This is a genomic window from Gordonia sp. UBA7860 (assembly GCF_002500165.1).
GTDB lineage: Bacteria > Actinomycetota > Actinomycetes > Mycobacteriales > Mycobacteriaceae > Gordonia > Gordonia sputi.
The window spans coordinates 1-42,435 of sequence record NZ_DLSO01000130.1; the positions used below are offsets into that span (position 1 = coordinate 1).

Annotated in this window: 37 protein-coding genes; 22 read left to right on the top strand and 15 right to left on the bottom strand. The window is 65.3% G+C overall.

Translation table 11 applies throughout. The features are described from left to right. The 4 genes from B3T59_RS16495 to pstS all read right to left on the bottom strand — a co-directional run. Positions 1-429, bottom strand: a 429-nt coding sequence (locus B3T59_RS16495; RefSeq protein WP_287004347.1) for a phosphate ABC transporter ATP-binding protein, incomplete at its 3' end; no start/stop codon positions are given. 53 nt (positions 430-482) lie between these two features. Then, the gene (gene pstA / locus B3T59_RS16500; protein ID WP_005204269.1) at positions 483-1,412 is read right to left on the bottom strand and encodes a phosphate ABC transporter permease PstA; all 930 of its coding nucleotides are present in this window, start codon (positions 1,410-1,412) and stop codon (positions 483-485) included. After that, on the bottom strand, positions 1,409-2,497 hold the full coding sequence (gene pstC, locus B3T59_RS16505) for a phosphate ABC transporter permease subunit PstC (protein ID WP_287004348.1): 1,089 nt from the start codon (positions 2,495-2,497) through the stop codon (positions 1,409-1,411). Before pstC ends, pstA begins: the two co-directional genes overlap by 4 nt. A gap of 33 nt (positions 2,498-2,530) precedes the next feature. Next, entirely contained in the window at positions 2,531-3,652 is a 1,122-nt protein-coding gene (gene pstS / locus B3T59_RS16510; RefSeq protein WP_287004349.1) for a phosphate ABC transporter substrate-binding protein PstS, read from the bottom strand. A gap of 178 nt (positions 3,653-3,830) precedes the next feature. On the opposite strand from pstS, the gene B3T59_RS16515 reads away from it, so the two are divergent. The 6 genes from B3T59_RS16515 (at position 3,831) to B3T59_RS16540 (ending at position 11,186) form a co-directional block, all read left to right on the top strand. Then, entirely contained in the window at positions 3,831-5,114 is a 1,284-nt protein-coding gene (locus B3T59_RS16515; RefSeq protein WP_287004350.1) for a hypothetical protein, read from the top strand. Positions 5,115-5,211: 97 nt separating this feature from the next. After that, positions 5,212-6,201 carry a glycosyltransferase family 2 protein gene (locus B3T59_RS16520; protein ID WP_287004351.1) on the top strand — a complete coding sequence of 330 codons (990 nt, stop codon included), beginning with the start codon at positions 5,212-5,214 and terminating at the stop codon, positions 6,199-6,201. Then, positions 6,198-6,899 (top strand): DUF998 domain-containing protein, encoded by a 702-nt coding sequence (locus tag B3T59_RS16525; protein WP_287004352.1) that lies wholly within the window; start codon positions 6,198-6,200, stop codon positions 6,897-6,899. Before B3T59_RS16520 ends, B3T59_RS16525 begins: the two co-directional genes overlap by 4 nt. Beyond that, positions 6,896-7,720 (top strand): glycoside hydrolase family 16 protein, encoded by an 825-nt coding sequence (locus tag B3T59_RS16530; protein ID WP_287004353.1) that lies wholly within the window; start codon positions 6,896-6,898, stop codon positions 7,718-7,720. Before B3T59_RS16525 ends, B3T59_RS16530 begins: the two co-directional genes overlap by 4 nt. Further along, positions 7,717-9,039: a glycosyltransferase family 2 protein gene (locus B3T59_RS16535; RefSeq protein WP_287004355.1), complete on the top strand. Its 1,323-nt coding sequence runs from the start codon at positions 7,717-7,719 to the stop codon at positions 9,037-9,039. The genes B3T59_RS16530 and B3T59_RS16535 overlap by 4 nt, the downstream gene beginning before the upstream one ends. Then, complete coding sequence (locus B3T59_RS16540; RefSeq protein WP_376782645.1) at positions 9,036-11,186, top strand: hypothetical protein; 2,151 nt, start codon at positions 9,036-9,038, stop codon at positions 11,184-11,186. The genes B3T59_RS16535 and B3T59_RS16540 overlap by 4 nt, the downstream gene beginning before the upstream one ends. A gap of 90 nt (positions 11,187-11,276) precedes the next feature. Here the strand turns inward: B3T59_RS16540 and B3T59_RS16545 are convergent, their stop codons facing one another. After that, a complete protein-coding gene (locus B3T59_RS16545) occupies positions 11,277-12,122 on the bottom strand; it encodes a glycosyltransferase family 2 protein (RefSeq protein ID WP_287004357.1) in 846 nt (281 codons plus the stop codon). Positions 12,123-12,320: 198 nt separating this feature from the next. Between B3T59_RS16545 and B3T59_RS16550 the strand changes: the two genes are divergently transcribed. Beyond that, positions 12,321-13,538: a 4-hydroxybenzoate 3-monooxygenase gene (locus B3T59_RS16550; RefSeq protein ID WP_287004358.1), complete on the top strand. Its 1,218-nt coding sequence runs from the start codon at positions 12,321-12,323 to the stop codon at positions 13,536-13,538. On the opposite strand, the gene B3T59_RS16555 is transcribed toward B3T59_RS16550, so the two are convergent. Together B3T59_RS16555 and B3T59_RS16560 are read right to left on the bottom strand one after the other, a co-directional pair. Continuing rightward, a complete protein-coding gene (locus tag B3T59_RS16555; protein WP_005204243.1) occupies positions 13,496-13,828 on the bottom strand; it encodes an arylamine N-acetyltransferase in 333 nt (110 codons plus the stop codon). The two genes, B3T59_RS16550 and B3T59_RS16555, sit on opposite strands and share 43 nt — an antisense overlap. Then, the gene (locus B3T59_RS16560) at positions 13,806-14,321 is read right to left on the bottom strand and encodes an arylamine N-acetyltransferase family protein (protein WP_005204242.1); all 516 of its coding nucleotides are present in this window, start codon (positions 14,319-14,321) and stop codon (positions 13,806-13,808) included. Before B3T59_RS16560 ends, B3T59_RS16555 begins: the two co-directional genes overlap by 23 nt. Positions 14,322-14,410: 89 nt before the next feature. Between B3T59_RS16560 and B3T59_RS16565 the strand changes: the two genes are divergently transcribed. The 5 genes from B3T59_RS16565 to B3T59_RS16585 are packed head-to-tail and all read left to right on the top strand — an operon-like array spanning position 14,411 to position 21,479. Beyond that, on the top strand, positions 14,411-15,229 hold the full coding sequence (locus tag B3T59_RS16565; protein WP_064863921.1) for a 2-amino-3,7-dideoxy-D-threo-hept-6-ulosonate synthase: 819 nt from the start codon (positions 14,411-14,413) through the stop codon (positions 15,227-15,229). A 43-nt stretch (positions 15,230-15,272) separates the two neighbouring features. Continuing rightward, a complete protein-coding gene (locus B3T59_RS16570) occupies positions 15,273-16,466 on the top strand; it encodes a 3-dehydroquinate synthase II family protein (protein ID WP_287004359.1) in 1,194 nt (397 codons plus the stop codon). Continuing rightward, entirely contained in the window at positions 16,463-17,614 is a 1,152-nt protein-coding gene (locus B3T59_RS16575; protein ID WP_287004361.1) for an LLM class flavin-dependent oxidoreductase, read from the top strand. Before B3T59_RS16570 ends, B3T59_RS16575 begins: the two co-directional genes overlap by 4 nt. Next, complete coding sequence (locus B3T59_RS16580) at positions 17,611-18,927, top strand: lipopolysaccharide biosynthesis protein (protein WP_287004362.1); 1,317 nt, start codon at positions 17,611-17,613, stop codon at positions 18,925-18,927. Before B3T59_RS16575 ends, B3T59_RS16580 begins: the two co-directional genes overlap by 4 nt. Then, the gene (locus tag B3T59_RS16585) at positions 18,924-21,479 is read left to right on the top strand and encodes an alpha/beta fold hydrolase (protein ID WP_287004363.1); all 2,556 of its coding nucleotides are present in this window, start codon (positions 18,924-18,926) and stop codon (positions 21,477-21,479) included. The genes B3T59_RS16580 and B3T59_RS16585 overlap by 4 nt, the downstream gene beginning before the upstream one ends. A gap of 5 nt (positions 21,480-21,484) precedes the next feature. Here the strand turns inward: B3T59_RS16585 and B3T59_RS16590 are convergent, their stop codons facing one another. The 4 genes from B3T59_RS16590 to B3T59_RS16605 all read right to left on the bottom strand — a co-directional run bounded on the left by B3T59_RS16590 (position 21,485) and on the right by B3T59_RS16605 (position 25,407). Beyond that, a complete protein-coding gene (locus B3T59_RS16590; RefSeq protein WP_287004364.1) occupies positions 21,485-22,507 on the bottom strand; it encodes a glycosyltransferase family 2 protein in 1,023 nt (340 codons plus the stop codon). 111 nt (positions 22,508-22,618) lie between these two features. Continuing rightward, positions 22,619-23,632: an endonuclease/exonuclease/phosphatase family protein gene (locus B3T59_RS16595; RefSeq protein ID WP_287004365.1), complete on the bottom strand. Its 1,014-nt coding sequence runs from the start codon at positions 23,630-23,632 to the stop codon at positions 22,619-22,621. Further along, positions 23,598-24,512 carry a mycothiol synthase gene (mshD, locus tag B3T59_RS16600; RefSeq protein WP_376782646.1) on the bottom strand — a complete coding sequence of 305 codons (915 nt, stop codon included), beginning with the start codon at positions 24,510-24,512 and terminating at the stop codon, positions 23,598-23,600. Before mshD ends, B3T59_RS16595 begins: the two co-directional genes overlap by 35 nt. A 4-nt stretch (positions 24,513-24,516) precedes the next feature. After that, entirely contained in the window at positions 24,517-25,407 is an 891-nt protein-coding gene (locus tag B3T59_RS16605; protein WP_005204223.1) for a winged helix-turn-helix transcriptional regulator, read from the bottom strand. A gap of 156 nt (positions 25,408-25,563) precedes the next feature. Between B3T59_RS16605 and B3T59_RS16610 the strand changes: the two genes are divergently transcribed. From B3T59_RS16610 to B3T59_RS16625, 4 genes are all read left to right on the top strand, one after another. Beyond that, positions 25,564-26,535 (top strand): LmeA family phospholipid-binding protein, encoded by a 972-nt coding sequence (locus B3T59_RS16610; protein ID WP_287004366.1) that lies wholly within the window; start codon positions 25,564-25,566, stop codon positions 26,533-26,535. 435 nt (positions 26,536-26,970) lie between these two features. After that, on the top strand, positions 26,971-27,810 hold the full coding sequence (locus B3T59_RS16615; RefSeq protein ID WP_251721898.1) for a sulfurtransferase: 840 nt from the start codon (positions 26,971-26,973) through the stop codon (positions 27,808-27,810). A gap of 2 nt (positions 27,811-27,812) precedes the next feature. Then, positions 27,813-28,118 (top strand): DUF1416 domain-containing protein, encoded by a 306-nt coding sequence (locus B3T59_RS16620; protein WP_005204217.1) that lies wholly within the window; start codon positions 27,813-27,815, stop codon positions 28,116-28,118. Positions 28,119-28,344: 226 nt separating this feature from the next. Beyond that, positions 28,345-29,421: a hypothetical protein gene (locus B3T59_RS16625; RefSeq protein ID WP_287004368.1), complete on the top strand. Its 1,077-nt coding sequence runs from the start codon at positions 28,345-28,347 to the stop codon at positions 29,419-29,421. Positions 29,422-29,604: 183 nt separating this feature from the next. On the opposite strand, the gene B3T59_RS16630 is transcribed toward B3T59_RS16625, so the two are convergent. Next, positions 29,605-30,234, bottom strand: coding sequence for a hypothetical protein (locus B3T59_RS16630; RefSeq protein WP_287004370.1), 630 nt, complete (start codon positions 30,232-30,234; stop codon positions 29,605-29,607). On the opposite strand from B3T59_RS16630, the gene B3T59_RS16635 reads away from it, so the two are divergent. The 5 genes from B3T59_RS16635 (at position 30,206) to B3T59_RS16655 (ending at position 36,375) form a co-directional block, all read left to right on the top strand. Next, entirely contained in the window at positions 30,206-33,295 is a 3,090-nt protein-coding gene (locus B3T59_RS16635) for an Ig-like domain-containing protein (RefSeq protein ID WP_287004371.1), read from the top strand. The two genes, B3T59_RS16630 and B3T59_RS16635, sit on opposite strands and share 29 nt — an antisense overlap. Before the next feature lie 169 nt (positions 33,296-33,464). Next, positions 33,465-34,130, top strand: coding sequence for an FABP family protein (locus tag B3T59_RS16640; protein WP_005204210.1), 666 nt, complete (start codon positions 33,465-33,467; stop codon positions 34,128-34,130). A gap of 13 nt (positions 34,131-34,143) precedes the next feature. Continuing rightward, positions 34,144-34,485 carry a hypothetical protein gene (locus tag B3T59_RS16645; protein WP_251721894.1) on the top strand — a complete coding sequence of 114 codons (342 nt, stop codon included), beginning with the start codon at positions 34,144-34,146 and terminating at the stop codon, positions 34,483-34,485. Positions 34,486-34,552: 67 nt separating this feature from the next. Then, positions 34,553-35,164, top strand: coding sequence for an ABC transporter ATP-binding protein (locus B3T59_RS16650; RefSeq protein ID WP_251721893.1), 612 nt, complete (start codon positions 34,553-34,555; stop codon positions 35,162-35,164). Further along, complete coding sequence (locus B3T59_RS16655) at positions 35,161-36,375, top strand: DUF6297 family protein (protein WP_287004373.1); 1,215 nt, start codon at positions 35,161-35,163, stop codon at positions 36,373-36,375. Before B3T59_RS16650 ends, B3T59_RS16655 begins: the two co-directional genes overlap by 4 nt. A 25-nt stretch (positions 36,376-36,400) precedes the next feature. Here B3T59_RS16655 and B3T59_RS16660 read toward each other — a convergent pair whose 3' ends face one another. Continuing rightward, positions 36,401-36,850, bottom strand: a complete 450-nt coding sequence (locus B3T59_RS16660; RefSeq protein WP_287004375.1) for a hypothetical protein — start codon at positions 36,848-36,850, stop codon at positions 36,401-36,403. A gap of 918 nt (positions 36,851-37,768) precedes the next feature. Between B3T59_RS16660 and B3T59_RS16665 the strand changes: the two genes are divergently transcribed. Continuing rightward, positions 37,769-38,917 carry an HNH endonuclease signature motif containing protein gene (locus B3T59_RS16665; RefSeq protein ID WP_287004376.1) on the top strand — a complete coding sequence of 383 codons (1,149 nt, stop codon included), beginning with the start codon at positions 37,769-37,771 and terminating at the stop codon, positions 38,915-38,917. A gap of 12 nt (positions 38,918-38,929) precedes the next feature. Here the strand turns inward: B3T59_RS16665 and cydC are convergent, their stop codons facing one another. Further along, on the bottom strand, positions 38,930-40,696 hold the full coding sequence (gene cydC, locus B3T59_RS16670) for a thiol reductant ABC exporter subunit CydC (RefSeq protein WP_287004378.1): 1,767 nt from the start codon (positions 40,694-40,696) through the stop codon (positions 38,930-38,932). Further along, on the bottom strand, positions 40,689-42,299 hold the full coding sequence (gene cydD / locus B3T59_RS16675; RefSeq protein ID WP_287004380.1) for a thiol reductant ABC exporter subunit CydD: 1,611 nt from the start codon (positions 42,297-42,299) through the stop codon (positions 40,689-40,691). The genes cydC and cydD overlap by 8 nt, the downstream gene beginning before the upstream one ends. Positions 42,300-42,435 lie beyond the last annotated feature (136 nt).

The window sequence follows — 42,435 nt, forward strand, 5'->3', positions numbered from 1 at the left end:
GTCGAGGCGGTCCTTGACCTCTTCCCACAGGTTGGCGCCGCGAAGGCTTCGCTCGGCCACCTCGTTGAGCTGCTTCTTGTTGCGAATGCCCTGCAGGCGAAGACCTGCGACGACGTTGTCTCGGATCGACATGGTCGGGAAGGGATTGGGCCGCTGGAACACCATGCCGATCGTCGTACGGACGCTCGTCGGGTTGACCTCTTTGGAGTAGATGTCCTCACCGTCGAGCAGCACACTGCCGACCGCGTATGCGCCGGGGATCTCCTCGTGCATGCGATTGAGCGTGCGCAGCACCGTCGACTTGCCGCAGCCCGACGGACCGATGAACGCGGTGATGCTGCGCGGCGGCACTGCAAGAGTCACTTCCTTCACGGCGTGGAACTTGCTGTAGTAGATATTCAGGTCTTTGATGTCGAGGCGCTTGGCCATGGCATTACTCTCTCGTGCTGTTGATGTACGACGCTGTTGCTGGGCGTGCGGTCTTACCTGGACTTGGGTGCCAGGAACTTCGCGAGCAGCGCTGCGACGATGTTGAGGATGGCGATGATGATGATCAGCGTCAGCGCTGCACCCCAGTAGTAGAACGACGACGCCGGCTGACTCGCCGCCCACATGTCCTTGATGAACAGAGGCAGCGAGTTCATACCGCCCTCGAAGGGGTTGGTCTTGACCAGCGAACTCGCCGGACCCGCGAGGATCAGGACTGGGGCGGTCTCACCCATGATGCGTGCGATGGCGAGGAAGATGCCGCTGAGCATGCCCGACAGCGCGGTCGGGATCACGACACGCATGATCGTCTTCCACTTGGGGATGCCCAGTGCGTACGACGCCTCGCGCAGTTCGTCGGGTACGAGCTTGAGCATCTCCTCCGACGATCGGACGACGATCGGGATCATCAGCAGGATGAGCGCGAGACTGACCATGAAGGCGCTCTGTCCCATCGAGAGTCCGATGACGAACACCGTGAAGATGAACAGCGTCGCGACGATCGACGGCACGCCCGCGAGAATGTCGACCATGAAGCTGACCGGTTTGACCAGCTTCGACGTCGGGTACTCGACCAGGAGAACGGCCGTGAGCACCGCGATCGGGACCGAGATGATCGTGGCGACGAGCGCCTGGATGATCGAACCGACGATCGCGGGCGCGATTCCCGCGCCGTAGTCGGTTGTGGTGTCGACTGCGTAGCCGTCGCCGAACCACCAGTTCGGGTCGGTGATGGCGCTCGCTCCATTCGAGAGCACCGTCCACAGCAACCACACCAGTGGAATGACGCCGAGCGCGAAGCAGATGAAGAAAGCGGCGCGCGCACCGTTGTTGCGGATTCGACGGCTCAGCGAGATCTCGCGGAATGCCGACGGATGTTGTTTGACCGGGCCGCCGCCTGCGCCCTTATCGAGTGCGATGCTCATCCGTTGACCTTTCCGCCTGCGACCGTGCGAGCGACCGCGTTCACCACGAATGTCAGGAGGAACAGCACCAGACCGGCCGCGATGTAGGCGCTCTGGGTGTCCTGGCTACCGACGAACTCGCCGACGTCGCGAGCGATCTTCGACGCGAACGTGTCGCCGCCCTCGAACAGCGACCACTTGAGGCGGCCGACGGCGGCACTCAGGATGATCATGACGGCGATGGTCTCGCCGAGCGCACGTCCGAGCGCCAGCATCGCCGCGGCGATCATGCCGGAGCGTCCGTACGGGAACGAGGTCATCCGGATGACCTCCCACTTCGTCGCACCGAGGGCCAGTGCCGCTTCTTTCTGGCCGGGAGGGGTCTGGCGCAGCACCTCTCGGGTGATCGAGGTGATGATCGGCAGCATCATGATCGCGAGCACGATGCCCGCGGTGAAGATCGTGCCGCCGCCGCTGACTGACGTGCTACCGGCGGAGAAGAGGAAGAACCAGCCGAGCACGCTGTTGAGCCTCTCCGCGAACGGCGCGATCACCGGCGCGAGGACGTAGATGCCCCAGAGACCGAAGATGATCGACGGCACCGCCGCGAGGAGATCGATGACCGCCGCGAGCGGGCGGGCGATCTGCCTCGGCGCGTATTCCACCAGGAACACCGCGATACCGATCGCGATCGGGGTGGCGATGACCAGTGCGAACAGCGAGGTCAGGACCGTCGCGCGGAACAACTCCCAGATACCGAAACGCACCGTGTCGTTGTCGAAGTTCGACGCACTGACGTCCCACTGGGACGAGAAGATGAAGTTGGCGTGATTGGCCAGCATCGCCGGTATGGCATTGACGATCAGCGCAATGCCGATACCGGCGACGAGGACGACCACGAAGAAGCCCGTGCCCCGTGCGAGGTAGGAGAAGAGTCGGTCGCCGAGAGCACCGCGGTGGCTACGCAGGCCCGGGTGGAGCTGCTCCTCGAGTTGCTCCTCGGATTCCGGGGGCAACTGGTCGGGCGATTCGGGAGGCTGCGTGCCGGGTTCGGGCGGGGTCTCCGCCTTCCCCCGGCCCACACCGGTGGTGTCATCCACAGACATAACTCTTATTCGCTTCGGGTCGGTGTTCGTGTGTTACTGAATAGCGTTGATCGACGAAGCCAGCTTCTGCTGGAATTCGCTCGGCAGCGGGATGTAACCCGCGTTGATCAGATCTTGGCCCTGGTTCTGCGGTGCGGACGCCACCGAGAGGAACGTCTTGACACCCTGGCCGACCGAAGTATCTGCATACTTCGAGCACACGATCGAGTATGTTGCCAGAACGATCGGGTAGGCGCCCGCTTCGGTGGGCTTGTAGAACGATTCGGTGTCGATGACCATGTTGTGGTTATCGGGGCCGTTCTTGAGCTTTGCCGCGGCGATGGTCTTGCCACCGGTCTCGGAGTTCAGGGCCACACCGCTCTTGTCCTGGTCGGTGATGATCTTCGCCATCGACAGCTGGTTGGACTGCGCGTATGCCCATTCGACGTAGGCGATCGAGCCGGGGGTCGGCTTCACCGCGGAACCAACGCCGGGGTTGCCCTGCTTGCCTTCGCCGACACCGCCATTGAACGTCTTGCCCGCACCCTTGGTCCAGCCGCCTGCTGCGGTCAGGTACTTCTGGAAGTTGTCGGTGGTCCCCGACTGGTCGGCGCGGTAGATCACGCTGATCGGGGTTGCGGGCAGGGTCTTGCCGGGATTGTCGGCAGCGATCGCCGGGTCATTCCAGGTCTTGGCCTCGCCGCTGAAGATCTTGGAAAGAGTCGGGCCCGACAGCGCGAGATCGTTGACCCCGTCGACGTTGTAGGTCACGGCGATCGGACCGAACACGAGTGGCAGCTGCCATGCTTCCGAGCCGCAACGCTGTGCGGCCTTCTGGATCTCTTCGCCCTTCAGCGGCGAGTCGGAGCCACCGAAGTCGGTGAGATTCTGCGTGAAGTCGGAGACGCCCTGTCCCGAGCCTCCGCCACCGTAGGCGAGCTCGTGACCCGGGCAGGTCTTTGCAAACGAGGTGGAGAAGATCTTCATGGCGTTGGCCTGCGCTGTGGAACCACTCGCCTTGAGCGACTGCTTGCCCTCACACTTGATGTCGGTCACCGCAGATGCGGGGGCTGCACTTGTGCCTCCCTTGTCAGCATTGCTGCTACACGCACCGAGAACGAGGGCGGAGCTGGCGGCCATCACGGCGACAGCGGCTCCTGTACGACTCAATTTCACTTTCTGGTTCCCTCCAGCATCAGAACATGGCAGTCCAGCCAAGCGGCTTTGCCCGGTCGCAATGACAGTAGGGTGCCGTGGTGGACGGTCCGGGCACCGAAAGTGAACGGAAGATGAATTTGGACATGCCGGGGCTTACCATCGAGTTAGGTAAGCCTTTGTTAAAGTCTCCAGGGAGATGAGTAGGACACCCGCTTCCCCCAACACGTCGCGCACCTTCACCGGCGCGGCCATCGACGTGCACCACAGCGGTCATCGGAGCGCCGTCGTGGTCGGTCCACTCGACCTTCCGGGCGCGAGTTGCGCGTCGGACAGACTCATCCGCTTCGCGAAGCGCGGCCCCCATACGCGTATCGGGCTCATCCCCTCCCCGGGTCGCGCGTGGACCTACGCGCCGAACCGCCTCGCCGACGCCGTCCACACCGCACCACCGACCGACGACCCCGTCACATTGCTCGACGTACTCGCGACGCGCCCGCCGCGCCATCTGCGCGTCGTACTCAGCGGCCGCTACCTCGCGATCGACTACGACCACGGCCTCGGCGACACCACCCTGCTCAACACCATCGTCGACGTTCTGCTCGACGAGGAGATTCCCGAAAACACCTCGACGTCGCCCCGGTGGACGTCCACCCGGGCTCTCGCGATCGCGGGTGCAGCTGTGCTGTCGAATCCACGACGACTTCGCGAGTTGGCCCACATGCATCGGTCGCGCGATTACCGAGCACCGCAACCGTCAACCCTGGTACCGGTCGATCCGCCGCGACAGGCGACGAGCGTGTTCGCGCGAACCCCGCGCGACGTCGTCGATTCGATGCGTGCGGCGCGGACGTCGCGCGCGTCCGACGTCGGAATGTTCACGCTGCACACCGTCGCGCTCGTGCGCGCACTGACCGCCGCCGGGCTGCGCGTCAATCCGATGGTCACACTTCCGTTCGACGCGAGGGCCTATCTCCCTCGGTCCGTGGGCACCATGGCGAACTTCGCGGCGGGCCTCGACTTCGTCGTACTCCCCGACACCGCACCCGACGCACTGCAGGCAGAACTGACAGCGGCGTCGTCGATGGGTCGCCCCGTCGCGAATCTCCTCGTGACAGCAGCAAAGTCGAGAGTTGCCGCGAGCACACAGCGCCGAAGGCGGCTGGCGGCGACCGACCAACAGTCGTGGGCGCCCGCAGGCGAGGCGGCGATCGACCTACTGCACTCCTCGGGTGGCGTCGTACCGGGACGTCATCGGCGGTGGAACTTCCTCGACACCGAGAAGGCATTGGTCATCGGCATCGCCGAGCCTCCATCACCCACCGGGATCACCGTCGCGAGTGCATCAGTTGCCGGAAGTCTGTGTCTCACAGCGACGTTCCGCGACGACGTCTTTCCCGCCGACGCTGTGGCAGCCGCCCTCGCGGACGTACCGGCACAGGCGTTGGCGGCGCTCGGAGAGACAATCCCCGCACCGAGGTAGTTAGTCGATCACATCGGGTGACTATGGTTAGCCTTCCCTAATCCTCATGGGTTAGGCTACCGTGGTCCGCTGTCCCGCATGCCGTCCGGAGTCGAAGTTGTCGCACCCGCATCAGCAGTCCGCTTCGCCCACCCTGTCGGCGATCATCTGCTGCTACACCTCCGACCGCGCAGCGCTCCTCACCCGCGCCATCGCCGCGACACGCGCGCAACTCCTCGACGTCGACGAGCTTGTCGTCGTGGTCGATCACAACGACGACCTGCTCACCTCACTGCGAGCGCGGTTCTCCTCCGACCAGTCCGCGGTCACCGTCGTCGCATCAGCGGGGCCGCGAGGACTTTCCGGGGCTCGGAACACCGGCACCCGCGAGGCGCGCGGTGACATCTTGGTCTTCATCGACGACGACGCCGAACCGGTACCCGGATCGTTCGCCGCCGTTCGATCGCGATTCGCCGACGACATCATCAGCGCCCTGGGCGGTGCGGTTGATGCCCAGTGGCTTGCTCCCCGGCCGACATGGTTCCCCGAGGAGTTCGGCTGGGTCGTCGGCTGCGACTATCGCGGTCTACCGGGACACGGTGCGCAGATCCGCAATCCGATCGGAGCGGCGATGGCGGTGCGACGCGATCGACTCGAGGCTGTCGGAGGTTTCTCGACGGCACTCGGTCGGCACGCTGATCTTCCCGCCGGCTGCGAAGAGACGCTCATGGGAATTGCTCTGCGCCAACAGTTCCCGGATTCGACGATCCTGCGCGACACGGATTTCCGTGTCCGGCATGCGGTGTCACCCGATCGCGCCCGGTTCTCCTACTTCGCACGCCGCTGTTACGAGGAGGGCCGCTCCAAGGCGACCCTGTCGCGCCTGACCTCAACCGACACAGCACTTTCCACCGAGCGCGGATACGCGACCCGCACCCTGCCCCTGGGCGCATGGCGTTCACGTCGCCCCCCGACGCGGGTCGCGGCGCTCATCGCGGGTCTGCTCGTCACATGCGCGGGGTTCGGCGCCGGAACGTTGAAATCGATTGGTCGTGGCGCGCCCGCCACCGCCTATGAGTCTCCTCGAGAGGTCCGCACCATCCGATGAAGATCATCCGACTCCTGATCGACCCGCGCATCACGCTGGTCGCCGCGCTCGTCGTGCTCCAGTTCTTCGCCGCGGAATGGGTGGTCTCCGCGACGTGGCGTGGACAGTACTCCTACCAGGCAGACCTGATCGGTCCACTCGGCCTCGAATTCTGTGGCCCACAGGGACGTTCGCCGTGCAGTGCGCTCTACCCGGTGATGAATGTCAGCTTCGTTATCACCGGCCTCGCCATCGCGGTGGTGGCGTCGAGCTGGGCGGTGCGTCGGATTGTCACGCTTCCGCACGCCGGCGCGCTGACCATCGCGGGAGTCGGGCTGGCTGTCACCGGGATCATCACCGAGAAGACCGATTACCAACAGCATTCGGCAGCACTGACCACCTTCTTCGTGCTCGCATCCGTGGGGCTCGCGCTGATCGGATTCTCCGGCTCCACACGGCTGGCGGCCGGGGTCCGTGCGTTCACAGCCCTCGCCGGAACGGTCGCCACCGTCGCATTCATCGCTTACGCAACAGGTTTGACCGGTTGGTTTGGGTCGGGCGGCACCCAGCGACTGATCACCTACCCGATCTTGATCGCCGTCGTCGTGGCTGGAGTGTCGAGCGGTCGGGTCCGCGTTGCCGACGACCACACCTCCGACACCGAACCCGCAATCGCCGGGCCAGAAGTCACACAGCCGGGTCCGGTGACCACCGGATGAAGCTCGCCTCGTGCGCGCTCATCGCAGTTCTCGCCATCTCACTCGCGGCCTGCACCGTCCCGCGCACGGACGCGGAACCTCCCGCACACATGGCCGACGCCGACGTCGTCTCCGACGAATTCGACGGTCCCGCGGGCCCTGTCACGGGTGTGTGGACCGCCGAGACCGGCGGCGGAGGGTGGGGCAACGGCGAACAGCAGGTCTACACCGACAGCACGCGCAACGTGAGGCTCGACGGCAAAGGACATCTACTGATCACCGCGCGACGTGACGGCGATACCATCACGTCTGCCCGCCTCACGACCCGCGGCACGTACTCGCTGCGCTACGGCACGATTTCCGCACGTATCTCGATGCCATCGGGCCAGGGACTTCATCCCGCGTTCTGGCTGCTCGGGGATTCCCTCGAGCAGGTGGGTTGGCCGCGTGCCGGGGAGATCGACGTGATCGAAACCCTCAACACCGCAACCGATTACCACACCGGAATCCACGCGCCGCAGGACTCCAGCACACGCGGACAGACGGTGTCAGCATCCGGTCCGGCACCCTTCGAACTCGCCAACACGTTTCGCACGTACTGGATGCGCAAGACACCGGGGCGCATCGTCACCGGAATCGACGACCGGGAACTGTTCTCGGTCACACCGGCCGACCTCGCGTCCGACGCCCAATGGGTGTTCGACGCACCTTTCCATGTTCTGCTCAACGTCGCCGTCGGAGGCGATTGGCCCGGCCCCGCGTCGGACGACACCACTTTCCCCGCCACGATGACTGTCGATTGGATTCGGGTGAACACAACCGAACGGAGCCCCAGCACATGACCGAACTATTCACGGCGCCAATCGAACTGCGCCCGGTCATGCCCGCGATCGGAGGACCCGAGTGGCCCGGTGCGACCTGGGTGGGTCAACTCGACACCGCCGAACTCGACCTCGCGGACCGCTCGGCCGAGGCCACCGTCACCTGCCGCCCTCTCGGCGCCGACGGGTATACGCGCGCGCGACTGCTCATTCGCGAATCCGGTGTGCCGGTGCGCTTCACGGAATCACCGCTCGAGAACGGGCTCGCCACCGTCACCATCCCTCCGTGCGACGAGACACGCGACAACGACGATGCGCCGAGCAGGCCGGTGTCGGTCGTCGTGTGCACCCGAGAGCGCCCCGAGCACCTGCGTTCGGCGTTGGCGTCACTGACGCTGCTCGACCATCCCGACCTCGAGATCATCGTCGTCGACAACGCGCCTGCGACAGACGCAACAGCGCGGGTCGTCGACGAATGCGACGACCCCCGCGTGCGGCTGGTGACAGAACCGACGCCCGGCCTCTCGACAGCACGAAACACCGGACTGCTGGCCGCATCTCACGAGATCGTGGCGTTCACCGACGACGATGTCGTCGTCGACCAGCGGTGGATCACAGGGCTGCTGGCAGGTTTCGCGCGCGCTGACGACGTCGCATGCGTATGCGGACTGGTACCGAGCGGCGAACTGCGGACGCCCGCACAGGCGTACTTCGACTGGCGCGTCTCCTGGGCCGCCAACATCGTCGCGCGGCGCTACTCGCTGCTCGATCCCCCCGACGACGTCCCGCTGTTCCCCTACCAGGTCGGGATCTACGGCACCGGAGCGAATTTCGCGGTCGATCGGGATCACATCGTGCGCCTCGGCGGATTCGACGAGGCGCTCGGCGCGGGAACCACGACGATGGGCGGCGAGGATCTCGACATCTTCCTGCGTGTGCTGCAGGCCGGGTACAGCCTGGTGTCCGAGCCGTCGGCAATCGTGTGGCACCGTCACCGCAGCGACAACGAGTCTCTGCTCTCCCAAGCGCGCGGCTACGGAGCTGGACTCGGCGCGGTACTGACCAAGATCGCGTTCGACAGCGCGCACCGTCGACTCGCGTTCTCCGTGCTCCGCAAACGTTTCCGTGCCGTGTCACGCGCTTCGGTTGCGTACGGCGGTGTCTGCCGTCCACCCGATCACGTGCTCGTCGACATCTCGGCGTCGGTCGGTCGGGTCGAGGTGTTCTCGGTCCTGCGCGGTCCGTTGGCCCTCGCCCGCGGGCGGCGAGCAGGTCGCCAGGCCACCCCGCTGTATGCGGCACGTCACCGCCGTGTCGACAAGTCGGGTGCGATCCGATGACAACGGGCGCACCGACCCACACCGCGAAGGACAACGCGCCATCGCCGACCTCGGAGCCCCCCAGCGTTGACCCGCAACGAGTCACGTATCGGCTCGCCGACGCCGCGCTCGTCGCGGCGGTATGCGGACTTATGGGACTCATCCCGCTGCCCTCTCCCGTGCGCGCAGTGCTCGTCGCAGCATTCGTATTCGTCGGGCCCGGTGCCGCGATCACCACGTGGGTACACCTCCCCCGCAGACTCCTGCCAGCTGCCGCCGTCACGCTCAGTATGTCGGCCACGACGATCGTGGCCATCGGTGCGATGTGGTCATATCGATGGAATCCGACGGGCATCCTCGTCGTCGGCGCTCTCGCCGTGGCGGCCAGCAGCATCTACTGGTACGTGCGGGCACGGTCGTTTCCACCGGTACGTGCGTGGCCTGCCGATATCGCCGCCCGCGTACGAATGTCGCTGGGCAGCATCGGCATCGACATATCGCTGGTCTTCCTCGCAATCGCACTGATCCTGTGGATCGTCGCGCTCAGCATCGGGTTGCCCGGCGTCGACGCGAGCTTCTTCGGCCTGCTGTTCTCCGGCGCCGGAGCTCTTCTCATCCCGGCCGTCGTCCTCGTCGCCGTCGCGTTCGTGATCGCGATCGCCCGACGGCGCGTCTCGGTTGCCACGGCCGCCCTGCTCACGCTGATCATCGTCGAGCGCGGCACCACCTGGCTCGGAACCGAAGTGCCGCTGTATGAATGGACGTACAAGCACATCGCCGTCGTGCGCTACGTGCTGGCACACGACCTCATTCAGCCCAATGGCACCGACATCTACGCGCAGTGGCCGGCGTTCTTCGTCACCACGGCCTGGTTCTCCGATGTCACCGGCCTCGACCCGATGACCCTGGCGCACGTCTTCGCGCCCGTGATTCACCTGCTGATCGCGATCATCGTTTACTCCGCGGCCCGAACGATCGGATCGTCGACTCGAGTGGCGATCACGGCGGCCTTCTGCGTGGAGATGGTGAACTGGGTTGCCCAGGACTACTTCTCGCCGCAGGCCTGGACCCTGGTCATCGCCTACGGACTCCTCGCCATGCTGATCGCCTCACGGCATCACCGGCAGGCCGGCATTCTGGCCATCATCCCGTTCGCCGCGATCGTCCCCACACATCAACTCACACCGTTCTGGGCGCTTGCGGCGGCAGTAGCGCTCGTCATCTTCCGTCAGGCGCGCCCGTGGTGGGCGGTCGCGGCGATGATCGGTATCGCGGGTGCGTACCTGGCGCTCAACTTCGAAGCCGTTGCCCCGTACGGAATTCTGTCCGGCGGCAATCCGGTCAGCAACGCAACCAGCAACGTGACCGCTGCCGGAGTGCCCGCGAAGGAGATCACGTCGCTCGTATGTCGAGCGCTGTCGGCAGGCGTGCTGCTGCTCGCCGCACTCTCCGCAGTGGTGGGCTGGAAACACAAGCGGCCGTATGTGATCGCGTGTGCGATCGTCGCCTTCTCGCCTCTCGCGCTGCTGCTCGGCCAGAGCTACGGCGGCGAGGCGATCTTCCGCGTGTACCTGTACTCGCTGTTCGGCTGCGGACTGCTCGTCGCACCGCATATCGTTGCGGCTCTTGACGGTTTCGGTGCCGGTAGACGTCGCGCCCTCGTCGCATGGGCTGGCGCACTCGCCGTCGTCGCTGCGGCGCTGGCAGGCGCCTACTCGTATTTCGCGCTGTGGCCGACCGTGGTCGAGACCAGGGCGCAGGTCGAGGCGATCGACCGCATCACCGCCGACGCACCTCCCGGCACGCGGATCATCATGCTGTACGGGGCGGGACTGCCTGCACGCATCAACGACAACTACGCGCCGTTGACACTTGCCAATCCGTATTTCGACTATCCACTCTCCTACGAATTGGCCGACACGCGAGGCACTTTCCCGACAGCCGAACAACTCGGTTGGCTCGAGTGGAAGGTCGGCGAGACCGACAAGCCGACGATCGTCGCGTTCACCACGCAATCGCGACGGGTCATCGAGTACTACGGCGAATACCGCCCCGGAGCACCGGCCGAGTTCGAGCAGATCATGCGCGAGACCCCCGGCTGGCGAACGATCTACGAGAATCCCGACACCCTTGTGCTGGAACATGATCCGAAGGCGGCGCCGCGCTAGACGCCGCACGAGAACACCGAGAGCACGAGAAAACGGGGCGTTCCGCGGAACGCCCCGTTTTTGTTCGGGTGAAGCGATGTTGTGCTTGGGTCAGGCCGAGTCGGCAACCTGCGCGCGGGTGATCGCACGGTGGGTCCGACGCTCGTACCCGATCGTGCGGAGCACCCGGAAACCGTCGCTGAACGCATTGAGGTTGCTGCGCCCGTGGATTCGGCAACTCTCGTGGGAGCCGACCTCCTTGATCGACAGGCCACTGCGTGCCATCCGCACATTGATGACGGTCTCGATCTCGAAGCCGTCTCCCCACTGGGCTTCTGCCAGCGTGGTGTCCGGCAGATCGAGAACAGCTACGTGATGACGCCAGAAAGCGTTGTAGCCGTAGCAGAGATCGGCAAAGGTGGTGTGGAAGATCCGGTTGACGAGAAAGTTCAGACCCTTGTTTCCCAGACGGCGGAACGTCGTGATGTCGTCACTGCCACCGCCATGGGAGAACCTGCTCCCCTTGGCCAAATCGGCTCCGCTGACGAGAGTTTCGACGAATCGAGGGATCTCGGCCGGGTCGGTCGAGCCGTCGGCGTCGATCATCACGATGATGTCGCACGTCGCGGCCGCGAAACCACATGCCAGTGCGTTGCCCTTGCCCGCGCGGGTCTGCGGAATGATCACCGCATCGGGCCAGAGCCTGCGCGCCACATCCATGGTGTCGTCGACCGAGTTCCCGTCGACGACGACGATCTCATCGACCGTGGGCATACGTTCGGCGACGTACGGCAGGTTCAGCGCCTCGTTGCGAGCGGGAATCACCACCGTCACGGTCGGCTCCCGCGACGCTTCCGAGCCGTCGCCATCAGGCGTTCCCGGCTCGAATTCGTGTTCAAACTCGGTCATTTCGTCGTCTACCGCGCGCGGAGTCTCCCCGTTGAACGTGTCGGTCACCGATCTCCCCTTCGTATGAGGTCGTGGTCGTCATCGCGGTATCGGCACCAGACCGCATTCCGGTCTCCCGGCTCGCCCAACCGTACTAGATAAGGGTAGGCTTACGAAACCTGAAGAGGAAGATAGTCGGTGCGACCGTGCTCACAGTGGCCACCCGATCCTCCGACCGGACTACATGAGGCTGAACAGGGGAGAATTGTGAGAACGTCTGCCGCAGGGCACCATTCGACTCGAACTCAGGTCGCGATCATCGGCGCAGGCCCCGCGGGGCTCACGCTGGCGCACATGCTCGCCGGCCAGGGGATCGACGCCGTGGTGCTCGAACGTCAGACCGAGGACCACGTTCGCTCGCGTGTGCGTGCAGGTGTCATCGAGAATTCGACCGTCGACGTTCTCACCGAACTCGGGGTAGCCGAACGGCTCCATCGTGAGGCGTTGGTACACAAGGGGTTCTATATCCGCCTCGATCGCACCACGCACCACCTCGACTTCCATCGACTGTCGTCGCGCAACGCCTACGTCTATGGGCAGGCCGAGATCGTCGCCGACCTCATCGACGGACTCCGTGAGATCGGACGCGAACCCCTCTTCTCTGCCGCCGACGACGTATCCATACACGATTTCGAGGGCAGCGCACCGTCGGTCGAGTTCACCGTCGACGGTGTCCGGCACCACGTCGACGCCGACGTGATCGCGGCGTGCGACGGCTTCCACGGCGTCGGGCGCGCGACGATGGCGCCGTACGTCGAAACCCTTGAACGCACGTATCCGTTTGCCTGGCTGGGCATTCTGGCGCACTCCACACCGGTCACCGAGGAGGGCATGTACTGCGCCCACCCGGACGGACTGTCGGTCCACAGCATGCGTGGACCACACTTGAGCCGACAGTATCTCCAGGTCCCCGCCGATGCCCGCCTCTCGGACTGGAGCGACGAGGCGATCTGGACCGAGCTCGCCCGACGTAGCGCCAGTGACGATCATCCGCCGCTGGAAACCGGCGAGATCATCGATCGCAGCCTGGCACCCCTGCGCAGTGTGGTGACGCAGCCCATGCAGCTCGGTTCGTTGTTCCTGCTCGGCGACGCCGCACACATCGTTCCTCCGACGGGCGCAAAGGGACTCAATCTCGCCGTCTCGGACGCGTGTGTCCCCTCCCACGCCCTCGGCGCGTTCTACGCCACGGGAAAGCGTGAAGAGCTCGACGCCTACACCGCCCGCGCGCTTCCCAGAATCTGGCAGGCGCAATCGTTCTCGTGGAACCTCACGTCCCTTCTGCACCGCTTCTCCGACGATCCGTTCGACTGGGAGCTGCGTCGCGCACGCCTACAGCGATGGGTGTCGTCCGAGGACGAGCAGCGCGCGCTGGGCGAGGTCTACCTCGGGCTTCCGTTCCCCACTCCGTGGAATTTCACATGAACAAGGTCGTCGCGAGCCGCGACGGGTTCGTCGAGTTTGATCCCGAACAGGTTGCGCAGCAACGTCATCGAATCTCGCATGGTCACCGGCTCGGACACCCGGGTTCCGTCAGAGCTGGTGGTCACCAGGCGGTAGCCCGTTTCCCCGCGTCGCGACGTGAGGGTGTAGCGACTCCCGCCGTCGTCGCGGGTACAGATCACCGACCCAGTAAAGCGCGACGACGCGTCGGTACTGTGCCAGCGCGCCATACCGGCGAACTCGCCGAGTTCACGTGGTACGCCGTCGAGCACGTATCCACCGCCGCCACTGGCGATCTTCCAGGGTGCCCGGGTCGTCGAGATCAACCCGCGCGGTGACCATCTCGCCACCGAAGCCCACGTCGACGAGGTGGCGCGCGGACCCCGACCCGACCACGATCGCCATGTGCCCCAACGGCAGTCCGAGTCCCGCCTCGGTGCGTACCTGCGCACCGATGGGTTGCGCCTGCACCCCGAGCTCACGAAGCGCCAAGAGCAGAACGCCGTTGAGCTCGTAGCAGATCCCTCCGCGACGACCGGTGATCAGCTTGTCGACGATCGCCCCCGGAGAGACGTCGACGACGAGTCCGCGATGAATGTCGAGGTTCTCGAACGGTATTGCCCGATGCTGCGCACAGGCGAGGGAATCGACCGCAGCGACATCGAGCTCGGCGGTGTCGTGGTCGGCGAGCAACGAGGGCCGCTCACCGATACCGATGCGCGCCAGATAGGCGTCCGTCGGAAATCTCACACTCAGCTTGGTCACAGCAGAAAGGATAGGCTACCCTCAGCTTGATCAACGGGGGTGGTCCACCAGTCGCTACGTGATCTGTCATCAGGATCGGAGTTCGGAGCATGCACGACCGCCACGGCGACAGACGGGAAACCCTGTCCGGCAAAGCCCTTCGCATGGCACGTCTGTTCTCGTCGCCTTCGCGACGCGCGCTGGTCGTGCCGATCGACCATTCGGTGACGATCGGCCCGCTCGGACGCGCAGACCACGCCGATACGACCGCAGCGATGCTCGCGGACGCCGGCGCCGATGCGCTCATCGTCCACAAGGGCAGAGCGAAAACCATCGATCCGCGCCGGTTCACCGCTCTCGGCCTGATCGTGCACCTCTCGGCCGGGACGAGCCTCGCACAGGACTCCACCGGCAAGGTGCTCGTGGGTTCGGTCGACGAGTGCCTCGGACTCGGCGCCGACGCGGTGAGCGTTCACGTGAACGTCTCCTCGGATACCGAACCCGAACAACTCGCCGACCTCGGTCGGGTCGCCCGCGAATGCGATCGCCTCGGAATGCCGCTGCTGGCAATGATGTACGCGCGCGGAGCGACCACCTCACCGGCTTCGACGTCGGCGCAGACTTTGGCACACCTGGCCGCGATCGCGACCGACCTCGGAGCCGACATCGTCAAACTCGACTACGCGGGCAGCACCGAGGCCATGGATCAGGTCGTCGACTCATGCCCGCTACCCATCCTCGTCGCGGGCGGCCCCTCCGCCGCGTCCGACGACGCTGCCGTCGAACTCGGCTGCCGCGTCGCACAATCCCGCGTTGCAGGTCTCAGTTTCGGACGTCAGATCTTCGACGCCGACGACCCGTCGCAGGTGGCGGGCGCACTTGCCGCCCACCTTCACGACCACGATCCCCGCGCGCTCGCGTTGGCCTGATCGCGAACCAGCCCCTCCCCCTTCACCATCGAGGTAGATACACATGAGCAACAGCACTGACATCGTGACCGACGACATCACACCCCTCGGCGTCGATCGCGACAGTTCGTCGACCACTGCGGCGCAGTCCGATTCCGGCCGTGAGCATTTCGCCTGGGTCGACCTACGCACCGTTCCCGCGGGCACCGTCGACGCCATGGTGCAGGCGGCCATTCATCAGCGCATCGACGGCATCATCTCCGCCGACATCGACCTCCTCGACGGCCTGCCGCCCACCGTGCGTCGGATCTACGCTCCGGGCCACTCGAGCGATGAGGTCTCGGAGGGCCAGATCTCGGCCGACATCGTGCTGGTTGCCCACGGCGACTCCGAAGAAGTCGCTCCGGGTGCCGAAACCGCTGTGCACGTTGTCGTTTCCGACGCCAACACCCTGCGCGACGCCTGTGAGACCGTGCGGCGCGCTCCCTGGACACTGCTGACCTTCACCGACCCCACCAAGATCCCCCTCGAGATCGTGATCGCGGCGGCGGAGAACTCCGGCGGACGCACCGTGACCGTCGTCAACGACATCGAGGACGCCGAGATCGTCAAGCTGGTACTCGAACACGGCTCCGACGGGCTACTGCTCGCCCCGCAGAGCGTCGACGACATCGCAACGCTCGCCGACGTCATCCGCCCGTCTGCCGACCGCATCGAACTCACCGAGCTGACCGTCACCAAGGTCGAGCACATCGGCATGGGCGAACGTGCATGCATCGACACCTGCTCGCTGCTCGCCCAGGACGAGGGATGCCTGATCGGTTCCTTCTCGACCGGAATGTTTCTGTCCTGCAGCGAAACCCACCCGCTGCCGTACATGCCGACCCGTCCGTTCCGGTGGAACGCCGGTGCCGTGCACTCCTACGTTCTCGTGCCCGACAACCGGACGCGCTACGTCAGCGAACTCGCTGCCGGACAGCCGATCCTCGCGGTGCGCAGCAACGGTGACGTCCGCGAGGTGCGCATCGGGAGAGTCAAGATCGAGCGCCGCCCGCTGATCTCGGTCAGCGCGACCGCACCCGACGGACGCACCATCAACGTGATCGCACAGGACGACTGGCATGTGCGCCTTCTCGGCCCCGGCGGATCGGTGAACAACGTGACCGACCTCGTGCCCGGCGATCGCCTTCTCGGCTACGCGCCGACCGAATCACGGCACGTCGGATTGCCGATCACCGAGTTCTGCGACGAACGATGAGTGGCCCTGACGTCCTGTGGTACATCAACCCCACCGACGGCGACGTCCCGTGGGAGCCCGAACACCGTTTTGCCCCGACGTTCGACGCACTCCGGCACCAGGCCCGCACCCTTGACCAGCTCGGCTTCTACGGCGCGCTGACCACTGCGCGCGAGGCGATTTCACTCGTCGGGGACACCGAACAGCTCCGCTTCCTCATTCCCGAGTACCCCGGCGTCAAGCCTCCGGTGCTGATGGCCGAGGAAGCCCAGGTGTTCGACCAGTACTCCGGCGGTCGGTTGATCTACAACCAGGTCAACGGCGCCGATCCGGTCTTGCACCGGTACGGCAGGTTCGAGTCGAAGGCCGACCGGTACCGGATGTCGGCCGAGTTCTGGACCCAGGTCAAGCGTCTCTATCTCGACGACACCGAGGCATTCCAGGGCGAATTCTTCTCGTACGGACCGCGATACAAGCCCGCGATCCCCGGCACCCGGCAACCTGGAGGCGTTCAGGTCTGGGGCACCGGTGCGTCGACCGAGGGCATCGCGCACGCGGCGGAGGTCCTCGACGTCTACCTGTCGTTCATGTCCGAACCCGGCTCTCTCACCACGCTTTTCGACCGCGTCCGGACGGCCGCAGCCGAGCGGGGCCGATCGCTACGTTTCGGTGTGCTCGCGAGCGTGATCGTCCGCGAGACCGAAGAGCAAGCGTGGGAACGCTTTTCCGAACAGCTCGCGCACACTCGACCGGAGACGGTGCTGGCCACCGCCAATCGCAATCTGCGCAGCTTCGGCTACCCGGGTCTCGACGAGATCACCAGCGAGAACCCGCAGGTTCAAGGCCGGATCGACGCTCTGCGCGCGGGCCGGATTCCGGGTAGGGAACTGCTGGAGTTCGCACCGAACATGGCTGCGGGACTGACGACCTGGACCGCCGCGGAGCCACCGTTCGACATCGCGGGTAAGGGCACCGGCACCTACTTCGTCGGCAGCGCCGAGAATGTGGCGGCGGCGATGTCGTCGGTCGCGGAGCGCGCGGGCATCGACATCTGGATTCTGTCGGGGTGGCCGCTGGCCCGCGAGGCCGAGATCACCGCAGAGCTCTTGCTGCCGCTACTGGCGACCGACCGCAGCACGCGACTGGTCGACGCCGCTTCTGCCCGGTGACCACCACGCAGAAGCGGGGCCTCACCCCTCGACGCCTGAACCTCTTCCGCGACGACAACACCGGCGTCGGGATCAACATCGTCGCCGTGATGACGTCCAGTGTCGCAACCGGCGCACTGGGTTTCGTGTTCTGGACGATCGCGGCGCGCGGCTACTCGACGGCGGAGGTCGGCAGGGCGTCGGCCATCATCACGTCCGCGACGCTGATGGCCACCCTGTCGAATCTGAGTCTCGGCAGTCTGTACGAACGGTTCCTTCCGATCGCCGGGTCCAAGGCGCACCGCCTGATCACGATTGGCCGCTCCGTCATCATCGTGGCAGCAGTGCTGTTCGGACTCGGCTTCGTCGTACTCGGCCCCCGCGACGCGCTGTTCACCTCGTCGGCGGAACCGTGGCTGTACCCCGTCATCGTTGCGGTACTCGGTGTTTTCGCTGTGCAGGACCCCTTGTTGATCGGCCTCGGCCGCTCACGCACCGTCGCGCTCAAGAACGTCACACAATCGACGATCAAGCTGATACTCGTCGCACTGCTGATCCCATTCGCGTCAGGTTCAGCCATCGTCGCCGCCTGGGTGATCCCCGCGGCGGTCATCGCATGCTGGATCGGATTGAGCGCCGTACGCCCCACAACCCGCGCGATGACGGGCCCCGGAACGCTTCCCGGGCGAAATGAGATCGCACACTTCTACGCCGGCTCGCTCGCGATGACGGCGGTGGGAGTGGTTGTGCCGCTCGTTGTTCCACTGGTCATCGTCGCTCAGCTCGGCACCGAGATGAACGCGTATTTCTCGGTGTGCTGGCTGGTCATCAGCACGGCGGCCATCCTGCTCAACGCCACCTGCGCACCGTTCGTGTCGGCCTCGGCGGAGCCCGACGTCGATTTGCGGGCAACCACACTGCGATTCATCGCACTGTGTGGCGGCGCAGCAGTCGTCGGTTGCCTACTGCTGATCGCGCTGGCGCCGTGGATTCTTTCGATCATGGGCCCGCAGTACGCCCGTGAGGGGACAGATCTCATCCGCCTGATGGCGCTGACCCTGCCGACGGTGGCGTTCGTGGTGATCTACGGCGGCCTCGCGCGGGTACAGCGCAAGCTGAAACTCGCTGTGGCGACACAGATCGTCTTCGGCGTCGTCGTGATCTGCGGTATCGCCGCGGCGGCCGATCGATGGGGCATCATCGGAGTCGCCTACGTCTACCTGGTGGCCGACGTCGCCGTTGTGCTCTTCCTCCTCGTACCCGGTATTCGTCTGATCCGCCAAGCCCTCGATCCGAAGACCACTCTCGCATCGTTCACCGGAGCCGTCAGATGACCACTTCTACCGACGCCACCCTCGGCGACACCGCCGAGGTTCACTCGGTGCGCACCGCGATCCTCGCAGGCGCACAACGCTTCACCGACCGTCCGGCCATCCGCATGGCCGGGCAGAGCCTGACGTACGGCCAACTCGTTGAGCGAGCCACGTCGGCTGAGGCATCGATCACCGCACGTGCCGGCGGATCGTCGAATCCGGTTGTCGTGCAGGTGGGGTTGTCGCCCGACGCGGTCGCGCTGGTTCTCGGCGTGTTCCTCTCCGGACATCCGATCGTCGCCCTGGACCCGCACCTGCCGGCCGAACGTGTCTCGACGATCCTGGCCGAGCTCGAGAAGCACGACCGCCGTGCCGAATTCATGATCGCCGACGCCGAGCACCTCGACGCCGCTCGGACCGTCGCTGCCGCCCACAGTCTTCCGGTGACCGACCTCGCCGCGATCACGAACCAAGGCGCCGCCAGCGGCGGAGCAACCACGGGTCTCGACAACCCCGATGACCTCACGAGCATCCAGTTCACATCGGGCTCGACGGGCACGCCCAAGGGCGTGCTGCACCCGAATGGCATGTGGCTCTGCGATTCCGAGCTGATGCGCACCGGATTCTGGATCACACCGGGACGTCGCGTCGCGCTGTGTCTTCCGATCAGCTTCGGTGCCGGACTCAACGTCTTGATCGGATCGCTGATCAACGGTGCCGACATCACCGCCGTCGACCCGCGTGATCGCACCGCAGGCGCGATACTCGACGCACTCGCCGAGTGCGCCGCAGAGATCACCTTTCTCACTCCGGCACTACTGCGTGCGCTGACGAGCTCGCCCGAGACGACCGGCCACCCAGCGTGGACATCGTTGCGCCGCATCATCACCACCGGCGAGGCACTGAGGTCCGACGTCGCGCAGGACGTGCTGTCACACGCACCCGAGGCAACGGTGACGAACTGGGTGGGATCGTCGGAAACGTCGGCGCTGGCGTACTTCGATCTCCGCGCGGGAGAACACGTATCCCCCGGTGCGCTTCCCGCAGGTGTCCTCGCTCCGCACAAGTCCGTCACCATCGCCGACGACGGTCGCGTCGTCGTCTCGTCGCGTCACCTCGCACTCGGATACCTTGACCCGGCCGCCGACGAGGGCCGCTTCTCCCGGAACGCCGACGGCGTGCTCAGCTTCCGCACCGGCGACCGCGGAACCTGGGACGGCACCACGCTCACCCTCACCGGCCGCGTCGACGACGCCGTGAAGATCAGGGGCTATCTCGTCGAACCCGCGGAGGTGCACCGCGCGATCATGTCCGACGGCGACCTCGCCGAAGCCGCGGTCATCGCACGGTCCGAACCCGATTCCGGCCGCACCGAACTGCTCGCCTACGTCGCACCGGTGCCCGGTGGCCGCACTCCTCCGGCCGCCGAGATCCGCACGAGGCTTCGAGAACGACTGCCCGAGTGGATGGTTCCCGCACACGTCGTCGAACTTGCCGCCCTGCCGAGAACTGCGCGCGGCAAGATCGACCGGGCCGCACTACCCGCGCCGACCCGACGCATCGACCCACCCGTCGGCGATCTCGAGACATCGGTGGCGGAGATCTGGGCCGAGGCCCTCGGACTCGACGAGGTCGGACGTGACGAGAACGTCTACGCACTCGGTGCCGACTCGCTGACGGTGGCACAGATTCTCGTCGGGATCACCCGACGTTTCGGTGTTGCACTCACCCAGGCCGACGCCGCGTCGGCACCGACGGTCGCAGCGATGGCACACACGTTGGACGCACACCTACGACCAGATTCTGTTGCCAGTAAGAGTGATTCACTCGCCCCGACGACGGTGCCGCTGCGTCGCGGTAACGGGCAGACGGTGTTCTGTTTCGCGGGTGCGGGAGCGTCGGCGCTGGTGTTTGTCGCGCTCGCCGACCATCTCGCCCGCGACGAACGGATCGGATCGATCTACGGATTCCAGCCGCACGGCTTGGAGAATCGCGGGTTCCCTGACTGGACGGTCGGGGTCGCCGCACGCAGACATCTGCGCGAGCTGCGTCGTCTCCAACCGAGCGGGCCCTATGTGCTGCTTGGCCATTCGTTGGGCGGATTGATCGCGCTCGAGGTTGCTCGTCGACTCCTCCGTGCGGGCGAGCAGGTCGCGCTCGTCATGACACTCGACACGTTCGTCCCCCAGCACACCGCCCGAGCTGTCGGTTCGTCGGCGCAGACTCCCACGACCGCCGAGAGCGACCAGCGTCCCCAGTTGTCTCGATCACAATTGTGGCGCAACCGAATCCAGTTGCTACGCGCCGGATTCCTCACCGATCAGCCCGTCGAGTCGGCACGCGCCATGGAGCAGGTCGGTTGGCGCGTCGGTCGATTCCACCGCCCCTCGCCGTATCACGGTCGAGTGCTTGTCGTACTCGGCGCGGACAACAACCACGACGAACGGGTCTGGACCGATCAGCTCACCCCGGGCGACATCACGATCACCCGGGTTCAGGCAGATCACATGTCAATTGTGCGCGAGCCGCACATCACCGAGGTGGTGGGGCACTTCCTCGACGCGCTGCCCTGAGGTGATCACCTGTGTCGCAGCACATTCGCGTAGCGTTGCGGCGCGGTCAACATCGCGACGGCGAAGACTGCAGAGCGTATCTCGCCCGCCGCGAGCAGCGGGAGCACATCCCGACGCGACACGCGCGCACGAGCGATGCGCAGCAGTTCGTCTGTCACCGGTCCTGCGCCACCGTCATGCTCCGCGCGCATCGCCATGTGCGCCGCGGGGATCAGAACCTCGCGGTACACGAAAGACCGTGCAATCGAACGCCATTGCCTCGTGTCGGGAACGGTGTCGAGCATCTCGAGCACCTCGTCGCCCATCTCGAAGATCGCGCGTGTGTCGGACGTGACGCGGTGCGAGACCGAATCGTCGCGAAGTCGATACCGGTACAACGCCTCTGGTACGGTCGCCACCCTGCGCGAGTCCAACGCCACCCGCGCGATGGCCGATAGATCCTCATACGCCCGACGTGTGCCCCACGGATCGTCGCCGAGAACGTCACGGCGGAACAGCTTTCCACTGGCGTACGACCGTGCCTTGCTGCGCAACAAGAGGCCTGCGTACTCGTCGCCCGTGAGTGCGCCGGTCGACAGCACCGGAGTGAGCGTCCCCGTCGGCACTCCGATCTCGTCGACGAATCGCGTTGTGCACGTGGCGAAATCCGCGTCGTTGCGAAGTAGTTCGTCGAGCATTTTGGTCGTGAACGCCGCGTCGGCGATGTCGTCGCTGTCGAAGAACCAGATGATGTTTCCCGACGCCGCGGCCAGACCCGCATTCCGTGCAGGCCCCACGCCACTGTTCTGCGGCATTCGCACGACCCGATACGCGATCTCGCCTGCCGCGAGCACCTTTTCGGCTCGTTCGATGGAATCGTCACCGCCGCGATCGTCGACGAGCACGATCTCGTCGACCGGAGCCTGCTGGTTGAGTATCGAGCGCACACAGGCCTCGATGTAGGCGGCGCTGCGATAGACCGGCACGACAACAGACACCGACACGTCGTGCATCGTCAGTCGGGTGCGGCTTGTGGCGGATTGATACATCGCGAGATGCGCTCCCCTCAGAATCATTCCGCGTAAGGGTAGCCTAACCGCGATACCGTGCGCCTGTCGGCACCGTGCTCGACGAAGTCGACGCTGTCGTTGCGGACGAGGTCAGGGCGTGACCGTGGCGATCACGCCGTCGTGGTCGGAACCCGGTAGCTCTACTCGACGGAAGCTCGTCGGCACCGGACCTCCGCGGGTCATCACCCGATCGAGAGCGAGCACCGGTGGGAAGTGCCTGTTGGCGGGATACGTTGCGACGATCCCCGCCCCGAGGTGATCGGCGGCGTCGACGAGTCCCGGCGGATTGGCGAGCAACCTCCGAAAGCGCGCGTGATCGTAGGTCGAATTGAAATCGGCGCCGAGGATCAGCGGGAGTCGCTCCTCCCCCAACGTCGACGACAGCAGATCGACCTCGTATGCCCACCGCCACGCGGGCTCCGGCCACGGCGGAATGGGATGCAGCGCGTATATGGCGCGCCGTCCGACGCCGGGCAAGTCGACGACTGCCCGCAGGTTGGCCATCGCCATCTTGCCGATGCGGAATTCGTCGGTCAGCGGGTAGCGCGAGTAGATTCCGGCGCCGCCCCCGCCACGTCTCGGAACCACGAAACGATACGGCAGAGCACTGCCGATTCCTGCGGCGTCGAGCCTGCCGATCGCGTCGTCGGTGAGTTCGACGACGGTCGCGATGTCGACGCGATTGTCGCGTATCTCCCGCACGACCGACGCGGCGTCGGCCTGTCCGAGGTAGATGTTCGCCTGCAGGACCGTGATGTCCGACGCTGCGCGCGACTCGTCGGTTCCGATGAAAAGCGGTACCTGCGTGCCGATCCCGATGGCGACGACGACTGCAGCGACGATCGCACACATCCACGCCCTCGACGCGAGCAACACGACCAGGCCGACAATGCCGATCACGATCAAGACCGGAGTACCCGCGGCCAATCGTGCCCAGGTGTTGCTGACGAACGGAACGGCGTGCGCGACCACCCCGAGCAGACCGACCGCAGCCAGCAGACAACCGATGATCGTCAGCGCTGGGCGCAGTCGACTCGACCCAGCCGTACCCGACCCAGCCGTACCCGAGTCAGCCGTACGCGACGTCGACGGCGTATCGGGCAAACCCGAGCCTCTCGTAGGTGTGTAGTGCCGCGGTGTTGTCGCCTTCGACGTAGAGCATCACAGTCCCGATTTGACGGTCGGCAAAGTAGTGAAGCCCGGCCAGCGTGAGCATGCGGCCCAGGCCACGGCCCTGAGCGGCCGGGTCGACCCCGACGATGTAGACCTCGCCGAGATCGGCGTCCTGCCGCTTGGTCCAGTGGAAGCCGAGCAGCGTCGTCGGGTCGTCGACGTCGTAGGCGAGGAACAGTCCGGCCGGGTCGAACCACTCGGCCGACGTGCGCTCAGCGATCTGCTCCGACGACCATCCACCCTGCTCGGGATGCCACGCGAACGCGGCGTTGTTGACCCGCAGGATCTCCGCGTCGTCGGCGGGGCCTGCGTAGGTGCGCAGCTCGATCGACGAGTCGACGACCAGTGGTGGCAGATCAGACCCGTCGGCCGCGACGTCGCGCCGTAGTTGCAGCAGCTCCCGCTGCTTGTGCAGGCCCATGCTCGCCGCGAGCGCCTGCGCGCCGGGCAGATCGCCGTGCGCCCACGCTCGCGGCGTCGGACCGTCGGATGTCGAGACAGCGCGCGCGGCGTCGAATGCTGCGTCGAACAGCGCCTTCCCGTGACCGCGGCGTCGCAGGGCCGGGTCGACGACCCCCTCGATCATCGATGGCTCCCCTTCACGTCCGGGGGTGATGTTGGCGTAGCCGGCCGTCGAGAGGACGTGATGTACGCCCGACGCCGCGTCAGACCCGGTGTCGTCGATGACGAGGACAGCCTGCTCCGACAGCGGGGCGACATCGTCGGCGCTGGTCGCGTCGGCCACCAGGCGGCGGGCGTGTGTAACACCGGCGGCGTCGAGTCGATCGGTGACGATCGGAGTGTCTCCGATCGCGTCAGCTTCCGCTGGCACTGAACTCCTCACCGATTCCCGAGGTGTCGAACGAGTCGCTCGCAGACGTGGCGTCCTCGTTCACGTCCCCGTCATCGAGGTCGTCATCGAGATCTGCACCGTCAGCAATATCGCCGCCGGCAATGTCGTCATCGGAAATGTCATCGTCGGAAATGTCATCGTCGACCGGGTAGTCGCTGGCAGCTCCTGAGCCGGCACCGCGACCGCGCGTGGGACGTACGGCCTTGTATCCGACGTTGCGCACGGTCCCGATGAGCGACTCGTGCTCGCTGCCGAGTTTGGCGCGCAGGCGCCGGACGTGGACGTCGACGGTCCGCGTGCCGCCGAAGAAGTCGTAACCCCACACCTCTTGCAGCAGTTGCGCGCGGGTGAATACCCTGCCCGCGTTCTGCGCCAGGTACTTGAGGAGTTCGAACTCCTTGTAGGTCAGGTCGAGCGGGCGCCCCCGCAGTCGAGCGGTGTACGTGCCCTCATCGATCACGAGTTCGCCAAGCGTGACCTTGCCCGACGCTTCTTCGGTGCCCACCCCGCGGGTGCGAACGACGAGGAGTCGAAGCCGCGCGTCGAGTTCGGCGGGTCCGGTCGCCGGAAGGAGGAATTCGTCGAGACCCCAGTCGGCGTTGACGGCGACGAGCCCGCCTTCGGTCAATACCGCCGCGACCGGAACGGCAGAGCCGGTGCTGCCGAGCAATCTGCACAATCCGCGTGCTGCGGCGAGGTCGGTTCTGGCGTCGACGATGGCGATATCAGCGTTACTGGCCTCCATCAGCGACGACACCTCGGTGGGTGCCACACGGACCGTGTGCGCGAGCAGCGACAGGGATGGCAGCACCGCCTCCGGACTCGGATCGGCTGTCAACAACAAGAGATCCACGTGATACTCCGATCTCGTCTTCCCGCCCTGAACTCCACCACTACTACTGCGACCGCCGGGCAGAAGTTCGCCGGGACGTCAGCATCACACACGAACGAACCTCATTGTTTACGTCGGCTTACCACCATGTGCGCGATAGATGACAGAATAGCGCCAATGTCGCGTTCTGCTGTTAACAAGGCAGCCGACGGGGGCGGCGCAACTGCGTCGGGCAGCCACGAGCACGGCACATTCCGCGCCCGTCGCGCACTCATCGTCGGCGTCTGTGTCGTCGTCGTGCTGCTGGTCGTGGCGTTTCTCGCCGACCTCGGCGCGGCCGCGCGTGGCGAGTACCGCTTGTCGCGATCGTTGCAGGCCTCGCCGCAGATCAGCTTCGATCCCGAGGTCACGCTCAGCGGATTCCCCTACGTGTCACATGCCGCACGTGGCGAGTTCTCCGGCGCGACCATCACCGCGCGCGGCGTCGCGGTGGCCGGTTGCCACATCCGACGCGGATGTACCGCAGAACTCGGCGCCCGCCTGGGGACACTGTCTGTGCCCGATGGGTGGAATATCGGGCCGTCGGACACCATGCACGCAGAGTCGGTCGACGCGTATACGCGGCTGGACTCGGTGAATCTCGGCCGATTCCTGGCAATCCTCGACCTCACGGTGAACACACCCGCCCCCGAGGGCGAGGCGGGCGGCGGTGGCCCACAGGATGGCCTGCTGCACCGATCGTCCGGGGTGCTGCTCACCGGAACCGTCGCATTGCCCCCGTCGGACAGTCCTCTGCCCTCCGCAGGCGGCGAGAGCACTCCCGTCCCCGCTGACACCCCGTCGGCGTCGGAATATCGGGGTCGTAAAGCAAAGGTGAGCGTCAGCGTCGACCTCTCCATCCGCGACGGACGGCTACACCTACAGGCCACCGACTTCTACGACGGCCCGGAAGAACACGAGAGCGCTCCCGAACTCGACGGCGCCGACAACGCGGCGCTGCGCGCCCAAGTGCTGCAACGATTTTCGACGACGCTGCCTCCCCTCCCCCTCCCGTGGGGAATCACTGCCACGGGTGCGCGCAGCGAGGGAAGCGACGTACTCCTCGTCGCCGACACCGGTCCGCGCGATCTTCGCCCGACCGACTTCTGACCAGCCGTCAGCGTTGTGCGTGTGAGCGCAACCCACCACCGCGCGTGAGCGCAACCCACCACCGCGCGTGAGCGCAACTCGGCGATGCAGTCGAAATCATGGGGGCTGCTATTGAAGCGTCGGGGGGTGCCTGTTGTACCCTCGTGGGCATGCAACTGCGCCGTGAGCTTCTGCTCACCCGTCGGCGGGCGATCGACTTCTGTCGCGTCGCCGACTGTTGCTGTCTCTAGTCCGGTGATCGCGCCTCCTCGGCACGCTCACCACAGGTGACGGCCGGTGTGTGCAGTGTGCGCGCTAGTGACATCGCAAGTCCGCATCTCGTCAGATGCCGCCGTCATCTTCTCGACCACCTTTCGACCGACGTCCGGCCCGTTCTCATCACTCCGGTGACCGGACACACTCACCGAGAAATCCCACCTCTGGAAGGAACCAGACATGGCACGTTCCGACGTCCTGGTCAGCGCTGATTGGGCTGAGCAGAACCTGAACAACGACAAGGTCGTTTTCGTCGAGGTCGACGAAGACACCAGCGCTTACGACGGCGGCCACATCGAAGGCGCCGTCAAGCTCGACTGGAAGACCGATCTGCAGGATCCGGTCCGTCGCGACTTCGTCGATCGCGAGCAGTTCTCCGCGCTGCTGTCCGAGCGCGGCATCTCCAACGACGACACCGTCGTCCTCTACGGCGGCAACAACAACTGGTTCGCCGCTTACGCGTACTGGTACTTCAAGCTCTACGGCCACCAGGACGTCAAGCTCCTCGACGGTGGACGCAAGAAGTGGGAGCTCGACGGCCGCCCGCTGTCGACCGACGCTGTCTCGCGCCCCGCGACCGAGTACAAGGCCGCCGATCCCGACAACTCGATCCGCGCCTTCCGCGACGAGGTCGTCGACGCCATCGGCGTGAAGAACCTCGTCGACGTGCGTAGCCCTGATGAGTTCTCCGGCAAGATCCTGGCTCCCGCGCACCTCCCGCAGGAGCAGAGCCAGCGTCCCGGCCACATCCCCGGCGCCATCAACGTGCCGTGGAGCAAGGCTGCCAACGAAGACGGCACCTTCAAGTCCGACGACGAACTCGCCGAGCTGTACAAAGAAGCGGGCCTCGACGGCTCGAAGGAGACCATCGCGTACTGCCGTATCGGTGAGCGCTCGAGCCACACCTGGTTCGTGCTGCAGGAGCTGCTCGGACAGACGAATGTGAAGAACTACGACGGCAGCTGGACCGAATACGGTTCGCTGGTCGGCGTTCCGGTTGAACTGGGAGAAGGAAAGTAAGTATGTGTGCTGCACCCAAGCAGGGACAGAAGTTGCCCGCGGGCGTCGACGTCGAGAAGGAGACCGTCCTGACCGGACAGGTCACCGACGCCTCCGGTAACCCGGTTGCGGGAGCGTTCGTGCGACTGCTCGACTCGACCGGTGAGTTCACCGCCGAGGTCGTCGCAAGCCCCACCGGCGATTTCCGCTTCTTCGCCGCCCCCGGCACCTGGACGCTGCGCGCCCTGTCGTCGGTCGGCAACGGCGACGTGACCGTCAGCCCCGAGGGCCCCGGCGTTCACGACAAGGACATCACCGTCTCGAAGTAGCGCAGCTACTCTCGGGCTTCAAGGCCCGGTACTCCTTGGGGAGTACCGGGCCTTATGCTGTGCCGACCCCTGAGTTCGACGGTTGGTTCGAACGTACGAAATCTGGCGCCCACCGAGCCCGTGATCGCGTCCAAAGTGTGAGAGCGGTGCTAAGTTCTGGCTCAATTACGTTCGGACAGGGGGGTTTACGATTTCTCGCAACAAGCTCACACGTCACATCATTGCGGTGGTCCTACTGGTGCTGGCGGCAGCCGCATCGCAGGTCGCGGCCGCTCACGCGGCGCCGTCGTTTCAGCAGTTCGCACGTCAGGACGTCGTCGTCGGCACATTCTTCAACAGCGACAACGACCTCACCGACACCATGTACTACTCGACGGACGGTAAGACGTTCAGGTACCTTTCGACGCCGTATCGACACGGGCAGAACGGATTCAGCGATCCGTCGATCATCTATCACCGTGGCTACTTCTGGATGCTCGCCAATTGGCCCCGCAAAGACGGCAAGTTCTGGCCGATGATCGGCGTGTCCAAGGACGGTCGAAATTGGTCGCGCCCCGAGGGCAAGATGTTCAACGGCGGCGCCTACGCAGGCATCCCGCTCGTGCCCGCGCCGGGCGGAGGCGATATCGTCGCACCGGACTGGTACCGGGCACCCGATGGCAGCATCTACATCGTCCTCAGCGCAGGCTACTTCGGACACTTCCGCGGCCAGGTCGGGGCAGATCGCATGTCGCCCTATGTCATTCGAGTCAATCAACTCGACATCAATCCGGCGGGGCGTGGTCGCGCCGTCCCCGTCGGCAAGAACATCGTCTTCAACACGGGGCCTGCGACGCGCATCAACCTCGCGCCCGGCGCCGCGGACAGGATCGACGGTTCGTTCTTCCAGCAAGGGGGCACCAAGTACCTCACCATCAAGCGCGATGGCACCTGCAACGAGGTGTGGCGGTCGGGCTCGTTCAACGGCCCGTGGCGACGCGACGTCGATTGCGCCGCGCACATGCAGGAGGGCCCAAGCATGACGCGCGTCGGCGGACGCTACTTCCTGTACACCGACAAGATCTACGGTGAACGCAAGATCTACTACTCCACCGCGCCGTCGCCGAGCGGACCGTGGTCAGAGCCGACTCCCATCAGCACCGTGGGCGGACCCGGCCGCACACGACACGGCACCGTGATCCGACTCGACGACGCCGGCGCCAAGTGCGCCGTCTACCGGATCGTCTACGGACCCGGCTGTGCCCTGCCGTCCGGCCCGAGCGGCCCAGACCTGGGCAGCGTCACAGGGTTGTTCGGAAGCTGAGTTCCAGTTCGGTGGATAACCCACTCTGTAGAGAATCGGCGGCGATCGGAGCAATCCGGTCGCCGCCGATGACGTTTCACCCTTCGAGCAGCTTATTAGCTGCAGCAGCATGTTCGGTTCACTTGTTCGTATGAATTACTGCGCCACAGCCACTTTCGGATAGCACCCGATTCGAGAACCCTGTTAGTTTCCTGGCAATCGCCAACTCGATAGGGGCAGTTCAGTGACGAAGCGCGCGATGAAGAAAATGACCGCCGGACGCCGCCTCGCGGTATCGATCGGCATGGGTGCCGCGGTGCTCACGGCGGGAGCTCCGGCAGTCGCGGCGGCAGATACTCCCGATGCCGGCACCGGATCGAGCGCCAGCACCGCGACAGACGGCTCGCCCGTGGCAGCACCATCCTCGGAGTCCGCCGGAGCGAGCAACGGCACGAGCCCCGTGAGCACTCCCTCAACGACCGCCCCCGGTTCGACAAGTGTCACCGTCGACAGTGCGGAGGCGACGGGGAGTGTGGCACCGTCCTCTGCTGCCACAGCGGACTCCTCGGCTCCAGCAACAGAATCCACACCGTCGAGCGCGCCGGGTACTCCCTTGGACGCCGCCCTCGCGACCGGGACGCCTTCCCCGGGCTCACACCAGTCACCCACGGTGACGGCTACGCCTCCCGTCGATACGCCGGACCAGCCGTATGGAAAGCACGCAGCACCCGAGCCATCGTCGACGCCAAGCGTCGTATCTGGGGCCGAGTCCGCGCTGGTGACGTCCCACTCGCCCGCTCCGACCATGCCTGAGGGTGCGACGGCCGACGTCACGGAGTACACGCCATATGTCGACTGGCGCAGCGACGCCGAGGTCACGAGCCTTGAGTCCATATCCGGCAAGGAGGCCGTCGTTTCAGAGGCTCCGGTTGAGAACGAGATCTCTTCTACCGGAACAGCTCCGGTCGCGGCGACCGCCTTGGCACTGACGACGATGGGCGCAGGGGCGGCAACGACACGGCCACGTCTGACCGCGAACTCGACCCCCGAAGAGGTCGCTGCGTACTACGCATGGATCGAGGAGACCAAGACCGCGTCACAGGTCGCAGACGCCACCAACGAGTACTGGAACTACGGGGACGACGACTGGACCGCGGCGTGGAACACCGGCGACCCGACCGCGGACGGAGCATTCATCAAGACCGGTGCCCCAGCCGGACTCACCTACAGCGTCGACGACAGCCGAGTCACTCTGCACAACAACAGCACAACCGATGTCGCAGTCGTGGGATTGCTGTATCCCGACTACTCGTCACAAGGTGTGACGGTCATCAGAGCTGGCGAGAGCTACACGATCGAGGAGTCGGGCAGCAATCCGCTGGGCGTGAATGGCTACATCGTCCAGACGGCACGCCAGGACGGCAAACCAGTACTCATTGGTCAGATCACGACAATGCAGTCGTCGTTGATGCCGTTCAGCGTCACGGTGGCGCCCGTGACATCGACCCACCAGCAGTCCGATTACATTCTGTTGCAAGGCACTTCGGTCATCGATCCATCACATGCCGACCCGGGCGACCGCTTCGTCGACCAGAACGAGTATCTCGCGTCGATCGGTTCAGACGGCTCGCCCAGTCTCATTCGACACTTCGTCAATCCCGAACCCGCAGGTGTCAGCTACTCGAAGAACTCTGACGGCAGCACCACGATTTTCAACGAAGGGACTGACGACATCGCGATCTCGCAGTCCACCACCGGCGGCCAGATTCTCGCCTTTGACATTCTCAAGCCGGGTCAGCGCGCGACGTACACGGCAGTCCCCGGTTCTCCCGTCAGTAGTGTCGAGGTGCAGGCACCACGCAGCCACAGCAACGAGTACAACGTTCTCGGCGCCGTGACTTTCGCTTACACCGTTACCGGCCCGGTCTCGTCGTCGCCGGGGAATGGAATCCCGGCCATCCCCGTCCACGATGCGCCGCTGCCCGAAAACCATGCTCCCGGTGGGACTCTCGAAGCCCAACAGAAGCCCGCCAACCAGCGCACGATGCACTACGTCGCGCACGTAAGCGACATCGACGGCGATAGTCTCACGTACTCGATCGTCAAACAGCCAACCAACGGCGTCGTCACCAACCACGGCGACGGCACGTTCACCTTCACACCAACTGATCCTGCCGACCTGCACGACGGCGTCGTCGGTAAACCCGTCACCGCCTGGGACCTGCTGGCTGGCGACTTCACGACGATGCCCGACAACTCCTTTGTGGTCGAGGTTTCCGATGGAAAGGGCGGATCATCACGTATCGGCGCGATTGTCTACTACATGTTCACCGAGGAGGACAACACGCCTCCAGGTGTCACGGTGACCGGAGGACAAAGCGGCGTCGGTGAAGGCGCGTGGAAAATCTCGATCGACGACGCCGACGGCGACCGCACAACCTACTACGTGGGCACACAGCCCGCATTCGGACGTGCCTCCAGTTCAACGCCATACACGACCGAGGACGGCGTCGTCCACGACGACCATCTGATCTTCTACACACCCGACCTGGTTCGAGCCCATCAGGGCGCCTACGATGACACGTTCACCGTTACCGTCAACGACGGCCACTACGGCGGGTTGGTCAGTACACCGGTCAGCGTGCACGTGCCCTTCCACAACTACGCACCGACCGTGGACGTCTACCCGGTCGACACCCCCGCGCGGGGGCACTCATTGACCTATTCGGTGTCAGCCCATGACGAAGATAGCGATCCACTCACCGTCACAGCCACCACCGCAGGAGGTGGGTCGGTGACAATGAAAGACTCCACGATCACCTACGTCCCGCAGGCGTCGACCTCGCCGATCTCCTACGACAAAATACGTGTCACAGTGAGCGACGGTTTTGACGCGTCCTCCACCGAAACGACGGTGATGATTGTCAATGTCTCCAAAGTCGTCGGAGTAAGCGGGGTCGATGGTTCAGCCGACGCTTTACTCGTCGTCGATGCCGATTCCGACACGGCGCGCAACGTGCTCGAGGCCACCCACAACGGCGGCAGCTTTCTCAGTGGCAACTCCTACGACGTCGACGGCGCCCAGCTGTTTCTCGCCGCGGTGTCGGCCTACTTCGCAAAGCAAGACATCGATGATGTGATATCGCAAATCAAGACCGTGAATAAACGCGTCACACTCGGGCGAGCAATCGGCTGGGGCGCCTTCGAGTCTTCGCTCTTCACCACGGAGGAAATGGAGACATACCACAACCGCCTCAAGACAGTTGAGGGTTCAGCGCTATCGCCGAGAGTGCGGGAGTACTACAAAGAGCAACTGCGGCAAAACGCTCGCGCCGAGTTGAAGGCGCGCGTCGTTGCACGCGAGACAGCACACCCGGTCAAAACATACTTGGGATCAGCTCTCAAGGTCCTCGGTGGGGCCATGGTCGTATACAGCATCGAGCAAGCTGCCGATGAACTCATGAACGCAAAGACCGACGAGGAAAAGAGCGTCGCAACGATGCATTTGGTCTTCGCGAGCGCCCCCGTGGTCGGAGCTGGCGTCGGCTGCGCCGTTGGCGCCGTAGGCGCCGGGTTGATCTCGGCCGGTGTCGGCTCAGTCGGCGGCTGCCTGCTCGGGGCACGTGCGGGTTACGCAATAGGTAGTGCAGTGTCAACCGCGAGCGTGCTCACTGAAGGCATTTACAACCTGGCAACCAACCCGACAATCCAGCGCTCAGTGTCAGAAGCCGGTACTGCGGCTTGGGACTACGCGACCAGCCACGCGAAGTCTAGCGGCGAGGGTGTCGCGAGGGCGATGCGTTCTGGCGAGCAGCAAATCGAGCAAGGCGCCAAGTGGGCTACGGATACCTCCGACAAGTTCTTCAACTGGGCCCACAACACCTTGCCGCACTGAGAACATCCGATCCATGCTCCGGTACGTCGACCTAGATGGTCGTTCTCACGAGCCAGCGGGCTACAATTGCCACCGTGGTCATCTTCTTCGAAATTCTGCTGGTCCTCGCGGCCGTCCTGATCACCTGGTTTGCGCTGTACGTGCTCTACCGACTGGTCACAGACGAATCGTGACCTCCCCGGAGGACGCACAGCCCGACGACGCCGTCGCCGCCCGTAGATCAGGCGACGAGGCGATCAGCCAGGCCGATTCGCGCGCTGCCGAGTCAGGTAGCCGCGAACGCAACGTACCCGCGTGGGACGATCTGCCGCTCAAGCCCGATACCGCCAACCTGCGGCTCGGCGCGGACCTCCACCAGGGACTTCTCGCGTTACTACCCCTCGTGGGAGTGTGGCGGGGCGAGGGTGAGGGACACGATCCCGTCACCCATACCGATTACCACTTCGCCCAGCAGATCGTCGTCAGTCATGACGGGCAGAACTTCCTGAACTGGGAGTCGCGTTCCTGGGTCATCGACGAGGACGCCAACTTCCTGCGTCCCGACCAGCGTGAGACCGGATACTGGCGCATCACCGAGGACGACTCCATCGAACTTCTCCTCGCCCATGCCGAGGGCTGGGTCGAGCTGTTCTACGGCCGGCCGCTGAACCAGACGTCGTGGAATCTCACCACCGACGCCGTCGTGCGCTCGGAGACGAGCGCCCCCGCAGGCAACGCCAAACGCCTTTACGGCATCGTTCCCGACGGCGACCTCGCCTACGTCGAAGAACGCGTCGACTCCGACGGCGACCTCACACCGCGCCTGTCCGCCAAGCTGCGCCGGTTCGTGGGATAGTTCCGCCACCGCCATGCTGCGCGATCACACCGGTGCACCACGGTCACTTCCGGTCTATCTCGCTCTCGTGTGGTTTCCCGTCCTGTCAACGTTGCTGTTCGGCCAGATCTCGACGACACTCTTCGCGTCGGTCCTCGCCGCGCTGGTGATCGCCGTCGTCGCGCACGATGGCAACGCTGGCGCATGCGCCCGCCGAATCATGGTGCAGGTCTTGACGATCTTGCACACCGCACAGCCACAAACACCCCACCTGACCTTTCCACCCCCGCGTAGAGACGATACGAGAATCGCTCTGCGGCAACACGTTCACACACTCGGCGCGATAGCACCGCGCGCTCCTGCGGCAGCCGTCTGACGCCCGACGCCGCGCGCGTCGGGGCCCGGCCGCCCACCTTTCCCCACGTGTGAAGGAAGTTCTTCTCGTGCTGTCCATTTCGGGTGCCCGACGCACCCTCGGTTCGCAAACCCTCTTCGACGACCTCGATCTCACCGTCCCACCCGGCTGCTGCGCCTGCGTCATCGGGCCCAACGGCGCGGGCAAGTCGACGCTGTTGCGCTGCGTCGTCGACGACGACCGACTCGACGCCGGCACGATCGACGTGTTCGGTATGCAACCCGACGATCGTTCGCCGCGTTTTCGCGGCCTCGTCTCCGCCGAGATCGGCGACCAGGCAACGTTCTTCGACGCAACACTGAACGAACATCTCTACCTGCTGGCCCGCACACATCGGATGAACGACGTCGACGTAGACGCCGTACTCGACGACGCCGGTCTCGGTGACCTCAGTGACCGGTATCCGCATACCCTCTCCACCGGTCAGCGACAACGGTTCGCACTCGCAGCCGCTCTATTTCGACCCGCGCGACTGCTCGTTCTCGACGAACCCGAACGCGGACTCGACCTCGACGGCCAGGAACAGCTGGCCGCGAAGCTGTCGGCCAGCGCACAATCCGGCGTCGCGCTGTTAGTTGCCACCCACAGCCCCACGCTCGTCGAACGCTGCGCCGACATCGTCGTGGAGATCGGTCGATGAGCTGGCGCATACGGACGGGCCGTCTTCCCGATCTCCGATTCCGCTGGATGCGACGATACGATTTCACCTGGGTCGAGCTCGTCTTCTGCGTCGCGGTTTCTTGCGGCGGTCTGGTCACTCTGTTGACCCCGTCGCGGGTGTCACGGGTCGTCGAACTGTCAGGCCCCGCGGCCGACCACCCCACTGCTGCACTGATCCTAGCGGGGGCGGTGGTCGGCATCCTGGTGCATCAGTGGTCTGTTGTCTGGGGACCCATACGCGTCGACCGCCCCACGACACGGTGGATTCTTTCGGGTCCCGACGACCGGAATCCGCCGCTCGCGAGGCGCCTCGCCACCACCTGCGCTGCTGCGATCGGGTGCTGCGTCGCGGCAGCGGCGGTACTGACGACACTGCATCCCGGATCGGTGCCGATCGTGTTGCCAGCCGGTGCGGCGGTGGGTGCGGTGGCGATCGGCGCAGCGTACGTCCGGCAGGTCACGGCAGATCGCAGACACTCGTCGGCGCTCGCCTTCGGTCTCTCACCGAAACGACTGCACCGCAACAGCTTCGCTCCCCACGACGGCTACGCCGACGCACTCCGGCTGGCGGCGAGCATGCTCGACACCGGGTGGCTCACCGACAACCGCACGGTGCGGTGGCAGCGTCGACACTCGGCAGCGCAAACACGGCCACTGCCCCGATCGTGGATGGGGGTCGTCGTCGAAATCGACAGGCGGCGAATGCTCCGACATCCGGATGCCTGCGTTCGATGGCTTGTGTGCGTTGCGGCCGTAGTTGTTGTGCCGCAGGTGATCACCGTGCACTATGGTTCTGCGCTGGTAATCGCCGCGCTCGCCTACGCTGCAGGCAACAGCTTGACCGGTGGACTCCGCGCGGTCACCGAGAACCCCGCTCTGCGACGCGCGACCGGCCTCGCTGACCGACCGATAATGCTGGCTCACATGGTGTTACCGGCATTCGGTGTCGTCGTGGCGTGCGCAGTTGGCGCTCTGGCATGGCAATTGTCGATAACTGCAACGTCAGCCTTGTTGTGCGGCATACTTTTCGCCGTGTACCGGCGCGCGACGCGTCCACCACTGCCCTACGATGCCCCTGCAGTCACCGAATTGTTGGTGACTGGCGCTACGATTCAGCCGCAGCTGTTCACCGCCATGCTGCGCGGGACGGTCGCGATGCTCGGCACCGGGGTGATCGTCGGCATGCTGTGAGAGTGCGGCATCGGAGAGCCGTGGTTCATACGCGCAGTTGCGGCGGCGGGCCGTCGAAGAAGAACTGCAGCGCGAGCGGGCCGTCGTCGATGATCTCGCCCACCAGGACGGGGCGCCCGCCTCGACGCTCGCCCTGCAGGATGTGGAACTCGCTGTCGGGCAGGATGCGCGACGAACCGCTCGGCAAGTAGGTGAACAGCGCACCGTCGGTGCCGCAGAGACCTGAGGTCGACAGGATCGCCAGGTCGGCGAGGCCCTCGTTGTGCAAGACCAGGTGACCTGTGGCGGCACCGGCGATTCCGAGTCGGCTGTAGCCGAGGTTCTCGACCGTCCCGATGATCCAATTGGTCGGCCCGTCATTGGTCCACTCCGGATCGTCGGCGGTGAGGTAGCGGCGACGCACTGCCGCAGTGCGGTTCGACGATGCGTGCATACGCGTGTGGAGAGATCTGACCGCGCTGGTTGTTCTCATCATCGGCCTCCTGGCTGTCACGAATCACGGCGAAAGAGTGCTTCTGACACGAAGTTCACTCCTCGGCGTCGGCAGCCGCATGCGTAATGCACTACTCGTAGTCGGAATTGCCCGACAACCCGATGCAGCCGCACTACCTCAGACATGGAACGACCCCCGCATCACCCGTCAGCGACGGGCAGATCGGCCGGACGGCCGGATGCGGGGGTCGGGTGACCATCTGGTATTCGCCAACGGGCGAAGGTGCCTAAGTCACAGGCGGTCCGCCGTTAGCGGATGGCCACCTCACGTGTCCGTATGTCATACAACTTCAGACCCCCTCCTTTCTCGTGTACGACCGAACGTACGCCCGCCCCGAGGTGCTCGCAACGCCTTTTTCGATGCGCATACCGAGGTCGGATCTTCGTTGAGATTTTTTGTCAGACCTCGAATGTATGTTTGGTTCATGTCCTTGGAAACCACTCTCGACGCCGACGCAGCTGCGCCCGGTGCGTCGTCTGATGCCGGGCTCTTCGGCGCGCCGACGATGCCGCCGATCGTCGAGCAGATGTGCGAGGACGAGGATCTGTCGAAGACCGATCTGGTCGAGATCATCGCGCACTGCGCGTCGGTTCGCGCCAGTGCCGATTATCGAATGCTGCAGGCTATCAGTCTGATTCACGAAGAGCACGAGGAAGACTACGGCTCCGAGATCGGCGAAGCACACCCCGGTCCCGCTGATTCCCCGGAGGATCTGCACGCGCTGACGACGCTCGCCAGATCCGGTGGTGACCCGCGCGCCCGGTTCGGTCCGGACGGACTCGAGCGCACCATCGCCGACGTCGGCGCGGTCCTCTCGGTCTCGCCCGCCAGGGCACGTCAGCTGATCACCGCGGGGCATGCCGTGCGCTACCGCCTACCGCTCACCGGATCGGTGCTCGCGTGCGGACGTCTCGACCTGCCCCAGTTCCCGTCGTCCTGTCACGCACCGCTCTGTGCGGACCCGACACCATCGCCGACGTCGACGCCCGAATCGCCTCGGCACTGCTGGCACGCGACAAGATGTCGACGACACGACTCAAGGCACTCGTCGACAGCGTCGTCGCACAACTCGACCCTCCCGCGGTCAAGAGGCAGCGCGAGCTCGTCGACCACGACCGCGACGTGCAGGTACGGCCAGACCGGCACCAGCCGGGACAGTCCCGCATCAGCGGAACGCTGCCCATCGAGTCCGGCGTCATGATCAATGCCCGCCTCAACTCGATGGCCGACGCCGTCCACGACGCCGACCCGCGCACTCACGCACAACGTCGAGCCGACGCCCTGACCGCCTTCGCGCACGGCGAGAGCTGCCTCACCTGTAGATGCGAGGCCTGTGCAGCCGCAGTCGAGCTCGCCGAGTCCGGCAACGAACCATCCGACGACCTGCCCGACCACGCCACCGCACCGGCACCATTGGTCCCGCCCTCGCCGAGAGCGGTCATCCACGTCGTCGTCAACGAGTCCACCATCAATGGCCACGACGACAAGCCCGGATTCATCGACGGGCACGGCGTCGTTGATGCGGAGACGATCCGAAAGCTACTCACCGACGCCGAGATCGACTTCCTCGATCCCGCGACGATCAACGAGCGCGCCGCCTCATCGGCCTTGCGGTACACGCCGAGCAAGAAGCTCGATGCCCTGATCCGTTCGGGCGAGCTGTGCTGCACATTCCCCGGGTGCAGCAACCCTGTGTGGCGCGCCGACGTCGATCACGGCGAGGCTTTCAACCGCAGCAACCCGCAGGCCGGAGGCGCCACACTGGCGTCAAACCTCAAGCCGCTCTGCAGGTTTCACCACAGGATCAAGACCTTCGGCAACTGGCGCGACCTGCAGACCGTGATGGGGACAACTCTGTTCGTCTCCCCCACCGGGCACACCTTCGTCGGCAATGCGTTCACAGGCTTCAACCTGTTCCGAGGCCTGCACAGACAAAAGCCACCCGATCACCCTGCCAATCGACGAATCAACGCCGCACACGACGCCAAGCGGCGTCGAGCAGAGCGTGCCGAAAAGCGCTGGAACGACGAGAACCCGCCGCCCTACTGAGACATGTCAGCTTTATCGGGAGCCCACCGGTTCCCATTCGATTCGCACGAAGTCAGCAGACTCCGCGCGCGGTGGCTGATGGGTCACGACCACCACGGTCCGCTCGGGACCGAACATGCCCCCCACCGGCGTCAGTAGGCGGGCCAGCAACTGCTCGGCGTCCGCGGCGTCGAGGTGTTCGGTCGGCTCGTCGAGCAGCACCACCGGTGCCCGGTGCAGCAGTGCACGGGCAAGCAACAGTCGACGACGCTGCCCACCGCTGATCGCCTCCGCCCCACCGGTCAGCACCGTGTCGAGGCCGTCGGGCAGACCGGCCACCCAGTCGCCGAGGCCGACGGTCGCCAGCGCCTCGCGCATCTCGTCGTCGGTCACGTCGCCACGGGCCACGCGCAGGTTCTCACCGAGCGTCGTCGAGAAGATGTGCGCTTCTTCGGCGAAATAGCATGCAGCCGAACGCGATGCGATCGGCGTACCGTCCTGAGCGGTCGCAGTCACCGAACCGGCACGCGGCTCGAGCAGACCGGCAATGGTCAGCAGGAGCGTCGACTTTCCGATGCCGCTCGGGCCGACAACGGCGAGCCGCGATCCCGGCGGAAGAACCTGGGAGATGCCCTCGTCTGGACCGAGCGTCGGCGGTGTGGCGTCGGCCGTCGCGGGCCACCCCCACCTCAGTTGATCGAGCGTCATCGTCACCGGCCCGGCGTGTACCGGTACGTCGATGTCGTCGGCGCTATCCGCAGGAGCTTCGACGTCGACACCCTCGGCACGGGCACCGTCGACCAGCGCCATCACGCGCGCCGCGCTCTGGCGGCTGCGCTCCAGTTGGATGCCCGCCTCGGTCAGCGGTGCCGTCGACTCGAATGCCGAGAGCGGCAACAGAATCAGCACGCCGAGGATCATCGGGGTCAGTCCGCGTCCGCTCGCGACGTCAGCGAGGGAGCCCGAAGTCGACGAAGCCAGGTGGATTCCGATCAAGCACGCGGCCAGCAGCGAAACCCCTAGCGAAAGCGGCGTTGCCGCGGCTGCCAGTGACTGAACGCGCACACCACGATCGGCAGCGACGATGGCGTCGTCATCCGCGGCACGGGCGTCGGCCAAGACCGCGTCACGACGCCGTCCGACGATCAGCTCCGGCGCGTGCCAGAGCGCGGTGGACGCGGTGTCGGCGGCACGTGTCGTTGCGGCGGCACTGTCGGCGATGGCACGCGCCGACCCCCGCGCCGCGAGCCACGGCGCAACGACTCCACTGACGATGAGCGCGATTGCCAACACGACTGCAGCCCAACCCGATACGCACGCCATGATGATGATTGCCGCGAGCGACGTGGTGAATCCGACGCCGATCGGTATCAGTCCACGGATCAGTGCGTTACCGAGTTCGTCGATGTCGTCGCCGGTGCGGGTCAGCAGATCACCCCGCCGCAACGTGACCGAGTACGCGGGCGAACCGGTGGCCAACGCCAGGTACAGCCGTTCCCGCGCCGTCGCCATGCCGCCGAGCGCCAGATCGTGTGTCGCCAGCCGCTCCAGATAGCGGAACAGACCGCGCGAGATACCCAGCGCGCGCACCGCGGTGATCGCGACGGACAGAAACAACACAGGCGGCATCTGCCACGCGCGTGTGATCAGCCACGCGGACAGCGCAGCCAAGCCCAACGCCGCCAGCGCACCGGCGACCCCGAGCAACAACGACCGCGCAACCGGCTTCCACCTCAGATCGAGGAAACCCAATGCACGCACAAGCGGATCACTGCGCCACCCGGACTCGTTGTCAGCCAACGCCGATCACCTCCGGAAATTCGACGATGCTGTCGGCATAAGCACGCGCAACCGGACGATGCGCGACGACGACCACCGTGTCGCCTGCCCACGCGCGCCGCGCGATCGCGCCTAGAACCGACGCTTCCGACGCCGCGTCGAGGTGAGCCGTCGGTTCATCGAGCAACAACAGTGGCGCAGGTGACGCCAACGCCCGTGTCAACGCGAGGCGTTGACGCTGACCCGCAGACAAACCGACACCGCCCGCGCCGAGTTCGGTATCGAGTCCTTTCGGTAGGGAGCGCACGACGTCATCGAAACCCGTTGTGGTGGAAGCCACTTCGAATGATTCCGGCGCCAACTGCCCGAATAGTGCGAGGTTCTCGGCGACCGTCCCCGGCACGATGACCGGTTGTTGCGGAAGCCAGATCACCTGCTCGTGGTACGCGGTCGGTTCGAGTTCTGCGACCGGGATCGAGCCGACCAGAACCGACCCGTCGTCGGGTGCGATCAGGCCGAGCATGGTCGCGACGGCCGTCGACTTGCCGGCGCCGTTCGGGCCGGTGAACAGCGTGAACTGTCCGGGTTCGATGGTGGTCGTCAGACCGTAGGGCGCCCAGCCGTCACGCCCATGGACGCCAACGTCGAGAAGCCGGATCGGTTCTCCCGCTACGGTGCACGTGCGCGTTCGACGAGACGTCGACGGTGCCGTGACATCGCCGGAATCGATCAGCTCCAGCACCTCGTTCGCCGCTGCGACCCCGTCGGCCGAATTGTGGAACTGCGCACCCACCTGGCGTAGCGGCAAATACGCCTCGGGCGCGAGGATGAGTGCGAAGACACCGGCGTACAGGCTCATATCGCCGAACACCAGCCGCAATCCGATGCCGACCGCGACCAGAGCGACACACAGCGTCGCCAAGAACTCGAGCACACCACCGGAGAGAAACGCCACCCGCAGCCCGGACATGGTGCTGCGCTTGTGTTCTCGACCCAGCTCGGCGACGCGTTCCGCCGGCGCCTTTGCGCGATTGAGTGCACGCAACGTCGGCAGACCTGCGATCAGGTCGAGCACTTGCGAATTCAGCGTGCTCATCGTCTTGAGCTTGCGCTCGGTACGATCCCGGGTCATCAGTCCGATGAGGATCATGAACAACGGGATGAGCGGCAGCGTGATGATGATGATCAACGCCGACGGCCAGTCGGCCAACCCGATCACGATCACGACGGTCGGGGTCACCAGCACCGTCACGATCAACGCGGGGACATAGCCCGAGAGATACGGCCCCAGCGCATCGAGTCCGCGCAACAGGACCGTCGTCGCATGTTCCCTGCGCCGCAACAACTCTCGCGTCGGGGTGCGGTCGGGATCGGTCAACACACGCAGCGCCCGTGCACGCAGCTCGGCAATGGTCGACGCCGACGCACGGTGCGCGTACCGGTCATGCGCGTACGACATGATCACGCGAAGCGCCAACGCGCAGGCCAGAATCCACAGATGCGTCGACTGCGCCGAGATCGACCTGCGGGCCGGGTCGACGATGATCTCCGACAGGATCGACGCCGTCATCGCCGCGGCGACAAGCATCGCGACAGTGGTGATCGACGCCGAGATCGCGGTCACCGCAACGTAGCGGCGGGTCGAGGGCGAGCACTTCAGCAGACGAGGAACCGGCGGGCGGCACCCCCCCCACGGCGCCGCCCCCCCCGCCCCGGGGGCCGCCCCGCGTTTTGGCCTGGCGGCCCCCCGGCTCTATGCC

Bases quoted from the DNA above. Each gene is read 5' to 3' on its own strand.
- pstA (WP_005204269.1), bottom strand. From the start codon at position 1,412: ATGAGCATCGCACTCGATAAGGGCGCAGGCGGCGGCCCGGTCAAACAA.
- pstC (WP_287004348.1), bottom strand. From the start codon at position 2,497: ATGTCTGTGGATGACACCACCGGTGTGGGCCGGGGGAAGGCGGAGACC.
- B3T59_RS16515 (WP_287004350.1), top strand. From the start codon at position 3,831: ATGAGTAGGACACCCGCTTCCCCCAACACGTCGCGCACCTTCACCGGC.
- B3T59_RS16525 (WP_287004352.1), top strand. From the start codon at position 6,198: ATGAAGATCATCCGACTCCTGATCGACCCGCGCATCACGCTGGTCGCC.
- B3T59_RS16530 (WP_287004353.1), top strand. From the start codon at position 6,896: ATGAAGCTCGCCTCGTGCGCGCTCATCGCAGTTCTCGCCATCTCACTC.
- B3T59_RS16535 (WP_287004355.1), top strand. From the start codon at position 7,717: ATGACCGAACTATTCACGGCGCCAATCGAACTGCGCCCGGTCATGCCC.
- B3T59_RS16540 (WP_376782645.1), top strand. From the start codon at position 9,036: ATGACAACGGGCGCACCGACCCACACCGCGAAGGACAACGCGCCATCG.
- B3T59_RS16565 (WP_064863921.1), top strand. From the start codon at position 14,411: ATGCACGACCGCCACGGCGACAGACGGGAAACCCTGTCCGGCAAAGCC.
- B3T59_RS16570 (WP_287004359.1), top strand. From the start codon at position 15,273: ATGAGCAACAGCACTGACATCGTGACCGACGACATCACACCCCTCGGC.
- B3T59_RS16575 (WP_287004361.1), top strand. From the start codon at position 16,463: ATGAGTGGCCCTGACGTCCTGTGGTACATCAACCCCACCGACGGCGAC.
- B3T59_RS16585 (WP_287004363.1), top strand. From the start codon at position 18,924: ATGACCACTTCTACCGACGCCACCCTCGGCGACACCGCCGAGGTTCAC.
- B3T59_RS16590 (WP_287004364.1), bottom strand. From the start codon at position 22,507: ATGTATCAATCCGCCACAAGCCGCACCCGACTGACGATGCACGACGTG.
- B3T59_RS16610 (WP_287004366.1), top strand. From the start codon at position 25,564: ATGTCGCGTTCTGCTGTTAACAAGGCAGCCGACGGGGGCGGCGCAACT.
- B3T59_RS16615 (WP_251721898.1), top strand. From the start codon at position 26,971: ATGGCACGTTCCGACGTCCTGGTCAGCGCTGATTGGGCTGAGCAGAAC.
- B3T59_RS16620 (WP_005204217.1), top strand. From the start codon at position 27,813: ATGTGTGCTGCACCCAAGCAGGGACAGAAGTTGCCCGCGGGCGTCGAC.
- B3T59_RS16635 (WP_287004371.1), top strand. From the start codon at position 30,206: ATGCCTGAGGGTGCGACGGCCGACGTCACGGAGTACACGCCATATGTC.
- B3T59_RS16645 (WP_251721894.1), top strand. From the start codon at position 34,144: ATGCTGCGCGATCACACCGGTGCACCACGGTCACTTCCGGTCTATCTC.
- B3T59_RS16655 (WP_287004373.1), top strand. From the start codon at position 35,161: ATGAGCTGGCGCATACGGACGGGCCGTCTTCCCGATCTCCGATTCCGC.
- B3T59_RS16660 (WP_287004375.1), bottom strand. From the start codon at position 36,850: ATGATGAGAACAACCAGCGCGGTCAGATCTCTCCACACGCGTATGCAC.